Source organism: uncultured Maribacter sp. (genome assembly GCF_963974015.1).
Lineage (GTDB): Bacteria > Bacteroidota > Bacteroidia > Flavobacteriales > Flavobacteriaceae > Maribacter.
On record NZ_CAXBBZ010000018.1, the window covers coordinates 1 to 56,535 of the forward strand.

The 56,535-nt window shown below is 35.6% G+C and carries 48 protein-coding genes, 1 other RNA gene and 1 pseudogene; 18 read left to right on the plus strand and 32 right to left on the minus strand.

The genetic code is table 11. The annotated features are described in order from the left end of the window. Positions 1-349 (plus strand): annotated as a pseudogene (locus AACZ41_RS15885) (acetyl-CoA C-acetyltransferase); the annotation flags it as partial. A 23-nt stretch (positions 350-372) separates the two neighbouring features. Then, positions 373-1,125 (plus strand): NlpC/P60 family protein, encoded by a 753-nt coding sequence (locus AACZ41_RS15890; RefSeq protein WP_339629590.1) that lies wholly within the window; start codon positions 373-375, stop codon positions 1,123-1,125. A gap of 47 nt (positions 1,126-1,172) precedes the next feature. Here AACZ41_RS15890 and AACZ41_RS15895 read toward each other — a convergent pair whose 3' ends face one another. Beyond that, positions 1,173-2,435 (minus strand): tetratricopeptide repeat protein, encoded by a 1,263-nt coding sequence (locus tag AACZ41_RS15895; protein WP_339629591.1) that lies wholly within the window; start codon positions 2,433-2,435, stop codon positions 1,173-1,175. 40 nt (positions 2,436-2,475) lie between these two features. Then, positions 2,476-5,010: a DNA gyrase subunit A gene (gene gyrA, locus AACZ41_RS15900; protein WP_339629592.1), complete on the minus strand. Its 2,535-nt coding sequence runs from the start codon at positions 5,008-5,010 to the stop codon at positions 2,476-2,478. 258 nt (positions 5,011-5,268) lie between these two features. On the opposite strand from gyrA, the gene AACZ41_RS15905 reads away from it, so the two are divergent. After that, entirely contained in the window at positions 5,269-7,821 is a 2,553-nt protein-coding gene (locus tag AACZ41_RS15905) for an ATP-dependent Clp protease ATP-binding subunit (protein ID WP_339629593.1), read from the plus strand. A 209-nt stretch (positions 7,822-8,030) separates the two neighbouring features. After that, positions 8,031-8,432, plus strand: coding sequence for an STAS/SEC14 domain-containing protein (locus AACZ41_RS15910; RefSeq protein WP_339629594.1), 402 nt, complete (start codon positions 8,031-8,033; stop codon positions 8,430-8,432). A gap of 34 nt (positions 8,433-8,466) precedes the next feature. On the opposite strand, the gene AACZ41_RS15915 is transcribed toward AACZ41_RS15910, so the two are convergent. Continuing rightward, entirely contained in the window at positions 8,467-10,011 is a 1,545-nt protein-coding gene (locus AACZ41_RS15915; RefSeq protein WP_339629595.1) for an NAD(P)H-hydrate dehydratase, read from the minus strand. Positions 10,012-10,278: 267 nt separating this feature from the next. On the opposite strand from AACZ41_RS15915, the gene thrA reads away from it, so the two are divergent. From thrA to AACZ41_RS15955, 8 genes are all read left to right on the plus strand, one after another. Further along, entirely contained in the window at positions 10,279-12,720 is a 2,442-nt protein-coding gene (thrA, locus tag AACZ41_RS15920) for a bifunctional aspartate kinase/homoserine dehydrogenase I (protein ID WP_339629596.1), read from the plus strand. A gap of 21 nt (positions 12,721-12,741) precedes the next feature. Further along, positions 12,742-13,668: a homoserine kinase gene (locus tag AACZ41_RS15925; protein ID WP_339629597.1), complete on the plus strand. Its 927-nt coding sequence runs from the start codon at positions 12,742-12,744 to the stop codon at positions 13,666-13,668. 41 nt (positions 13,669-13,709) lie between these two features. Beyond that, entirely contained in the window at positions 13,710-15,005 is a 1,296-nt protein-coding gene (thrC, locus tag AACZ41_RS15930; RefSeq protein ID WP_339629598.1) for a threonine synthase, read from the plus strand. A gap of 99 nt (positions 15,006-15,104) precedes the next feature. Continuing rightward, complete coding sequence (gene gcvT / locus AACZ41_RS15935) at positions 15,105-16,190, plus strand: glycine cleavage system aminomethyltransferase GcvT (RefSeq protein WP_339629599.1); 1,086 nt, start codon at positions 15,105-15,107, stop codon at positions 16,188-16,190. After that, the gene (locus AACZ41_RS15940; protein ID WP_339629600.1) at positions 16,190-17,104 is read left to right on the plus strand and encodes a glutaminase; all 915 of its coding nucleotides are present in this window, start codon (positions 16,190-16,192) and stop codon (positions 17,102-17,104) included. Before gcvT ends, AACZ41_RS15940 begins: the two co-directional genes overlap by 1 nt. Positions 17,105-17,106: 2 nt before the next feature. Continuing rightward, complete coding sequence (locus AACZ41_RS15945) at positions 17,107-17,928, plus strand: sugar nucleotide-binding protein (protein WP_339629601.1); 822 nt, start codon at positions 17,107-17,109, stop codon at positions 17,926-17,928. 8 nt (positions 17,929-17,936) lie between these two features. Then, positions 17,937-18,233 (plus strand): 4a-hydroxytetrahydrobiopterin dehydratase, encoded by a 297-nt coding sequence (locus AACZ41_RS15950; protein WP_091618513.1) that lies wholly within the window; start codon positions 17,937-17,939, stop codon positions 18,231-18,233. 101 nt (positions 18,234-18,334) lie between these two features. After that, entirely contained in the window at positions 18,335-19,045 is a 711-nt protein-coding gene (locus tag AACZ41_RS15955; protein ID WP_339629602.1) for a YebC/PmpR family DNA-binding transcriptional regulator, read from the plus strand. A 334-nt stretch (positions 19,046-19,379) separates the two neighbouring features. On the opposite strand, the gene AACZ41_RS15960 is transcribed toward AACZ41_RS15955, so the two are convergent. The 10 genes from AACZ41_RS15960 to AACZ41_RS16005 form a co-directional block, all read right to left on the minus strand. Next, complete coding sequence (locus AACZ41_RS15960) at positions 19,380-24,599, minus strand: HYR domain-containing protein (RefSeq protein ID WP_339629603.1); 5,220 nt, start codon at positions 24,597-24,599, stop codon at positions 19,380-19,382. A gap of 34 nt (positions 24,600-24,633) precedes the next feature. Continuing rightward, on the minus strand, positions 24,634-25,152 hold the full coding sequence (locus AACZ41_RS15965; RefSeq protein WP_339629604.1) for a tail fiber protein: 519 nt from the start codon (positions 25,150-25,152) through the stop codon (positions 24,634-24,636). Positions 25,153-25,178: 26 nt separating this feature from the next. Then, positions 25,179-25,706: a tail fiber protein gene (locus AACZ41_RS15970; protein WP_339629605.1), complete on the minus strand. Its 528-nt coding sequence runs from the start codon at positions 25,704-25,706 to the stop codon at positions 25,179-25,181. Positions 25,707-25,717: 11 nt separating this feature from the next. After that, entirely contained in the window at positions 25,718-26,278 is a 561-nt protein-coding gene (locus AACZ41_RS15975) for a hypothetical protein (RefSeq protein ID WP_339629606.1), read from the minus strand. 663 nt (positions 26,279-26,941) lie between these two features. Continuing rightward, positions 26,942-27,472 (minus strand): 1-acyl-sn-glycerol-3-phosphate acyltransferase, encoded by a 531-nt coding sequence (locus AACZ41_RS15980; protein ID WP_339629607.1) that lies wholly within the window; start codon positions 27,470-27,472, stop codon positions 26,942-26,944. Positions 27,473-27,542: 70 nt separating this feature from the next. Beyond that, the gene (locus tag AACZ41_RS15985; protein WP_339629608.1) at positions 27,543-28,670 is read right to left on the minus strand and encodes an iron-containing alcohol dehydrogenase family protein; all 1,128 of its coding nucleotides are present in this window, start codon (positions 28,668-28,670) and stop codon (positions 27,543-27,545) included. Positions 28,671-28,675: 5 nt separating this feature from the next. Then, entirely contained in the window at positions 28,676-29,374 is a 699-nt protein-coding gene (locus AACZ41_RS15990; protein ID WP_339629609.1) for an HAD family hydrolase, read from the minus strand. Continuing rightward, entirely contained in the window at positions 29,365-30,078 is a 714-nt protein-coding gene (kdsB, locus tag AACZ41_RS15995; RefSeq protein ID WP_339629635.1) for a 3-deoxy-manno-octulosonate cytidylyltransferase, read from the minus strand. Before kdsB ends, AACZ41_RS15990 begins: the two co-directional genes overlap by 10 nt. A gap of 26 nt (positions 30,079-30,104) precedes the next feature. Further along, positions 30,105-30,674, minus strand: a complete 570-nt coding sequence (locus AACZ41_RS16000) for a DUF4126 domain-containing protein (protein WP_339629610.1) — start codon at positions 30,672-30,674, stop codon at positions 30,105-30,107. A 61-nt stretch (positions 30,675-30,735) separates the two neighbouring features. Further along, entirely contained in the window at positions 30,736-32,169 is a 1,434-nt protein-coding gene (locus tag AACZ41_RS16005; protein ID WP_339629611.1) for an ATP-binding domain-containing protein, read from the minus strand. 101 nt (positions 32,170-32,270) lie between these two features. Between AACZ41_RS16005 and AACZ41_RS16010 the strand changes: the two genes are divergently transcribed. Genes AACZ41_RS16010 through AACZ41_RS16020 form a run of 3 tightly spaced genes read left to right on the plus strand, consistent with a single transcriptional unit; the run spans position 32,271 to position 34,271 of the window. After that, positions 32,271-32,921 (plus strand): hypothetical protein, encoded by a 651-nt coding sequence (locus tag AACZ41_RS16010; RefSeq protein ID WP_339629612.1) that lies wholly within the window; start codon positions 32,271-32,273, stop codon positions 32,919-32,921. Next, positions 32,899-33,735: a DUF3822 family protein gene (locus AACZ41_RS16015; protein WP_339629613.1), complete on the plus strand. Its 837-nt coding sequence runs from the start codon at positions 32,899-32,901 to the stop codon at positions 33,733-33,735. The genes AACZ41_RS16010 and AACZ41_RS16015 overlap by 23 nt, the downstream gene beginning before the upstream one ends. After that, positions 33,735-34,271, plus strand: coding sequence for an RsmD family RNA methyltransferase (locus AACZ41_RS16020; protein WP_339629614.1), 537 nt, complete (start codon positions 33,735-33,737; stop codon positions 34,269-34,271). Before AACZ41_RS16015 ends, AACZ41_RS16020 begins: the two co-directional genes overlap by 1 nt. 16 nt (positions 34,272-34,287) lie before the next feature. Here AACZ41_RS16020 and rnpB read toward each other — a convergent pair. Continuing rightward, positions 34,288-34,607: RNase P RNA component class A (gene rnpB, locus AACZ41_RS16025), an RNA gene on the minus strand. 109 nt (positions 34,608-34,716) lie between these two features. Between rnpB and AACZ41_RS16030 the strand changes: the two genes are divergently transcribed. Continuing rightward, positions 34,717-36,531, plus strand: a complete 1,815-nt coding sequence (locus tag AACZ41_RS16030) for a DNA polymerase III subunit gamma/tau (RefSeq protein ID WP_339629615.1) — start codon at positions 34,717-34,719, stop codon at positions 36,529-36,531. Here the strand turns inward: AACZ41_RS16030 and AACZ41_RS16035 are convergent. The 7 genes from AACZ41_RS16035 to AACZ41_RS16065 are packed head-to-tail and all read right to left on the minus strand — an operon-like array spanning position 36,526 to position 43,283. After that, positions 36,526-36,873 (minus strand): transmembrane 220 family protein, encoded by a 348-nt coding sequence (locus tag AACZ41_RS16035; protein WP_339629616.1) that lies wholly within the window; start codon positions 36,871-36,873, stop codon positions 36,526-36,528. The genes AACZ41_RS16030 and AACZ41_RS16035 overlap by 6 nt on opposite strands. A 6-nt stretch (positions 36,874-36,879) precedes the next feature. Next, entirely contained in the window at positions 36,880-38,253 is a 1,374-nt protein-coding gene (locus AACZ41_RS16040; RefSeq protein WP_339629617.1) for a nucleotide pyrophosphatase/phosphodiesterase family protein, read from the minus strand. A 1-nt stretch (position 38,254) separates the two neighbouring features. Beyond that, positions 38,255-39,448, minus strand: coding sequence for a metabolite traffic protein EboE (gene eboE, locus AACZ41_RS16045; protein WP_339629618.1), 1,194 nt, complete (start codon positions 39,446-39,448; stop codon positions 38,255-38,257). A 5-nt stretch (positions 39,449-39,453) separates the two neighbouring features. Continuing rightward, on the minus strand, positions 39,454-40,614 hold the full coding sequence (locus AACZ41_RS16050; protein WP_339629619.1) for a 3-dehydroquinate synthase: 1,161 nt from the start codon (positions 40,612-40,614) through the stop codon (positions 39,454-39,456). 6 nt (positions 40,615-40,620) lie between these two features. Continuing rightward, entirely contained in the window at positions 40,621-41,520 is a 900-nt protein-coding gene (gene eboC / locus AACZ41_RS16055) for a UbiA-like protein EboC (RefSeq protein ID WP_339629620.1), read from the minus strand. 1 nt (position 41,521) lies between these two features. Beyond that, positions 41,522-42,430: a TatD family hydrolase gene (locus AACZ41_RS16060; protein ID WP_339629621.1), complete on the minus strand. Its 909-nt coding sequence runs from the start codon at positions 42,428-42,430 to the stop codon at positions 41,522-41,524. A 4-nt stretch (positions 42,431-42,434) separates the two neighbouring features. After that, complete coding sequence (locus tag AACZ41_RS16065) at positions 42,435-43,283, minus strand: EboA domain-containing protein (RefSeq protein ID WP_339629622.1); 849 nt, start codon at positions 43,281-43,283, stop codon at positions 42,435-42,437. 122 nt (positions 43,284-43,405) lie between these two features. Here AACZ41_RS16065 and AACZ41_RS16070 point away from each other — a divergent pair, with 122 nt between their 5' ends. Beyond that, complete coding sequence (locus AACZ41_RS16070) at positions 43,406-43,987, plus strand: tRNA-(ms[2]io[6]A)-hydroxylase (RefSeq protein WP_339629623.1); 582 nt, start codon at positions 43,406-43,408, stop codon at positions 43,985-43,987. An 8-nt stretch (positions 43,988-43,995) separates the two neighbouring features. Here the strand turns inward: AACZ41_RS16070 and ppk1 are convergent, their stop codons facing one another. The 8 genes from ppk1 to rpsA all read right to left on the minus strand — a co-directional run bounded on the left by ppk1 (position 43,996) and on the right by rpsA (position 52,038). Next, a complete protein-coding gene (ppk1, locus tag AACZ41_RS16075) occupies positions 43,996-46,065 on the minus strand; it encodes a polyphosphate kinase 1 (RefSeq protein WP_339629624.1) in 2,070 nt (689 codons plus the stop codon). Then, positions 46,059-46,550: a histidine phosphatase family protein gene (locus tag AACZ41_RS16080; protein WP_339629625.1), complete on the minus strand. Its 492-nt coding sequence runs from the start codon at positions 46,548-46,550 to the stop codon at positions 46,059-46,061. The genes ppk1 and AACZ41_RS16080 overlap by 7 nt, the downstream gene beginning before the upstream one ends. Positions 46,551-46,565: 15 nt before the next feature. Further along, positions 46,566-47,213, minus strand: a complete 648-nt coding sequence (gene pdxH / locus AACZ41_RS16085; protein ID WP_339629636.1) for a pyridoxamine 5'-phosphate oxidase — start codon at positions 47,211-47,213, stop codon at positions 46,566-46,568. Between the two features lie 79 nt (positions 47,214-47,292). Further along, positions 47,293-48,198: a ribonuclease Z gene (locus tag AACZ41_RS16090; protein WP_339629626.1), complete on the minus strand. Its 906-nt coding sequence runs from the start codon at positions 48,196-48,198 to the stop codon at positions 47,293-47,295. 43 nt (positions 48,199-48,241) lie between these two features. Then, on the minus strand, positions 48,242-48,574 hold the full coding sequence (locus AACZ41_RS16095) for a ribonuclease Z (RefSeq protein WP_339629627.1): 333 nt from the start codon (positions 48,572-48,574) through the stop codon (positions 48,242-48,244). A gap of 1 nt (position 48,575) precedes the next feature. Next, positions 48,576-49,502, minus strand: a complete 927-nt coding sequence (locus tag AACZ41_RS16100) for an aspartate carbamoyltransferase catalytic subunit (protein WP_339629628.1) — start codon at positions 49,500-49,502, stop codon at positions 48,576-48,578. Between the two features lie 4 nt (positions 49,503-49,506). Next, positions 49,507-50,046 carry a bifunctional pyr operon transcriptional regulator/uracil phosphoribosyltransferase PyrR gene (gene pyrR, locus AACZ41_RS16105; protein ID WP_339629629.1) on the minus strand — a complete coding sequence of 180 codons (540 nt, stop codon included), beginning with the start codon at positions 50,044-50,046 and terminating at the stop codon, positions 49,507-49,509. A gap of 147 nt (positions 50,047-50,193) precedes the next feature. After that, positions 50,194-52,038, minus strand: coding sequence for a 30S ribosomal protein S1 (gene rpsA / locus AACZ41_RS16110; RefSeq protein WP_339629630.1), 1,845 nt, complete (start codon positions 52,036-52,038; stop codon positions 50,194-50,196). Positions 52,039-52,297: 259 nt separating this feature from the next. Between rpsA and AACZ41_RS16115 the strand changes: the two genes are divergently transcribed. Beyond that, the gene (locus AACZ41_RS16115) at positions 52,298-52,678 is read left to right on the plus strand and encodes a LysM peptidoglycan-binding domain-containing protein (protein WP_339629631.1); all 381 of its coding nucleotides are present in this window, start codon (positions 52,298-52,300) and stop codon (positions 52,676-52,678) included. Between the two features lie 52 nt (positions 52,679-52,730). Here AACZ41_RS16115 and cmk read toward each other — a convergent pair whose 3' ends face one another. From cmk to AACZ41_RS16130, 3 genes are all read right to left on the minus strand, one after another. Further along, the gene (gene cmk, locus AACZ41_RS16120) at positions 52,731-53,420 is read right to left on the minus strand and encodes a (d)CMP kinase (protein WP_339629632.1); all 690 of its coding nucleotides are present in this window, start codon (positions 53,418-53,420) and stop codon (positions 52,731-52,733) included. Positions 53,421-53,448: 28 nt separating this feature from the next. Next, a complete protein-coding gene (lon, locus tag AACZ41_RS16125) occupies positions 53,449-55,899 on the minus strand; it encodes an endopeptidase La (RefSeq protein ID WP_339629633.1) in 2,451 nt (816 codons plus the stop codon). Between the two features lie 205 nt (positions 55,900-56,104). Beyond that, positions 56,105-56,535: T9SS type A sorting domain-containing protein (locus tag AACZ41_RS16130; RefSeq protein ID WP_339629634.1), on the minus strand; the 431-nt coding region annotated here is incomplete at its 5' end.

Below are 56,535 nucleotides of genomic sequence, written 5' to 3' on the forward strand. Positions count from 1 at the left end.
TTATGCAGATGCAGCTCATGAACCAGAATGGTTTACAACTGCCCCTGCCAAAGCACTACCAAAAGCTTTAGCTAAATCTAATATATCAATTGAAGAAATTGAATTCTTTGAATTTAATGAAGCATTTTCTGTTGTTGGTCTAGCTAACATGAAATTATTAGGACTAAATGATAACAATGTTAATGTTAATGGCGGTGCGGTTTCTTTAGGTCACCCTTTAGGATGTTCAGGTGCTCGAATTCTTATTACATTAATTAATGTGTTGGAACAAAATAATGCCAAACTGGGTGCTGCTGCAATTTGCAATGGTGGCGGAGGTGCTTCAGCAATAATTATTGAAAGGATCTAGATCTAAGAGCATAAAAAAGTTGCATGCAATACGGTATTTGTCACTTAAGCATTATCCCAGTAAGAAGTACTCCCGATGAAGTTTCGGAAATGTTTACCCAACTTTTGTTTGGTGAGCACTACAAAGTATTAGAAAGTAGAAAGAACTGGTCTAAAATAAAAACTATTTACGATAAGTGCGAAGGCTGGATAATGAATAACCAGCTGACCTTTATATCTGAGGATGAGTTCAATACCATTCAAGCAGTTGAGGAATATCATTATGTAGCTGAATTAATATCATTTGTTGAAGATTCCAATAACATACTAACACCCATATTAATTGGATCAAGTATTCCCGATACCCCTTCATTATCCATTAATTTTGGTGGAGCAGTTCTTTGTTCCGTACAGCCTAAGGAGAAAATGATTAAAACGGCATTACTTTATTTAAATTCTCCAGAATTAAAAGGAGGGAAATCACCTTTTGGTATCGACAGTGCCGGTTTTGTCCAAATGGTCTACAAAATTAACGGATATCACCTTTTGCGAACTGCAGAAAGTCAATCTACGGAGGGCACTGCACTAAGTTTTGTTGAAGAAAGCGAGGCTGGTGATTTAGCCTTTTTTGATAATGCCAACGGCTCTATTGATCACGTAGGTATAATTATGGACAACAACTATGTTATTCACGTGAATGGAAAAGTTAGGATTGATCGTTTAGACCATACAGGTATTTTCAATAATGACCTCAGAACCTACACGCATCAACTCAGGGTCATTAAAAAAATAGTATAAAAAAGGCCCTAATAAAAGGGCCTTTTAAATTATGGATTAGAAAAAAATTATTCTCCTAACAACTTTTTCAATCTCATGAAGTTTTCATTATCTCCCATTGCTCCATAAATATTCTTTAGCTGGGTCATAATATTCTCATTACCCGGACTTGCTTTTAAAGCTTCTTCCAAAACATCTGCACCTTGCCTGAACAAACTATCCTTTTTCTCTTTAAGTACGTCATACTTTGCGATATCAGCTCTTGAATTACCTAAAGAATTCATTTCATCAATCAATGCGTTACCTTCATTAACATAAGTTGTAGAAAGATTCAAGTAAGCATTAGTGTACTTTGGATCAAGCTCAATAGCTTTTTTGTATGAAACTCTAGCGTCCTCATAATTATCTTGCTCCATGCTTATTACACCTACATTGTAGTGAAGATCTGGGTTATCAGGAGCCAATGCGATAGCTTCAGCCATTAATTCCTTAAACTTATCCTTATTTCCTTGATTGAAATATAAGTTAGCTTCGTTAAGAATAAGATTTACATCTTCTGGATCATTCTTCCTTGCCGCTTGGTATGCTTCCAAAGCTTTCTCGTCCTGACCTAATTGAGTATAGATCAATGCAGTATTTTTTACAATCTCTGCTTTTTTAGATGGAGTTTTCTCATCTATAGGATCTGTATAACCTCCAGATTTAACCATAAGATCACGTTGAAGCTTATCCATCTCCTCTACTTCACCTGAAGCTGCATTGGTAGCCTTATACACAACTCCTCCACCATCATACCCTATTTCTTGTAATTTATTATAGTAATCTAAAGCCATTTCATAATGGCCGCCATTTACAGCACTACCAGCTGCATAATACAAATAAGAAGTGTCTTTGGGACTAAGCGTATAACTCATATAAAGTTTTTCCGCAGCTTCTTTAAACTTTTTATTTCCATTATCACTAACTGCAGAATTTACAAGATCGGCTGTTAAAGCTGCCATATATTGATTGGTTTCACCAGTATATTTTTGCTTACCTGATTTTTCTTCAATCTCAATAACTTTCTTAAAGGATGTTGCAGATTTCTCGAAAGCATCATTATTTCCTTTTTTAGCCAAATCACTGTAAATCTTACCTTTTGTAAAATAATACTGCGCTTGTATTTTTTCATCTGCGGATGCAATAGTACCAGAAGCCGCTTCGATAGCTGTTTGGGCTGCTGCTGCATCCCCTTCCTTCAATGCTTTTTCAGCATCTTTTATTTCATTCTTTTGTGCAAAACCGACCATTGTAAATGTCAATGCCGCGACAAGTAAAAACCTATTTTTCATTTTTAATATAATTAATTATTAGTGTTTAAAATTTAGATGATTATTCTTCTGAATCATCTGGCTCATCAGTATCAATCTCCGTGCCATTTTCAGTATCTACATCAATATCAAGTATTTCCGATTCTTCCAAGTCATCTTCATCTTTCATAACCTTAGCAACAGCGGCAATGGAATCATTACCTTTAATGTTAATTAATCTAACACCTTGAGTTGCTCTACCCATTACACGTAAATCTTCTACGCTCATACGTATTGCAATTCCAGATTTATTGATAATCATCAGATCATCTGAATCGGTAACGTTTTTAATAGCTACAAGTCCGCCAGTTTTATCCGTTACACTGATAGTCTTGACACCTTTACCTCCTCTATTGGTAACTCTATAATCTTCTATGCTTGAACGTTTACCATAACCTTTTTCAGATACTACCAAAATTTCATCCTCAAAATTATGAACAGAAACCATACCAATAACCTCATCCTCTTCATTAGCTAAGGTTATACCTCGAACCCCAGATGCATTACGACCCATTGGTCTAGTTTTACTTTCTTCAAAGCGTATTGCCTTACCAGATTTAAGACCTAAGAATATCTGACTTGTTCCTGTTGTCAATTTGGCTTCTAATAACTCATCACCATCACGAATGGTAATGGCATTGATCCCATTTTGACGCGGTCTAGAATATTGCTCCAAAGATGTCTTTTTAACAACACCTTTTTTGGTCGCCATAATCACATAGTGACCATTTACATATTCTTCATCCTTTAAATCTTGTGTACAAATAAATGCTTTTACGCAATCGTCTTGCTCAATATTAATCAGATTCTGGATAGCTCTACCCTTTGATGTTCTACTTCCTTCTGGAATTTCAAAAACTCGCATCCAGAAACATTTTCCTTTTTGAGTAAAGAATAACATGTACTGATGGTTGGTCCCTACGAATAGATGCTCTAAAAAATCTTCATTTCTTGTTGATGAAGCTTTTTGACCTACTCCGCCCCTATTCTGAGTTTTGTATTCCGTCAACGGTGTTCTTTTGATATAACCTGCGTGAGAAATAGTTATAACTACTTGCTCATCAGGTATCATATCCTCCATACTAAGGTCTCCCCCTGCAAAATTAATTACAGACCTTCTCTCATCGCCATACTTATCCTTTATCTCTTGCAACTCATCTTTAATGATTTGCATTCTACGTTCCTTTTTATCAAGAATATCCTTCAAATCTGTAATTAGAAGCATTATCTCATCATATTCAGTTCTAAGCTTATCTTGCTCTAGACCGGTAAGCTGACGTAATCGCATCTCTACAATCGCCTTCGCCTGAATCTCGCTTAGCTTAAAGCGCTCAATCAAGTTTGCTCGAGCTTCATCGGCATTGCCTGAAGCTCTGATAATTGCTATAACCTCATCAATATTATCTGAAGCGATAATCAAACCTTCTAAAATATGAGCGCGATCCTCTGCTTTTTTCAATTCAAACTGTGTTCGTCTAACCACCACCTCATGGCGATGCTCTACGAAATAATGAATCATTTCCTTTACGTTCAACAATCGTGGCCTACCATTAACAAGGGCTATATTATTAACGCTAAAGGATGTTTGTAATGCTGTATATTTATACAACATGTTTAATACAATATTAGGTATTGCATCTCTTTTTAAGATGTACACGATTCGCATACCATTACGGTCAGACTCGTCCCTAATATTTGAAATACCTTCAATTTTCTTATCATTTACAAGATCGGCCGTTTTCTTAATCATGTCCGCCTTGTTCACTTGGTAAGGAATTTCATGAACAATGATACATTCTCTACCTTGAACCTCTTCAAAAGTTGCCTTGGCACGCATCATTACACGACCTCTACCTGTATGAAAAGCTTCCTTTACGCCATCATACCCGTAAATAATACCACCTGTTGGAAAATCAGGAGCTTTTATATGAGTTATCAACTCATCAATTTCAATGTCATTATTATCGATATACGCAACCGTGCCGTCAATTACTTCTGCAAGATTATGCGGAGGCATATTGGTAGCCATACCTACCGCTATACCAGATGCGCCATTAACCAAAAGGCTAGGCACCCTAGTAGGAAGTACGGTAGGTTCTTTCAACGAATCATCAAAATTCAATTGATAATCCACTGTCTCCTTTTCTATATCTATAAGCATATCATCTGCTATCTTACGCATACGGGCTTCCGTATAACGCATCGCTGCAGGACTATCACCATCTATAGACCCAAAGTTACCTTGACCGTCTACAAGCATATAACGAAGGCTCCATTCTTGAGCCATACGAACCATTGCATCATATACTGAGGTATCACCGTGTGGGTGATACTTACCAAGTACCTCCCCGACAATACGGGCAGATTTTTTATGTGAGCTATTACTTCTAACCCCTAATTCATGCATTCCAAACAAAACCCTTCTGTGCACTGGTTTCAAACCATCCCTGACATCTGGCAGAGCTCGTGACACAATGACCGACATCGAATAATCGATGTAAGCAGATTTCATTTCATCTTCAATATTAATTGGTATCAATTTTTCACCGTCAGCCATTTAAAATCTTCTGTTTTTTAATTAGTAAAAAAGCATGCCAATATACTTAAATCCTAGGCGTTTCAAGAATAAGTGGATTTAATAATATGAAATTTTATTAACAGTTGCTTTTAAGATGTTAATTTTAAAGATATGCGCTCATTTTTAGGTATTGAGACACACATTTTTCAGGTTTTACAATAACTTTAACGATTATAGGTACGGTATTTGCCATTGATTGGATGAGATTTAGTAATTTTATAGTAGATAATATAGTATATGGATGATAATTTTTCCCCAAGAGTAAAGGATGTAATTGCTTATAGCAAGGAGGAAGCATTGCGACTTGGTCACGATTTTATCGGTACCGAGCACTTAATGTTAGGGCTCCTTAGAGATGGAAACGGGAAGGCTATTAGCATTTTAGATGCTTTAGAAGTTGATTTGGAGCACTTACGAAGAAAGGTTGAAATTCTTAGCCCTTCGAATCCAAACGCTAACGGTGTTCAAAAGGACAAAAAGAACTTACATTTAACAAGACAAGCCGAACGTGCGTTAAAAACAACTTTTTTAGAAGCCAAACTTTTTCAGAGCTCTTCGATAAATACAGCTCACCTTTTACTTTGTATTTTAAGAAACGAAAACGACCCTACTACAAAACTTTTACATAAGTTAAAAGTTGATTATGATAGCGTTAAGGAACAGTTCAAATTTATGATAACAAGTGACGACGATATGGTAGATGGCCCAACGGCCGAATCTTTTCCAAGTGATTCTGATGAAACATCCGAAGGTAAAGAAAGTACCTTTGGCGCTACCTCAGGCCAAAAAGGAACCAAGAAATCTAAAACTCCCGTACTGGATAATTTCGGAAGAGATCTTACCCAAATGGCAGAAGAAAATAAATTAGATCCTGTTGTTGGTCGCGAGAAAGAAATTGAGCGAGTTTCTCAGATTCTTAGTCGTAGAAAAAAGAACAACCCGTTATTGATAGGTGAACCCGGAGTTGGTAAAAGTGCTATTGCTGAAGGGCTTGCACTACGAATAATCAATAAAAAAGTTTCAAGAATTCTTTATAACAAAAGAGTTGTTACTCTTGATTTAGCGTCTTTAGTTGCAGGCACTAAGTATCGTGGTCAGTTTGAAGAACGCATGAAAGCTGTTATGAATGAACTTGAAAAAAATGACGATGTTATATTGTTCATTGATGAAATTCATACCATAGTCGGTGCAGGTGGTGCGACAGGAAGTTTAGATGCTTCGAACATGTTCAAACCCGCATTGGCAAGAGGTGAAATTCAATGTATCGGTGCAACTACCTTAGACGAGTATAGACAATATATAGAAAAAGATGGTGCATTAGAAAGACGTTTTCAAAAAGTAATCGTTGAACCCACTACAGTTGATGAAACAATTGAGATATTACATAATATTAAAGGTAAATATGAAGACCATCATAATGTAACTTATACCGATGAAGCAATCGAAGCATGTGTCAAGTTGACCAATAGATACATGACAGATCGCTTTTTACCCGACAAGGCTATAGATGCCCTTGATGAGGCAGGTTCACGTGTACACATTGTAAATATGGACGTTCCAAAACAAATTCTTGAATTGGAAAAGAAATTGGAAGATGTACGTGAGCTAAAAAATAGTGTAGTCAAAAAACAAAAGTATGAAGAGGCTGCAAAATTACGCGACGATGAAAAAAGCCTAGAAAAAGAGCTTGCCATCGCTCAAGAACGTTGGGAAAATGACAGTAAACTGAATAAAGAAACAGTAAGTGAAGATAACGTCGCTGATGTTGTTTCAATGATGAGCGGCATACCTGTTAACAGGATTGCTCAAACAGAGAGTAACAAATTAGCTGGTTTACCAGACCTTATTAAGGCTAACGTAATAGGTCAAGACGAAGCTGTTGCAAAAGTGTCTAAAGCTATACAACGTAATAGAGCTGGACTTAAAGATCCAAATAAGCCTATCGGTTCATTTATATTTTTAGGACAAACAGGAGTTGGTAAAACTCAGTTAGCCAAAGTATTGGCCAAAGAACTTTTTGATTCAGAAGATGCACTTATACGTATCGATATGAGTGAGTACATGGAGAAATTTGCCATATCAAGATTGGTTGGGGCACCTCCAGGATACGTAGGTTACGAAGAAGGTGGTCAATTGACTGAAAAAGTAAGAAGAAAGCCATATTCAGTAATCTTATTAGATGAAGTCGAAAAAGCGCATCCAGATGTGTTCAATATGCTTTTACAAGTATTGGACGATGGTTATTTAACAGATAGTCTTGGTCGTAAAATCGATTTTAGAAATACTATTATCATAATGACATCAAATATTGGTGCTAGACAATTGAAAGACTTTGGTCAAGGTGTTGGTTTTGGTACAGCGGCTAAAAAATCTCAAGAAGATTCACACCAAAAAGGAGTTATTGAAAATGCACTTAAAAAAGCATTCGCTCCAGAATTTTTGAATAGAATTGACGATGTAATTGTTTTTAATGCTTTAGAGAGAGAACATATTCACCAAATTATTGATATTGAACTTGCTAAACTGTTTAAAAGAATTAAAGATATAGGCTATCATTTAAATCTTTCAGACAGCGCAAAAGATTATATCGCGGAGAAAGGTTTCGATAAGCAATATGGTGCTAGGCCTCTTAAAAGGGCTATTCAAAAGTATATCGAAGATGCTTTAGCAGAAGAAATTGTGAATTCTAAACTTAAGGAAGGAGATACTATATTTATCGATCTTGATAAAAAGAGAGAAGAATTGACTATTAAAATTGAAAAAGCTGAAGAAGAAACACCTAAAACGTAGTTACATTCAAACTATAATTTATATTAAAAAGGAGTCCTAAGTCGGGCTCCTTTTTTCGTACAATGACTTTTTAATTGTAAGAAATCAAATACAGGGAACACCAGCCATACGCAGTACGAACGATATTTACGCGTTTAAACTAATAATTTATCCGAAAATTAAAGTTCAATTTACTTTCGCTTCAGACACACTATATTAATACGAACAGAATGAAAATTGGATCCTCTAAAAAGAAGAAGGTAATCGTACGGGAGTACGAGTTAGAAGTAGGAAAAATTCAAGTATTTGAAAATTACATGGTATCCATTTTTGATGAAGGAGCTACCCTAACCCTTGAAAGGGCATATCAGATAATTGGAATATCGGAAATTCATTTTAGGGATAAGAATTTCGGATTCATAAGTCTTCGTAAAAATTCATTCGCAATTGACCCAACCATCTATAATTATCTGAAACAACTAGACAACCTTAAAGCATTTGCTATTGTTTCGGTCAAAGAAATAGACATGCATAACTTTAAGATTGAAAAAATGTTTTACAAAAAGCCAATGAAGTTTTTTATAGAATATGACAATGCTCTCAAGTGGGTGAAAAGGAGAGTTAATTCTTAATATTTTTTACGATTTTAAATAGAATTGAAATATATTATTGTTCTTTCGATTCTTCCGCTACAGGGTGTTCAGGTATTTTAAATAAATTAAGATAAGCACTTCCTATACTTTCTATAAGGCTAGACGCCACTAAAGATTGGTAGCCAGTACTTTCTACAGCTATATCGCCAGCTTTACCATGTAGGTAAACTCCAAATATAGCAGCATTCAATGCCGAGTATCCTTGAGCTCGCAATCCGGTTATTATTCCAGTCAACACATCTCCACTGCCAGCGGTTGCCATACCTGGATTGCCTGTGGTATTTACGTAGCCTTTATCATTCTGCACAACTATAGTATGTGCTCCTTTTATTACTACGATACACTTAAACTTCTTGGTAAATTTCTTTACCTTATCCAACTTTTCAAAATCATCTTTCCAAGTTCCTATCAATCTTTCCAACTCTTTGGGGTGAGGAGTTAAAATGGTATTTTCAGGAATATTCTTTAACAATGATTTGTTTTTCGAAAGAATATTTAGAGCATCGGCATCAAGTACCAATGGCTTTTTATTCCTATTTAAAAATTCAGTAAAACCAGTAACAGTTTTATCACTCGTACCCATCCCAACTCCTATTCCTACCACGGTAGGCTCCAGATCAAATTCTATGTTCTCAAGCATATCTACATTAATATCTGTCAATACCATGACTTCTGGCAAAGAAGTCTGCAGAATAGAATACCCTATTTTTGGCACATAGGCTGTCACCAAACCGCTACCTGCATGTAGTGCTGCATTCGCTGCCAAACAAACAGCACCTATTTTACCATAACTACCTCCAATTATTAGCGCGTGCCCATATGTACCTTTGTGAGCATACTTTTCACGGGGTTTATAAACACTCAATGCTTCATTATTCCCGGTTAACTCATAGTCAGTTTCAGTAGCCATTAAGTATTCAGCATCCAGACCAATATCCAATACCTCCCATTGTTCTATAAACGGCCCAGTTTGAGGTAAAAAGAAAACCAATTTAGGTGCTTGAAAACTTAGCACAAAATTGGATTTTATAATAGCTTCCAAATTTTCTGGACCTTGGTCGGTAAACAAACCTGACGGAATATCAATAGATAAAATAAAAGCCTCAGATTTATTTAAATGTTGAATAATTTCAGCAACCCAATCATCTGGCGTTCTATTCAATCCTATTCCAAAAATACCATCAACTATAATGTCATCCTTTCCTATTTTAGGAAGCTCATCATCAGAACTCATGAAACTTGGCCAACATTTTCTTGTTTTTAATCTTTCTAGATTAATTAAAAAATCTTTAGAACGTTTTTCGCTATAATTAATAACATAAACTGATATATTATAACCATGATCTAATAGATGGCGAGCTAGTGCTATTCCATCACCCCCATTGTTTCCTATACCACAGAATAAATGAATTTTTACCGGTGCACCTTGCATACGAAAATGAATCCAATTAAATAACTGTAATGCAGCGCGTTCCATTAATTCATCACTAGTTATTTCTTCTTTTTTAATAGAAATCTGATCTGCTTTATAAATCTGTTTTGCACTATATAATTTCATTCTTAATTTATTTTACTGCTAAAAATTAACGATTCCGCAAAAAATTGTGGAATCATTTGATAGGGATATCAAATGTACTACTTTTGGTTCTCAACCATTAGTATTATGGACTGCGATAAGACAGGCATAAATTTCGATATCACATCACTTACCAAATTTAATGGTACTACACTCACATGGTTCACCCCTTGGGGGTCATAACGATATTTCTCCGTTTCTGTGTTTAATTACACCATTTCTTAAATTAAAAGTCAATATTACAATAACATGAAAGTTCTAAAATTTGGTGGTTCATCTGTAGCCAAACCTGAAAATATAGTTAAGATTAAAAATATTATTTCTTCCTATCAAGACCAAATAGTATTGGTGGTCTCTGCTCTTGGTGGAGTAACCGATTTATTGTTGAAGGCTGGCACAATGGCTTCTTCACAAGATCAATCTTATAAAAATGTACTTACATCTATCGAGGAAAGACATCTTGCAACAATTAAAGAATTACTACCTGTTACAGCGCAAAGCAAGGTGCTTAGCAAAGTAAAAAGTGAGTTCAATGTTTTAGAAACATTATTAGAAGGCGCTTATTTCATTGGTGAAATAACCCCTAAACTTTCCGATAAAATTGTAAGTTATGGAGAATTACTTTCATCTTATATTATCAGTGAATACCTAATTACTGAAAATTTAGATGCTGAATTTAAAGATAGTAGAGACCTTATTATCACGCACAAATTAAACGGTAAGAATATGGTGAATTTCACCAAAACCAATGCCAATTGTGCCAGCTATTTTAATTCAACGCATAAGAAAATTATTGTTTGCCCTGGTTTTATAGCTACATCAGAAGAAGGTGTTTCTACTACTTTAGGTAGAGGAGGTTCAGATTATACTGCAGCGATTTACGCCGCTGCCATCGATGCTGAAATTTTAGAAATTTGGACAGATGTGAGCGGCATGTATACTGCCAATCCGAAAATGGTAAAACAAGCCAAAGCAATACCTCATATATCATATGAGGAAGCTATGGAATTGTCTCATTTTGGAGCAAAAGTGCTTTACCCTCCCACCATTCAACCAGTATTATCAAAAGGAATTTCGATAATAATAAAAAATACATTTAGTCCTGATGAAGCAGGAACATTAATCACTAAATCTAAAAACGAAAAAGGTAAAACCGTAAGAGGTATAAGTCATATAGGAAATATTGCCTTGTTGTCACTAGAAGGCCCTGGTATGGTAGGCATACCTGGTATATCAAAACGTTTTTTCGAAGTGTTATCGCAAGCAGATATTAGTGTCGTACTTATTACTCAAGCTTCTTCCGAACATTCTATTTGCGTAGGTATTTCTGCAGATGATGTAGAAAAAGCGGTAAGTATTGTCAACGAAGCTTTTGAGTATGAAATTGAAAGGGGGCGTATAAAACAAGTCATTCCTGAAAAGGATTTAGCTATTGTAGCACTAGTTGGTGATAATATGAAAAGTCATCAAGGACTAAGTGGTAAAATGTTCAGTACCCTAGGAAAAAACAATGTGAACATTCGAGTAATTGCACAGGGAGCTTCAGAAAGAAATATTTCTTGTATCATCGACGAGAAAGATGTTAAAAAAGCCTTGAATGCATTGCATGAAGAATTCTTCGAAGAAAATATAAAGCAACTAAACCTATTTGTAATGGGTGTTGGTAATGTTGGCGCAAAATTCTTGGAACAAATAAAGGAGCAACGTAAATTCTTAAAAGAGAATTTAAAATTAAACATTAGAGTTATTGGCATGTCGAATTCTCGTACAATGGTTTTTGATGAGAAAGGAATAGATCTAAATGATTGGCAATCGAAATTAGCCCAAGGAGAGAAAGCAGATAAAGCTAAATTTTTAGAATTGGTCAACACTTTAAATTTTAGAAATAGCATTTTTGTAGATAATACTGCCAGTGAAGAAGTTTCTAATACATATAGTGAGTATTTAGGCAATAGCATATCAGTCGTTACATGTAACAAGATTGCTTGCTCCTCGGCATATGAAAATTATTCAAATCTAAAATCATTGGCAAGAACCTATAATGCGCCATTTTTATTTGAAACTAATGTGGGAGCTGGCTTGCCTATTATCGATACTTTAAAACATTTAATAGCATCTGGTGATAAGGTTCTAAAGATTCAGGCGGTACTATCCGGTAGCTTGAATTTTGTTTTTAATAATTTTAATGAGAACACCACCTTTCATGATGTTGTAAAACAGGCCCAAGAAGAAGGCTATACCGAACCAGACCCTAAAATAGATTTAAGTGGTGTTGATGTAATGCGGAAAATATTGATTTTAGCAAGGGAAAGCGGTGATCAATTGGAAATAAGCGACATCAAAAATAATCCATTTCTACCTGAAGAGAGTTTAACTACTAACAATAATGAAGATTTTTTCACCTCTTTGATAAAAAATGAATCCCATTTTCAATCTTTATTTTCAAGTGCTAAAAAGGCAAATAGCAAATTAAAATATGTAGCTCAGTTCGATGAAGGCCAGGCAAGCGTAGGTTTACAAGAAATACCAAAAGGGCATGACTTTTACAACCTTGAAGGCAGTGATAACATAGTGCTTTTTTATACTAAACGGTACCCACAACAACCTTTAATCATCAAAGGTGCTGGTGCAGGATCTGCTGTCACAGCTTCCGGGATATTCGCAGATATTATTAGAATAGGTAACTTTTAAGATAAAAAAACACTTTACAAAATGAACCAAAACGAAATAAAGGTTTTTTGCCCTGCAACGGTAGCGAATATTTCATGTGGCTTCGATGTTCTTGGTGTTGCCTTAGATTTGGTCGGTGATGAAATGGTTGTTAGAAAAGTTCCGCAAAAAGGAATTAAAATCACCAAAATTACAGGACAAGATTTACCTAAAGAAACATTGAACAATGTAGCAGGTGTTGCTGGTAATGCTTTTCTATTGGCTGCTGATTACGATGGCGGGTTTGAAATTGAAATCAATAAAAAAATAAAGCCTGGCAGCGGAATTGGCAGCAGTGCAGCTAGTTCTACTGGTGCAGTTTGGGCCATGAATCATCTTCTAGGTAATCCATTCACAAAAACCGAATTAGTGAAATTTGCTATGGAAGGCGAACGGTTGGCAAGTGGTGTTGCCCATGCTGATAATGTAGCTCCTGCCCTATTTGGTGGCTTCACTCTTGTACGTAGTTATAATCCATTGGATATTGTAACCATACCGGCTCCATTTGAATTGTATGTTACAATTATACATCCGCAGATCGAAATAAAAACTTCCGATTCTCGAAAAATATTAAAAACGACCATTTCAATGGAAACAGGAATAAAACAATGGGGAAATGTTGGCGGACTTGTAGCTGGTTTGTTCAAGGATGATTACGAATTGATCGGCCGTTCATTAGAAGACCATATCGTAGAACCAATTCGCTCTATTTTGATACCCGGTTTTGATGAAGTTAAAAAAGTATCCTTAGAAGCAGGTGCTTTAGGGTCAGGTATTTCAGGGTCAGGACCATCAATTTTTGCTTTTAGCAAAGGAGAAGAAACTGCTTTAAAGGTTGGGGAAATGATAAAATCGGTCTACGAAAAAATTGGCATTGCTTATGAAATACATGTTTCCAAAGTTAATATGGAAGGAGTAAAACTTTTATAATTTTAGAAATATCACATTAACAACTGATAAATACATTCGACTTGAAATTCTATAGTTTAAATAATAAAGCACCCGAAGTTTCTTTTGATAAAGCGGTAATTAACGGAATTGCGCCTGACAAAGGATTGTACTTTCCACAAGAAATTAAACCGTTACCTAGTTCTTTTTTTGAGGAAATTGAAAAGAAATCCAACGAGGAAATCGCCTTTACGGCAATTCGACAATTCGTAGAAGGAACTTTACCCGATAATGTCTTAAAAGATATTTTGAAAGAGGTGTTGGATTTTGATTTTCCGGTTGTGACGATAACACCTAACATTGGTACATTAGAACTTTTTCATGGTCCTACAATGGCTTTTAAAGATGTTGGCGCCCGCTTTATGGCACAATGTTTAGGTTATTTTTCGAGGTCCAATAAACAAGAAGTAACCGTATTGGTTGCTACTTCTGGCGATACCGGTGGTGCCGTTGCCAATGGCTTTCTTGGTGTTGAGGGCGTTAAGGTCGTGATTCTTTATCCGAGTGGTAAAGTTAGCGATATACAAGAACGCCAATTAACAACACTAGGTCAAAATATAACGGCCTTAGAGGTTGACGGTACCTTTGATGATTGTCAAGCCATGGTTAAAAATGCCTTCTTGGATAAGGATTTGTTGACACACATGAAATTAACATCGGCCAACTCAATTAATGTTGCACGATGGTTACCTCAGCTTTTTTACTTCCTTTTCGCCTATAAACAAGTAAAAACTAAAGGAAAAGAAATTATTTTTTCTGTGCCTTCTGGTAATTTCGGAAATATCTGTGCGGGTTTGGTTGCGCAACGTTTAGGTATGCCGGTGAACCACTTTATTGCGGCTACAAATGTAAATGACACGGTACCTCAGTTCATGTCAACAAAAGAGTATACCCCAAAACCATCCACAGCGACCATATCAAATGCAATGGATGTTGGTGACCCAAGTAACTTCATTCGTATTCGACATTTGTTTCAAGATGATTTCGAAGCTTTGAAAAAAAACCTTTCCTCCTACTCTTTCAATGATGAACGAACAAAGGAAGCTTTAAAAGAAATTTATAATATCAATGGATATATCGCTGACCCACATGGTGCTGTAGGTTACCTTGGACTAAAAAAATATCAAGAACTTCATCCAAATATATATGGTATATTCTTAGAAACGGCTCACCCCGTAAAATTCTTGGATATCGTGGAAGAAACATTGTCCGAAAAATTAGAAATTCCTTCACAAATACAAAAGGTGATGGGCAAAACCAAAGTATCATCTAAGATTTCTACCTACGAGAATCTCAAAGAATTTCTTATGACTTCTTGATTAGCGGATATAGTTTACAATATTTTCCTAAATAGCTGTTCTATCAGAATTGCTTCTATTTATTTTCGATAAATTTGTATCGCCGATAAATAAAAGAAGATGAAAAATACTGCGCTTACCAAAACACATGAATCGCTTGGTGCCAAAATGGTTCCATTTGCCGGATATAATATGCCAGTTTCGTACGAAGGAGTGAATGCTGAACATGAAACGGTACGCAAAGGTGTTGGCGTATTTGATGTATCTCACATGGGAGAATTTTTAATTTCTGGTCCAAATGCTTTAGGCTTGATACAAAAAGTAACTTCTAACGATGCATCTAAATTGACCATTGGAAGGGCACAGTATAGTTGTTTACCAAATGAGACCGGTGGTATAGTTGATGATTTAATTGTTTATCGCATCAAAGAAGAGCAATATCTATTGGTTGTAAACGCCTCTAATATTGATAAAGATTGGGCTCACATATCAAGCTATAATAATGAGTTTAAAGCGGATATGAAAAATATATCCGAAGGCTATTCCCTATTAGCTATTCAAGGCCCTAAAGCGGTTGAAGCTATGCAGCAGTTGACCTCCATAGATTTATCAGCTATAAAATTTTATCATTTCGAAGTAGCGGATTTTGCCAGTATTGAACATGTTATTATTTCTGCAACAGGATATACGGGTTCTGGCGGATTTGAAATTTATTGCAAGAATGAAGATGTAAAACAAATTTGGGATAAAGTATTTGAAGCTGGAGCAGATTTTGGAATAAAACCAATCGGATTGGCAGCAAGGGATACTTTACGACTAGAAATGGGATATTGCCTTTATGGGAATGATATAGATGATACGACTTCACCTTTTGAAGCAGGATTAGGGTGGATAACAAAATTCACCAAAGATTTCGTCAATTCTGAAGCGCTTGAAAAGGAAAAAAAACATGGCCCAGAACGTAAATTGGTAGCCTTTGAGTTAGATGAACGTGGAATTCCTAGACATGGTTATGATATAGTTGATGGATACGGTAAAACCATAGGCATTGTCACTTCGGGTACTATGTCACCATCAATGGGAACCGGTATTGGTCTGGGCTACGTACCTCCAATTTTTTCTGAAATCGGAAGTAAAATTCAAATTCAAATTCGCAAGAATGCAATACCGGCTACTGTAGTTAAATTACCATTTTATAAAAATTAATGAAAGATTTTCAACGTGTTCTTGATACCATCAATGAAACAGCCCATAACGCTGTAGAAAGAGGTACCATGGCTAACTATATTCCAGAATTAGCGAAAATAGATATGCAAAAGTTCGGTATCCATTTAATAGATATTGGACAACATCACTTTTCTGCAGGCAAAAGTGCTGAACGTTTTTCAATTCAGAGTATTTCAAAAGTTTTGACACTTTCAATGGCAATTGGGCTAATTGGGGAAAATATATGGGAGCGAATAGATGTAGAACCATCAGGTGACCCATTTAATCATTTATCATTATTAGAGCTAGAGAACGGTATTCCGCGAAATCCATTAATTAATCCGGGAGCTATTGTTGTAGCTGATATATTAGTTTCACAATTGGTACACCCGAAGGAAGAATTTTTAGCTTTTGTTAGAAATATTGCAAATGATGATTCTATCGATTACGATAAAGACGTGGCCCGATCTGAAAGACGAACAGGCTTTCGAAATTACGCCGCAGCCAATCTTTTAAAATCATATGGTAATTTAAAAAATGATGTAGATATAGTTTTGGATTTTTATTTTCACCAATGCTCATTATCTATGAGCTGTGAACAATTGGCAAACACTTTTTTTATGTTTATAAATCGGGGTAATTGTAGAAGAGGCAATACCTTTCTTACTATGGGCCAAGTAAAACGTATCAATGCATTAATGCTTACTTGTGGTTTTTACGACGAGTCTGGTGAATTTGCTTTCGAAGTAGGCTTACCTGGAAAAAGTGGAGTTGGTGGTGGTATTGTTGCATTGTTGCCTAATAAATTTTGTGTTGCCACATGGTCACCAGGTCTTAATAAAAAAGGTAATTCAAAATTGGGAATGCTTGCCTTAGAAAGATTGACAACAGAAACTGAACTTTCTATTTTTTGAATTTGGATAATAATAAAATATTGATCCTTGGTGGTAGCGGCTTCATTGGCAATGCTATCTATAAAGAGCTTTGTAATTATTTTGATACCTATGGCACCTATTGTCACGCTGCAAATTCATTCTCTTCTAATAAACAATTTGTGCATTACAATTTAGAAGAAGATGATATCGTTGAGGTTTTAGAATCAGTGAAACCACAAGTGATAATTTCCGCTTTAAGAGGTAATTTTGCCGCTCTTATAATAGCTCACGAGCATATTTTGGAATATGTTATAAAACAAGATTGCAAAATCTATTTTATTTCATCGGCGAATGTTTTCGATGCCTATAGTAAATATCCATCTTATGAGATGGATAAAACGTTATCAGAAAGTATATATGGCAGACTGAAAATTAGAATTGAAAATATGCTTTTGAGATTACCAAAAGAGAAAATGGCTATCTTAAGAATTCCTATGGTATTTGGAAATAGTTCTCCAAGAGTACGGGATATGAAAAAAGCTATTATCGAAAATGAACCTGTTGAAGTATTTCCAAATTTAATTTTAAACGTAACAAATGATGATAAGATAACGCAGCAAATTCATTATCTTATAAATAGAAATAAAACAGGTATTTATCATTTGGGCAGTAATGACCTCACCCATCATGAAGATTTCATAAAGGAAGTTTTAGAACGGGTAGGTAATTTCAATCCGATATTAAAAAGGGTATATACTACCAATGAAGATCGATATTTGGCAGTACTGCCAAAAACCAATAAATTACCGAAAAATTTACAATATACATATCAGGATATTATTGATCATCATGTCCTTAATTAGCAACAATTATGAAAGAAATAGAAAAATTTACTGATCAACAAATAGCAGATTATCTTGGTCAATTAGACGGATGGGAATATGTGGATGGAGCTATAGAAACCACTTTCGAGTTTAAAGATTTTAAAGAAGCTTTTTCTGTTATGACACGAATCGCTTTTGAATGCGAAGCTCAAAACCACCACCCTGATTGGAGCAATGTATATAAAACTTTAAATATTCGTTTAAGCACCCATGATGCAAATGGGGTTACCGAGAAAGATTTTGTACTTGCACGAATAATTGAAGATATAGTAGAAAGCGAATAATAACAACCAAGTCAAATCATAAGATACTTGTGTTCAGTGAAGTAATTTAAATGATTACTGAACATCTCTTGTTTTTGTACATTTGTTTAAAATAATTTACCATGGGAAGAGCTTTTGAATTTAGGAAAGCACGTAAAATGAAAAGATGGTCAGCAATGTCCAAAGCCTTTACACGGATAGGCAAAGATATTGTAATGGCCGTAAAGGAAGGCGGACCAGATCCAGATTCCAATTCACGCCTTAGAGCGGTCATACAGAATGCCAAGTCGGTCAACATGCCTAAAGATAATGTTGAAAGAGCAATCAAAAGAGCTAGCGATAAAAGCCTAGGAGATTATAAAGAAGTACTTTTTGAAGGGTATGCACCACACGGTATTGCCGTTCTAGTTGAAACCGCAACCGACAATAATACAAGAACAGTAGCCAATGTTAGAAGTTATTTTAATAAATGTAATGGCAACTTAGGCACATCGGGTTCTGTAGAATTCATGTTCGACCATACCTGTAATTTTAGAATCCCTGCAGAAGGTTTAGATTCTGAAGAATTAGAATTAGAACTGATTGATTTTGGTGCAGAAGAGGTTTTTGTAGATGATGATGGTATTTTAATTTACGGACCATTTGAAAGTTTCGGAGCGATACAGAAAGAATTAGAAAACCGTGAGATAGAAATTCTTTCTTCTGGTTTTGAACGAATTCCACAAGTCACAAAAGCATTATCTGAAGAAGAAGCTGCCGATGTAGAAAAACTTCTTGAAAAGTTGGAAGAAGATGACGATGTGCAGAACGTTTACCATTCTATGGAAGAATAATTATTCATATTTTATTCAATAAAAAAAGGAGACCAATTGGTCTCCTTTTTTATGGTGGGCCATATAAAATTAAAGTATTAATCTGCTTTTCGCGCAACAGTCCCTTCATTCTCGATTTTTCCAAGCTGTAATTGATATAAATCAAGCATTATCATATAAAATTCTTTTATCGCTTTTCTAACTAGATGTAAATCAAAAATTTACCCAATTAAAAAAGCCACTCAAATGAGTGGCTTTTTCTATGCAATCAATGCACGTTTTAGGTTATACAATTCTCATTATTTTAAATATGGTTTCATTGAATTTCAAATTATCGGAACCATATTTGCTTCAATTATTTCCTCAGGATTTTTAAGGTTTCCGTTCCATATACAGAAGTCATTCGGATAAAGTACAAACCTCTAGGTATTTCTCCCGTATTCAAATTAATTTCATTATCCCCTTTCTTTAACGTATATGATCCAAAATCCTGAAGTTTTTGTCCAATACCATTATACAATGATAGTGTGCCATTCATATTTAATGGAGACTCTATTTTAAGATTTATATAATCCTTAAATGGTACAGGATAAGCCGTCAGCTCTAGTTTGACCGATGCCGTTTTACTAGGTACTGTCACATTCGGACAAACATCGGCATGGAGCACTACATAGAAGTTGCCCGGATTACCAACATTTACACTTTCGAACGTAAAGGTATTAAAGTCCCCTTCGACCGTATCGCTATAAGGGTACTGACCTGGAGCAGTGGTGAACCTACCATTATTATCTGTTGGTAAAATTTCAGTGCCAACATATAATTGGGCAACCGTCATTTTATACCCACTTAAGGTAGAAACGGTTACTTCTACGGTACCATCGGTATAAATGACCTCCACATTTCCTACTAGGGCACCATTAGAAATAGTACACTGACCTGCGGCCGCATATAAATCCATGTTGTAAGTTCCATTGGTAGAAGGGAATACATTTGTCCATCCCCATCGGTTACCACTTACATTGGGTATATCCAAGAAACATGTTCTAACGCTTTCATCCGTAGATCTAGCAAATGCCGTTTCACATTTGTCAATGGTTCCCGTGCCACAGTCATTATTGTTTTCAATAATGTCCCAGGTACACGTCAGTTCGTTCCAGACAGCTGTTTCTTGACATTGAGTCATTGGTATCTCCGGTTGTAAGCCCTCAATATCCCATTCGCAGGTAGCTTCGTTCCATGTTGCGGTTTCGTAGCATTTTGTCATGGGCTCCAAGGGCTTCTCACCGGTGATCTCCCAGTCGCAGATCTGATCGCTCCAGACCGCAGTTTGGTAACATAGCGTCATTGGCATCTCCGATTGTACGCCCTCAATATCCCATTCGCAGGTCGCTTCGTTCCATACCGCGGCTTCGTAGCATTCGGTCATAGGCTCCAAGGGCTTCTCACCGGTGATCTCCCAGTCGCAGATCTGATCGCTCCAGACCGCAGTTTGGTAACATAGCGTCATTGGCATCTCCGGTTGTCCATCCAAAATATCCCAAGTACAAGTAGTACCGTTCCATTCTGCTGTTTGATAACATTCCGTCATAGGCTCCAAGGGCTTCTCCCCGTTGATCTCCCAGTCGCAGATCTGATCGCTCCAGACCGCAGTTTGGTAGCATAACGTCATTGGCATCTCCGGTCGTTGACCATCTATAATGTCCCATGTGCACGTAGTACCGTTCCATTCTGCTGTTTGGTAACATTCCGTTACAGGCTGCATGGGGTGCACTCCGGAAATAATCCAACTACAGGTTTCTTGGTCCCAAACTGCAGTCTGGTAGCATTCTGTCATTGGTTCTTCATCTTTTACACAGATATCGTCATCACATGCATCTGGAATTCCATCATTGTCCATGTCCACATGATCATCGCCTTTATCACAGATATCAAAACAATCCGCTATGCCATCGCCATCTTGGTCAAAGCCTTCATCAACTTTACCATCGCCATCATTATCGACTCCATCACACACTTCTTCATTTGGTTGCGATATGGTTACACTACATTGAGAAGTAGCACCGGTGGCATCAATAATCGTTACATAATGTTTACCTGCCGACAATTGGTTATTCACTTCATTTGTTGAACCATCATCCCATTTAAAAGTGTAGGGCCTATATCCTCCGTTTCCTCTTGCACGTGCAGCTCCATCATTAGAACCATAATCACTTACATTACTTATCAAATTTGTCCAACAGTATAGTTCTTTTGCTATATTTATTTGGCAACTGGTTTCACATCCTTGAGAATCGGTAACAGTTACCGTATGAACACCATACGTTAATTTGATTGCTGTTTGAGTAGTCTCACCATTATCCCATAAATAAGTATATTGACCTGAACCACCTTTTGGATAGACAGTGGCAACTCCATCTTCGGTTACATGGTTGGTGGCTAGCTTATCTTGTTCTATAGTACTTATAAAATCACTACACTTTTCTTTGCTTGGCTCGAATATTGTAACGCTACATTGCGATGTGGCTCCGGAAGCATCCGTAATAGTCACATAATGGGTTCCCGCTGTCAGTGAATTATTTACTTCATCTGTTGAACCATCGTCCCATTTAAAAGTATAAGGCCTGTATCCCCCATTTCCTTTTACACTTGCAGCCCCGTCATTTCCACCGGCGACACTAACATTATTGATTAAATTGGTCCAACAATACAGTTCCTTGGCTATATCTATCTGACACTTGGTCTCACAGCCATTGGAGTCCGTCACCGTTACACTGTGAATACCATAAGTTAATGTAGTCGCCGTTTGTGTGGTCTCCCCGTTGTCCCACAGATAGGTATATTGGATAGTACCGCCAGTTGGGTGTACCGTTGCCACACCGTCCTCTGTTAAGTGGTTGGTTGCAAGTTCGTTCTGCTCTATGCTGCAAGTCATTTGTTGGTTACTTAATACAGTAAAAGCCTCTGAAGTAGTTTCACAGCTAAATTCGTTGGTGACGGTAACAGTATAAATACCACTCAGAGCTGTAATGGTCTGGGTAGTTTGCCCACCCGGTGACCACAGATAACTGGCAAAGCCTGCCCCGGCATCCAACACTACACCGTTACCATCGTGGCAATAGCTATCTTTTCCGGTAATCTCGACTATTGGTTTTGCGTTCACCGTTAAGGTGGCCGCTTCACTGGTTGCTGTACAATCATCTCTATTATCGTTTGGAGTATTGTTATCTGAAGTAACAATGACACGGTATTGGTTACCGTCCCCTCCTATTTCCATATATGCGAAGTTCAATTGTGAATTGGCGCTCGGTGCTCCCAAGTCCTCAAAACCGGTGCCGGTATCCACTTGCCATTGATAGGATAGGGTACCTGTGCCCGTGGCCCCTACGTCAAAACTTAAAGGGTCGCCAGCGCAAATTATCACACTATCCGGTTGGTTGCCAATAGAAACCGAGCAAGGTTCTACGTATGTGTTTATAAATTTTATTGAAACATTGTCTCCGGAAGCTACGTTAACCTGTATTTCATTGTTCGTTTTTAGACTTATTGTAGACGTACCTTTCTCAGAATTAAATTGAATATCGCTTATGGAATATTTATCAGGTAAATTTTCTTCCCTAACTTGTATCAAGAAAGCGCCACTAAAAGAAAATGACCCTCCTTCTTGTTCAGGAGAATTAATACCAGATTCACTTAAGTAAAAATTACCAAGCTCATTAGATATCGAGGTATTGTAAAAGAAATAAAACTGGTCATCAGGATTTGAACCTATACCTATTACATCTTTTGTAACTATTACTCTTGATAATGGATCAACCTTAATGGTTTGTTCACAAGAAGAAGACATTAAATTTTCATCCGTGGCCGTCCAAGTTCTGGTTATTGTACCATCAGCGGACACACTATCGGAAAAACCAATGATGACATTGCCAGCTCCACCAGTTGCTGTAGCAGCGCCTGTATCAGCTGGTGCTGTTGATTCTCCCTCTTTAATGGTAATGTCATCTGGGCAGGTAATCACAGGAGGTGTAGGACAATTAAATTGACTTTTATCAACTACAACATATGTTTCGCAGTAGTCGCTATTTCCATTCACATCTTCTGCCCATATTCTGATTATAGTAGTTTCATTATCATCACAGTTTAAGGACAGACTAGATAATCTAACATCAGTATTTGAATTATCAGTTGCACGAGAAATCGTGTAGGTTATATCTCCACAAGGATCGGTAATAGGTGAAGCAATAAAATCTGTTGCAGCAATTGTTTGAAGACCGGTCGTGGCATCCAAAGTTACTGTTAGACCATTGATACAAATTGGTGCGGGTGCCTTTTCATCGTTTACCGTTACCATAAATTTACATTCAACTTTGTTACCTGCGGCGTCCGTTGCCGTATAAACAACCTCTGTGATACCAAAAGGAAACAGGTCGCCCGGCTTATAATTGGATGTCAAAGTCAACCCAGGAAGATTATCTGTTGCCGTTGGTGGCACCCAATCTGGAATACCTCCACATTCAGCACTCAAAAAGGAATCAAATTCAAAAGATTCAGGGCAAGCAGATATAACCGGTGGGGTATTGTCTATTGGGTTAACAACAACCTCAAAAGAGCAGCTGAATGATCCACTGGTCATGGTAACCGTTGTGGTACCCACCCCTAGGGCAGTACCTGGAGCAGGAGATTGTTCTAGTTCAGCTAGGATTGCCAGAGCAGCCAAGCCACCCGAACCACCGAAGCCGCCGCCGCCGTCAACCCCTGTACCGCCAGCTGCAAAGTTGATCGTTACCAAAGAGGTATAATCGGGTAATATGGCCGTACCGCTTCCATCAGCTGAAAGATTTTGGTCCTCGGGACAGTTAAGACCATTAATAGTACTTGAATTTACTGTTGGAGTTCCAAAACTAACATCTACCGTACCCGGATACACATTGTCATTATTGCTTACCCAATTGGACAGGTTATGCACAATGGCCCTAATTTCTTCTGGTGTTCCAGCCAACGGACAAGTAGCGGTTGCACAGCTAAATTGAAAATTGTCTTGCTCCACACCTCCTGGACCCGAAAGCCGAATGGCGGTATCACCGTTTGTTAAGGCATCTGGCAGTGCCGAAGTGGTATTGCCGGTTGCGGCGCCATCCCAATTGGCATCGTCCGTTGTACCCGTTACCACATTGAAATGCAGCCCTGCAATAAATGTGGGGCTGGCTATACTACCTTGAATGGCAAATAATTGATCCCCCAAGACTGTAAAGGCTGCTGCTGTTGGAGATAAATTACTAAAATCCAAAACAACTACTTCCCCTACACTTAAAGCAGTACTAGCGGTCCAAGTGAAATCACCGTCACCAACTGCTTCAAAAAAACCAGTACCATCATTCCAACCTCTATCCGTAAAAGTAATGGTCGTATTGGCTTCTATATCTTTTAATAAAACAAAGGCAAAATTATCATCCGGATCTGAAACGCCATCAGTGTTCACCCCAATAAAGGCAATATCTCCTGCCGTTAAAGAGGTTTGTGCGAATGCTAGGGACGTTGAAATCAACAAAACCCATAAAAGAGTAATTTTTTTCATATAGTTTGTTTTTGTTTATGGGGGAGTTATTTTTTTAGTTTCTAGAAGGATAAATGCCCTGTAATGCGATAATAAAATTCACACATTGATACGGTTGCATATTATTTATAGGTTGGCTGCTACCCGTGTTGGTTGTTGTAAAAGGTGCCATGTTGATACCGGCATCTGGTGCCGAACCAAAACCATTAAAACCAGCTCCGGCGATCACATGACCGTTAGGAGTTTCGGTATTTGCCTCTTCCTTTGCCGGTAAACTTGCCGTATGGTTATGAGAAGGAATTTGGTTGACATTTAACGTATTTTGTTCCGTTCCACTTTTCTGACCCAAAGGCCTTGGTGTAAGGCCTGGACCATTCCCTGAATGCATCGGCACCCTGCCACGTAAATCAGGTAGACCAAAGGTAGTTCTGCCATCACCGCCATAGATGGTGCCTATAATTGAGAATAGCGCATCATTCTGTGAAATGGACAAAAGTTGTCCATCACATAAAGCCCAACCCCTGGGTGCAAAATTTCCGCCGAACATAATGATCTGCCCTATAAATGGTTCCATAGTTTTAAAGTTGTTGGTTTTTACTGTTAACTCCTAGAAGGAAAAATTCCTTGAAGCGCAATAATAAAATTGACACATTGATACGGCTGCATATTATTTAAAGATTGGTTGCCACCCGTGTTGCCCGTTGTAAAAGGTGCCATGTTGATACCGTTATCTGGTGCCGTACCAAAACCATCAAAACCAGCGCCTGCAATTACATGACCGTTAGGAGTTTCGGTATTTGCCTCTTCCTTTGCCGGTAAACTTGCCGTATGATTGTGAGAAGGCAGTTGGTTCACATTTAACGTATTCGTTTCCGCTCCAGATTTTTGACCTAAAGGTCTTGGAGTTAAACCAGGTCCCGCAGATCCATTACCAGAATGTACGGGCACCCTACCGCGTAAATCAGGTAGACCAAAGGTAGTTCTGCCATCGCCGCCATATGTTGTACCTAGAATCGAGAATAGCGCTGTGTTCTGTGAAATGGCCAAAAGTTGTCCATTACAAAAAGCCCAACCCCTGGGTGCAAAATTACCTCCGAACATTATTATCTGTGCTATAAATGGTTCCATAGTTTTTTAGTTTATTGGTTGATTGAAATATTAAAATCGATTGTCGATTTGTTTAAAAATGTACTGAATTTAGGAAAACGAAGATTTTCAGCCAATTGCTGATTTTGCTCCCAATGTTTGTCTGTAATATGTGCACCAAAATCGTTGAAAATCAATTCTGTAAAAACAATATTTTTATTTTTAGAAACCTTAAAATAAATACGGTGTTGTTTTCCTAGTTCACGGTTTGGCCAGTCAGTAATAAACTGATAAGAGCCGTCATCATCGGTAAACATTTTACCACGATGTTTATAAACCTGTTTTTCTGGAGATAAATGCCATACCTCTATCAAGGCATTTGTAATAGTAGTTTTTCCTGTGGCATCATATATTTTACCAGATACCGATACTTCTTTACCTAAAAAGGAAGTTCGTAAATCTGTTTTAACATCTGTATAAGGGGTATAACCTTTAAAAGGTGCGCTATTAGAACCTAATTCTTTTGCAATTGCTCCTGTTGGAACACAAATTAGACCTGTTGCCACCAACAAAGACCTACCAAGAAAAAGACGTCTTGGGTAATTTTTTTCCATTCTAGTTATTTTAGGTTAATAGATAACTAGACCAATTTCAAGTAAGCAGTGGGTTTGAATAAAACTAATAGCTATACAACGAGTCCATCGAATTATAAAAAAGGGAGAAGACCAGTTGAATATAGTTTAATTCAATTCTTTGAAAATATGGATTATTTTTTAACGCATAAATCTTGAACGGTGGTTTTTTCGATATACTGTTCGGTTAATAGGACAAACAACCTTATTCTTGGACAATAAAATATTCAAGGCAACCGATAAACAATTCTTACATCTTAAGGAAGCGCTATATTTCACATTTAATACTAGCCTACCGCGTATATTATTTTTTCAAAAAATCTAGAAGAAGAAGATGATGATGATGATTTGAGAATTGTTTAATTCTATTGAAGAATAGCTAAAAATGTAATTTTTTAAAAAAAATCAGCTTCCCAAAAGCGAACCTTCGTCTAATAACTATTAACCTAAAAACCTGTTTTTTAATATTTTACTTTAAGATGTAATACGTTCAACAAGTAAACCAATCGAAGGTCATTTAGCTACTTATGATAAGAAGTTCAATAGGTTTTATTTTTAATGTTACAAAAATGACTATTTGTCGATTTTTAAACTAATAAAGTATTAGAAGGGTATAAAATTTTGATTGAAGTAAACTAGTAAACTCTATTTATGTTTACCCTCTACCCCTTCAAAGAAAGCATGGTATTTTTCAAAATCTGCTTCTTGATTTTCTGTTGGGTAAACTGGTTCAGAAATCTTTACTTCTTTTTTTCCATAATCGAACGCAACCAATACAATGGGCACATTTGCAGTTTTAGCTATAAAATAGAAACCTGTTTTCCATTTCTCTACTTTCTTCCTAGTTCCTTCGGGAGATAATGATAACCTGAACTTTTTTCTTTCGTTAAATATCTGTGCTGTTGCCTTTACCGTGTCATTGGTTTTTGATCGATCTATGGGTGCACCACCTGTCCACCTAAAGAACCAGCCAAAGGGTGAATCAAATAGGCTTTTCTTACCGATATAATTAACTTCTTCATTCCATACTTCTCGTACTAACAAGCCTAAAAGAAAATCCCACCAACTCGTATGTGGCACTACTATAGCCACGAATTTATTCAAATGTGAAGGAAATTCTCCTTTAAGTTTCCATCCTAGGATTTTGAAATAAATAAATTTTGCTATTTTTCGCATATTGTAATTGCACCTATTTACTATTAGATTATCTCAACAGAAATATTTAAAAGACTAAGACTATACGTGATTATATCTTTTGATAAATAGCTTTTAGTTTTTCGACCGTTATTAAAGACTTCCAGTTTTCTCCTAATGCATTTTCCCATAATGGCTCCATACCCATAGCCACAGAAATCATTGTTTCCATTTCAGAATCAGATAAATTAGAACAAATGTTTGTTGGCAATACAATTTGATGTTTGGTAAGCATTTTATTAAATAGTGCAACACCCTGCGGATAAAACTCTTCGAGATATTGAAAAACAAGACAATTACCTATACCGTGCTTAATTCCTAAAACGTATCCTAAGCCATAACTCATTGCATGGGCTACGCCTACTTGAGAATAAGCTATACTCATACCGCCATGCCAAGATGCCATCATTAGCTTTTCCCTACTTTCAGACTCTGAGATATCCTCAAGAAATACTTCTTTACAGAGCTCTAAAGATTTCTCACCATAACTTTTGCTAAAGGCATTTAAAAATGTTCCATTAAGAGATTCAATGCAATGAATAAAACAATCCATCCCTGTATAAAACCACTGTTCTTTTGGTACTCCTAATGTTAGTTCTGGATCCAAAACAACCTGGTCAAATGTGGTGAAATCTGAATTTATTCCTAACTTTTTTTCTGGGCCCAAAAGTACGGTTGTTCTTGAAACTTCAGCACCCGTGCCACTAATTGTAGGTATACCGACATGGTAAATTGATTGCTTATGAACCAAGTCCCAACCTTGATATTCTGAAGCACTTCCCTTATTGGTTAACATTATAGCAACCGCTTTGGCCAAGTCTAATAAAGTACCGCCCCCTATACCAATAATACCTGAAGGTAATTCGGCAAACTTCTCTCTGATTATGCTGACCAAAGCATCTACCTGATTTGTTTTTGGCTCTTCCTCCGCTGAAATTAAAATGATTTGATCAGAGAATATAGTTGGAATTCGATTAATTAGCTCACTACCTTCAAAAACATCATCAACCAAATATATCATTGGAGCTTCTGAATGCTTCCGTTTGGGCATTAAGATATCGCCGAGGGTATTGAAACTACCTTTACCATAGACTACTCTAGGTACCATCGGAAAATTTCGATATTCCTGTGAAGCTTTAGTTGGTATATTCTTCAATGCCTTTTCTTTTTTTACTTCCATTAGTATTAAACATATTCCAGAATATCGGTCAAGGTAGAAATTGTCATGTAACCGTTATTCTCAATTGGTTCTTTAACTTCTTCATGTTCCCAAGTAGTATGAAAAGGTACATGTATGGCACGTGCTCCTATTTCTACCAAAGGCAATACATCAGATTTTAAAGAATTACCAATCATTAAAAACTCACTTGGCGATATTTGCAAATGCTCAAGCAAATCGCTATAATTTTTCTCCTTCTTATCACTCAACACTTCAACATGATGAAAATACTCAGAAAGTCCGGATCTCTCTAATTTACGTTCCTGATCTAATAGGTCTCCTTTGGTTAAAACTATTAGTCGGTACTTATCTTTCAAACTCTTCAAAACCTCTTCAACGCCATTCAATAATTCTACAGGCTGTGAAATCATCTCCTTTCCTAAATCTAACAAAGCGCCTATTGTTTTAGAAGAAACATCATTATTCGATAGATCTAACGCACATTCTATCATAGATAACATAAAACCCTTTATTCCATAGCCGTACAAGTCAAGATTTTTTATCTCTGTCCTAAATAGCTCTTGGTCAATTTTATTCTTGGTCTCATATTTTTCCAATAAATCTGCAAACTTATTTTCGGTGTCCCTAAAATAAGTCTCATTAACCCATAACGTATCATCGGCATCGAAACCAATAACATTTATTCCATCAAAATTTATTTCCATGCGGCCTGTGCTTTCTTTAAATCTTCTGGTGTATCTATTTCAATTCCTTGAACATGGGTTTCTACCATTTTAATCTTCTTTCCATATTCTAAATAGCGTATGGCCTCAATTTTTTCGGTTGCTTCTAATTGTAGCATTGGTAATCGTTGAAAATCCATCAAAGCACTTTTTCTAAATGCATATATTCCTTTATGCTTAAAATAAGTTGTATTTGCGTCTTTGGCCCTAGGATAAGGTATTGGTGACCTCGAAAAATATAACGCAAAATTTCTATTATCAACGATTACTTTTACCGTATTTGGATTATTAATCTCTTCTTCATCGGTAATCTTAACCATTAAAGAGGCTAAATCGATTTCTTTATGAATATCACTTTCAAATACATTTAATACACCTTCTAAACTTTCGCGATCTGTAAAAGGCTCATCTCCCTGTACATTAACAATAATATCAACATCCATTTGCATTACCGCCTCTGCAATACGATCACTACCGCAATCATGTTCTGTTTTACTCATTATAGCCAAACCACCTTCTTTAACTATAGTATCATATATGATTTCACTATCGGTTACTACATAAACCTCATCGAACAATTTGGTGTGTATTGCAGCTTGATAGGTTCGTAAAATGACCGGTTTACCGGCCAAATCTTGCATTAATTTTGCAGGAAATCTGGATGCCGCATAACGGGCAGGAATCATTGCTATTATTTTCAACTAAATCTATTTTATGTTTTTGTTCTTGGACGTATGCTTCTATAAATCCTAAAAATTATTACCAAGATAATGATGACCAGTATCGCGGCTAATATCGGGGCAAAAATAGATGCTGCCGTTACTACCATCGCTGTACCTGTTTCGATAGATGCATAGACGGGATTTGCCAAACCACCGGTTGTTGCGGTTGATGCCAATCTACCGGTTGCGCCTGCCCCTTTTATTGCGGTTGCCGTACCACCACCAGCAATTATTGCTAAAGACCATGTTATTACGGGATCTAAATCGGCAACAGTTGATACCATTACAGCAGTACCTGCTATAGCCGCTAAGGGTACAGCAATACTGTCTAATAAATTATCGAACCAAGGAATAAAATAAGCGAATATTTCTAATAAAGTGGCTACACCTAAAGTTAGAACTGCCACCAAACTTCCTATCCACTGCCAGTTTTCGTTTAAGTCCCAAACTCCAAAATAGGATGCTAAGCTCAATGCAAATAAGGGTAAAAAAACCCTAAATCCTACTGAAGCGGCTAATCCTATTCCTAAAAATATACTTAAAATTGTTTCGGTTGTCATGCTATAATCTAATATAGATTCGATAATTTCCTATATCCATAATCACTAAAATAATCTTTTATTAATCAACAAAAAAATCGTCTTTAAAGCCGATAAGATACAATTTGTTTTTTGCTCTGGTCACCGCTGTATATAACCATCGCAAATATTCTTTATCAATACCATTTGGCAGGTAGGGCTGTTCAACAAAAACCGTATTCCATTGACCACCTTGCGATTTATGACAGGTTATAGCATATGAAAATTTAACTTGGAGTCCGTTAAAATATTTATTGTTCTTTACACCTAAGAATTTTTTATACTTAGAACTCTCATGAGCAAAGTCTTTCATAACCTCCTGGTAAAGCCTATTACCATCTTCATAAGATAATGAAGGTGACTCTGCCGCAATAGTATCTAATAATAATACAGTTTCGAAAGGAGCCATATTTGGATAATCTACCATTTTAACTTTTACCTCTGCGAATTTAAAAGTGTAGATTTCCTTAATATCAAAAATCTCTAAAACTTCAATAATATCCCCATTGGCAATAAAGCCAGCTTCAGAGCTTGGTTTTAGCCAATAATAATTATTCTTGACAACCATCATGAAATCGCCAACAGCTATATCATTTTCTAAGAATAATATTCTTTCCCGTATGTTCTGATTATATAGATTCGCTCTTTTATTAGACCTTACTATAAAAGCTGTTTCTTCTTTACCGTTCTCTGAATAAGAACTATCGATGGCTTCCTGTATCTCATTTCCATCAATTAATCTAACTATATCCGTAAATGGGCTTACATCAAACTTAAAGTCATCGAAGAAATCACCTTGCAATTGTTCTCTTAACAAAGTTGCATTGGCTAAAATTCCTGAACCGCCAGCTTGTCTTACTACCTCGTTTAATTCTAATTGAATTACTTCTTTATTGTAATTCAATGAAAGCTTATCAGCATCTAATGCCGGGCTCAACACTAAATGTACCGGAGGTAATTGCGCCGTATCGCCAATCAATAACAACTTACATTTATGGCCAGAATAAACGAACATCATTAGATCATCTAATAACGAACCATTTTCAAACAGTTTAGAATCGGCTGCTGTATCTGGTATCATTGATGCTTCATCTACAATAAACAAGGTATCCCTATGTTTGTTCGGCGCTAATACGAATTGCACTCCGCCCCCACTTTGTTTTTTTGGAAAATATATTTTTCGGTGGATGGTAAATGCTTGGGTATTTGAGTAATTAGACATTACTTTAGCTGCTCTACCAGTAGGAGCCATTAGCACAGCTTTCTTCTGAACTTTCCAAAGACTGTTCACCAAAGTACCTATTAAAGTAGTCTTTCCTGTACCGGCATAACCTTTTAACAAAAAAACTTCATCTTTTATTGAAGACAATGTAAACTCTGCTAATTTTTGCAAAGCGACTGATTGTGTGGCAGTTGGCGTATGTGGAAATTTAGTTTCCAGTAAACTATAAAATGATGCGGGAGTTGTTGATTTCATGAGCCCTCAAAGATAAAGATGATTTTTAGGCCAAAAACTTTTACGATTAAAAAAAAATTGTAGATTTGTGAAGACCACTAAATTAAAATAACACATACAAAATGAAGACCATTATACAAATTGTACTTTGGGTTGGGTGTATCGCTTTAGGATACCTAATTTATAATTCCATCACTGGACCAATTAAGTTTAAAGAAGTTAAACAAGAGCGTTATGCTCAAGTAGTAGCTAAATTAAAAGACATTCGAAATTCTCAGGATGCCTACAAAACTGTAAATGGCAAATACGCAAATGACTTTAATAGTCTTATTCGTTTTATCGATACCGGTAAATATGTAATTACCCAACAAAGAGATTCTTCTTTCATGGAATTCGATAAAGCATATGGCATCGATTTATTAAAAGAAGTAAAAATCATTGACACATTAGGATTCGTTTCTGTAAAAGATTCTCTTTTCAAAAAAGATTCTAGATATAAAACCCTAATGGATGTCCCTACTGCACCAAACGGTGAAAAATTCGAAATGAAAGCTGCTTTTGTTGAAAAAAGTGGTTATAGAGCCCCAGTATTTGAAGCTAAGGTTGATAAAAATGTAATACTTTATGATCAGCCAAAAGATTTATTGGCACGTGAAAATGCAGCTTTAAGTGTAGAAGAAGTTAACGGACCGTCAATTAGAGTTGGTTCTTTAGACGAAGTAAGTACCAGTGGTAACTGGCCTCCTATTTATGACAAGAAAAACGATCAATAGCGGTTTAGATATAGCGGATAAAACTTTTAAGAAATTGTCCATTCAGGTTAGCTTGAATGGACTTTCTTTTTGTGTAGCAGATACTGTTTTACAAAAATTACTCTTTTCCGATAATGTCGATTTTATAGAAGAAAAAAATCCCATGGTGGTTTTAGATGAATTGAAAAAACTTTTTCAAGAACATCAGCTTAACACAATACAATTTGATGAAGTAGTTGTTGTTCATCGAAATACCCTATTTGGTCTAGTGCCAAAATCATTATTCAACGCAGATCATCTTTTAGAATATCTTAAATTAAATGCGAAGGTTTTAGCTTCAGATGTACTTTCTTACGATATAGTTGAAAACCATGAATTGGTTAATGTGTATGTACCATACATGAACATCAATAATTATATCTATGAGCTTTTTGGAGAGTTTACCTATATGCATAACGGCACAGTTATTTTGCAGTCATTAATGAATAACCAGAATCAAAATAATGAAACTATATGTTATGTTCATATAAATAAGAACCAGTTAGATATTACTGTTCTTGACCAGCGTAAATTATTACTTTACAATAGCTTTCTCTACGATACAAAAGAAGACTTTGCTTATTATCTACTATTTGTTCTAGAACAGCTTGAATTAGACCCAAAAACTGCAGTAGTAAAGCTTTTTGGATCGATTGAAGAAGATGACCCAATATTTCAGTTATGTTTTTCCTATATTCAGAATATTAGCATATTCACCCCGTCCTCACCTCAATTAATAAAATTAAGTGGACCTGAATCGAAATTTATAGATTTCACCTTAATCAATACCATATAATGCGAATCATTTCAGGAAAACATAAAGGACGTAATTTACAGGCTCCAAAGAAATTACCCGTTAGGCCCACAAAAGACATGGCCAAAGAAAGCTTATTTAACATACTGAATAACAGTTATTATTTTCCAGATTTAAAGGTGTTGGACCTCTTTTCAGGTACAGGTAACATCAGTTATGAATTCGCATCTAGAGGTGTAAATGATGTTCTTGCTATTGATGCTCACTCAGGTTGTATAGAGTTTATCGATAAAACTGTGTCGCTTTTAGATATGAACATTCGTACTTTAAAGAGCGATGTTTTTACTTTTTTAGAACGCAATAAAGAACAATTCGATATCATTTTTGCTGATCCTTTCTATGATATGGAACTTTCCGATTTTGAGAAACTACCGCAATTAGTTTTTGAAAATAAACTCTTATCAGAAGACGGAGTCTTAATAATTGAGCATTCTAACCGTACTAGTTTGGCCGACTTACCTCATTACAAAAATTCTCGAAAATACGGTGGTAGTGTATTTAGCTTTTTTGAAAAATAATTTCAAATCAAAATTATAAAAAAGCAGGCCATAAGCCGGATTCTGTATACTGAAAATTCAGAATTCCTTATCATTTATCTAGGCCAGGGGTTACCCCAAGGCTCTAACCGCCTACCCTTCGGCTTGAGCGTGCAGCCCTTAAACACCGATTTACATGACGTTTCACCGTATAGAGTTTACCTGATTTCACTACAGCCGAACTGTACTTGCTTTCTGTTGCACTTGTCCTCACTTTTCAGCGGACGGGCGTTACCCGCTATACTGCACTATGGTGTCCGGACTTTCCTCGTATTCTCCCGAAGCTTCGGGAGAATCCGCGATAAGGTGGCCTGCTTTGCGCAAATGTACTGTAATTGTTGATAACTAAAGATGATCTCCATTCTTATTTCACTTTAGAATTCACCGCTATATTTATATTTGTAAAAGCTTAAAATGTAGTAGTATTTTGGAACCATTTATCGTATCGGCACGTAAGTATAGACCACAGACCTTTAAGGATGTTGTTGGGCAACAAGCTATTACCAATACGCTACAAAATGCAATTGACCAAAATCATTTGGCACAAGCACTACTTTTCTGCGGCCCAAGAGGTGTTGGTAAAACTACTTGTGCCCGTATTTTGGCAAAACAGATAAATTCTGATGGTACGGAACGTGAAGATGAAGATTTTGCGTTCAATATTTTTGAATTGGATGCCGCATCAAATAACTCTGTTGACGACATTCGAAATCTTATAGATCAAGTACGTATACCACCACAAGTAGGTAAATACAAAGTTTATATAATAGATGAGGTACATATGCTATCTCAATCTGCTTTTAACGCTTTTCTTAAAACATTAGAAGAACCACCTAAACATGCTATTTTTATTCTTGCTACAACAGAAAAGCACAAGATAATACCAACCATACTTTCTAGATGTCAAATATTTGATTTCAAGAGAATTACAGTTAAAGATGCGGCTGAATACCTAAAGTATATAGCAGAAAATCAAGGTATTAACGCTGAAGAAGATGCTTTACACATTATAGCCCAAAAGGCCGATGGAGCAATGCGAGATGCTTTATCTATTTTCGATAGAGTAGTTAGTTTTTCTGGTGCTGAACTTACACGAAAAGCAGTTACCGAAAATCTTAATGTTTTAGATTATGACACCTATTTTGAAGCTACAGATTTAATATTGGAACATAACATTCCAAATTTGCTTTTGCTTTTCAATAAGACTTTATCGCTGGGGTTTGACGGACACCATTTCATATCTGGACTTGCCTCGCATTTTAGGGATTTAATGGTATGCCAACATCCAGACACTATAATTTTGCTAGAAGTAGGTGAAGCGGCTCAACAATTATATAGAGACCAAAGTAAAAGAACATCTCCTTCCTTTTTACTTCAAGGTCTGGAAATTGCAAATGAATGTGATTTAAAATACAAAACAAGTAAAAATCAACGCTTGTTAGTTGAACTAACTCTTATGAAACTTGCCTCTATCGATTTTGATGGAGAAAAAAAAAATCCTGAATCAGTAGCTCTTCAAAATAAAACCATAGATTTTATTGCCCCCGCTGCTTTTTACAAGCAGTTACCGAAACCTTCACAAAAAGAACCAGCAGCCGAAACTGCTATTCAGAGCCCTGTACCTATTGAGAAAAAGAGTTCAGAAATTTCTAAACCTACCTCAACTCCAGTCATTGAACCTTCCATAAATAAGACTAAGACTGAAGAAATTCCACTGGTTGTAGAAAAAGAAAACACTAAAGAACCTGCACAGAATAAAATAAAAATAAATTTACCCCATAAACGTGTTTCAGGACTATCCATTTCAAGTCTTAATGCGAAAAAACAGCATGAGCTAAACAAAATCGAAGTTGTTATTGACGAAAACAACTTACCAAAAGACCCTTTCACCCAAGAAGAATTACGTAAATATTGGGCTGAATTTGTTGAAAGCATAGACCAAAAAGGACAAAAAATACTAGCTTCAAACTTAAATACCGACATTCCTAAGTTAAAAGAAGATTTTAAGATTCATATTGAGCTTCCTAACGGTACTATGAAAAAGGAAATTGAGCGTGAACAGTTTGAGCTTATGGAGCATTTACGAGCCAAACTGAACAATCATTTTATTCAATTAGACATAAGCGTCAATGAAGCAACTGCCAAAAAATTTGCTTTTACCCCCGAAGAAAAATATGAAAAACTTAGGGAGAAAAATCCAGTAATCGATTTATTAAGAACCGAATTCGATTTAGATTTATAACTTTCTTTTTATACGAAAACCAAATACGAGCATCACTATTGAAATAATCAATAGACCGAATGCTTCCCTGCCCAATTCGACTGTTTCTATATCCCCATCATTCAAATCAAATCCTTGAAAGTCTGAAGGGTATAGATATAAAAACCCAATAAAAGCAACTACTCCTAGCGCTAAAGGAAGTATATAGCCTATTTTGTTCAATGCAAACAAGAAAGAAACAGTAGCGGCAATTCCGTAGATAATAATCCAATATAAAGAATCTGGATCATTGTATTGCAAAGCCGCACTCACTATAAAAAGAATGGCAAATAAGTACCCCAGTATTTTAAATAATAGATTCATCAGAATTTAGTTTAACAGGTGATCTTCAATAAGATCACGTACCTGAATAGCAGTAATCGTGTTCTCAATTCTGTCGTCCGTATAGTTACTAATAAAAATAGGATAATCCTCCTTATCCTCTGTCAAACGACCGTGAGAACCTTTTATTAAAGTTGCATCAATTGGGATAATATTCATCACCGTTCTAAAGCCCAGTTTCTTCTTCAATAGCTTACCGACTACTTTAGCCATTATCAATTTATCTTTTGGATCGGTCAACATTTCAACTGGGTCATATCCTGGTTTCTTATGAATATCGACCATTCTTGCGTAGTCTGGTGCTTTTGCATCATCTAGCCAAAAGTAATACGTGAACCAAGAATCTTTATCAGCCACAACTACAATATCACCACATCTCTCATGGTTAATATGATACTTTTTCAAGTCTTCACCAAAAAGTACTTTTTCTACACCATCAATCGATTCGAGCAACCTTACTAGTTTTTCAATATTACTGGATTCTTTGCAATATATATGAGCGATTTGATGGTCTGCTACTGCAAAAGCATAACTTTCACCAGCATCTAAAAGTTCTAGACCACGTTCTTCCCGTATAGCGATATACCCTTCTTTTCGTAATATTCTATTCAAATGAATAGGCCTATTTACATTTGTAATTCCGTATTCAGAAAGCAGTATTACTCTAGCATCTAATGCTTCATAATGGTTCACCAAATCTTTTACAACTTCATCTATCTCTAACAGATCTTTAGAAATAATAGTAAAGTCAAGACCATATCGTTGCAGATTATAATCTAAATGCGGTAAGTATATTAATGTAAGATCCGGATTGTGTTTCTTGTCAGTCAAAAGTGCTGCATCAGCAATCCATTTTGAAGAATTTATAGTTGTTTTCGGGCCCCAAAATTCGAACAACGGAAAAGTTCCTAAAGCATCTTGCATTTCATCTCGCAACTTAGCCGGATATGAATAGACATCAGGAATCTTTCTTCCATCGGCTAAATAGTTCGGTCTTGGGGTAATACTGTAATCAACATTAGAATACATATTGTACCACCAAAAATGATTCGCACATGTAAAATTCGGATGTTTCTCTTTCAAATCATCCCAAAGTTTAGGCCCTTGCACCAATTTGTTAGATTGCCTCCAAAATTTAACTTCGCATTCATCTTGAAAATACCAACCATTACCCACAATACCATGTTCTGAAGGCCATTTACCAGTTACATAAGTAGACTGAACAGCACATGTAACCGCAGGTAAAATAGGTTCTATATATGACGTTTTGCCTTTCTCTAAAAACGATTTTATAAACGGAGTATGCTCTCCTATTAAACGCTTGGTCAACCCTACTACATTAATAACAACTGTCTTTTTCATATTACAAGCGTGATTTTAACCATTTAATTTCGCGGATAATAGATATTGACAAGTCTTGTTTTAAATCTGCCGGAAGCACATCCCATGTATATGTTTCAATCTCTAAATGTTCAGATACAGAATTTGATTTTAAATATTCAATTGTTTTTAAAATATGGTCTTGGGTGGAAAATAAAGCTCCATACTTTTCCAAAAAAATGGGAACATGATAATGAGCACGAAGTTCATGATGAGCTCCCTTTCGCTCTAAAACCATAGGAAGGTCGCTAAACGTTTTAACTACTCCGTCAATCTTTTCAGTAACCTGATGCAGATATGTTGGTTCATTAAATTGAGATAGCTCGTCCCATATTAGTTCATCATTTGTACCATTGAATACAATCTTTAATGCTGCACTAACTTGAATTTTTCCTACTCGAATATTTTGTTCTTTAAACTTTGCAAACGTGTCTACAGGTTCTTCGAAGGCCAGTGAAAAATGGCAAATATCATAACATACGGTTATGTATTTTTTGATAAGCGCTTCAGCTTCTAAAGCACCCAAGCCTAACTTAATCTCAAAAAATTTAATCCCTAATGGCACTAAATATTTTGAATAAAAATGTAAAACCTCATCACTATTCTCTAAAAGTCCATCTGGTTCCGGTTCAATATCCAAATGCATATATTTTCCGGTAGTATTTTCTAATTCAAATAAATGTTCAGCAACTTGGAGCATATGCTTTGCACCTACTTCAAATGCTTTTTTAACTTCCTCTTCTGTTTTATACCAATATTTATATGTTATCGGAGATGTAGAAATACCGCCATTTAATCCTTTTGGCAACAATTCTGAAAGTTGCCGAAATAAACGTTTAGTATATATAAGCCTTTCATTCGTAGTCCAATCTGGAGCATGCACCATATCTTTAACTCGTTCATCATGAAAATTCCCATATGGAAATCCGTTCATGGTGAATACGTATAGACTATTTTCTGTCAACCATTTTTTGAAATCGGACATATTTGTTCCAACCTCAAGTTCTTCACTAGCTTTATTCGATAAACGAAGTCCTAAACCAAAAGGTTGATCACTAGAAACCTCTTTCTTGATTCCTGGAACGTGCTTCTGAATACTTTCGAACGTACTTTTCCAATCTTGACCTGGGTGAATATTGGTGCAATATGTTAAGTGTAACCTCTCTTTTAATTGCATCTACTTTAGTTTAATGCGAATTGATGATTCAATTTACCAATAGCCTCAGTCATAAGCTTCATATCAATTGTATGTACGTCATGCTTGACTCCTAGTCCAGAAATAAGGGTAATTGTCAGTTGACCTCCCAAATGCTCTCTAAACTCCTCTATTCCATTCATCAAAGTCTCAATTTCACTACTAGTATTTACAGGAAGCGAAAGATCAAAACCGATTTCAACCATTACATTTAATATATGTTGCAAATCGCTTTCAGTAATCAAACCAATTAATTGAGCATAGGTTACATCAAGAGCGATACCTTTCGCTACCGCTTCACCATGTCTTAATTCATAATTAGTCATGAACTCCATTTTATGGGCTGCCCAATGTCCAAAATCTAAAGGTCTAGAAGAGCCTGACTCGAAAGGGTCGCCACCTTGAGCAATATGATGCATATGCATTTCGGCACACTTATAAATCACATATTGCATTGGCTCCATTTCCCTATTCTTCAAGGCACTGGCATGATTAGCTATGTATTGAAAAAAATCTTCATCCTTTATCAAGGCTACTTTAATCGCTTCTGAAATACCAGAGATCCAATCGCGTTGTTCTAAAGTTTCTAAGAAATTACTATCATTAATTATAGCATATGGAGGAGCAAAAGTTCCTAAAAAGTTCTTTTTCTTAAACGCATTCACACTATTCTTGACCCCAACCGCTGAGTCATTTTGTGATAAAACCGTAGTTGGAATTCGTATTAACTTAACACCTCTATGTGCAATAGCAGCAGCATAACCAACCATATCTATTACTGCACCACCACCTATAACAACAACAAAAGAATGTCTACAAATTTTATTCTCATTTATGCCTTTCAAAACCGATTCAATAGCCGAATCACTATTTTTAACTTGCTCACCGCCCTGAAGTACTATTGTATCCGTGTACTTTAAGTTATCCTTATTGCTGTTACAATATGACTCTATTTGATGAATTAATTTCGGATGATGATTTTTTACACCGTCATCTAAAACGAACAAGAGTTTAACCGGTTCAAATTCTTTATAGTCGGAAATTAATTTCGAGAATAGCGGATTATCTAAAGTAAAAAGTCCTGAAGTGAAATACAATTGATAATCATATTGAACTTTAAATGATTGTTTTATAGGTTGAAATTGCATATAAATTTAGGTTACGGCAAATAATTTAGACAACAGCATAGATAATGGCAATAACAAAAGTACTGCCAATGCTAAGTACCAACTAGAAAAGCCGGCCACCCAACAGGCGTTCATAACAACAAGTGATAATACGCCAGAAATAACTGCTTTTTTTATATTCTTTGGAGAATTTTCCCTGTACGCTTTAAATAAAGGTGAAAAAATCAAAAAACTGAACAACAGTAAAAATGGTATTAACATTAAAACTTTATCTGTCTGTTGTAATACAATAAACGTTATTGTTGCTATAACTATTGTATACAATATTCCAGCCCAAACAATATGTTTCTTATTGTTACCATGTACTTCTCCCCTGCTAATTAATGTGATGGCAAAAATATAGATTACAGGCACAAGCGCTATATACCAATTAGAAATTTCTGAGACAATCGACATCCCTAAAAGAAGATTCAAACCCCTGCAGATACCCATATTCAACGGGCCTGAAAATCCGAATTGTTTTAAATAAGCGTCATAAATCAAAATCGCTATTGTTAGTACAATGGAAATTATACCTGCTAACATATTGCAATTAAATGCCAAGCCAATTCCTAGCACCATCAGAATGATTCCAAAATATACCGCTTCATGTTTAGGAACCAAACCACTTGGTATAGGTCTTTCAGGACGTTCAATAGCATCCAACTCGGCATCAAACACATCATTAAAAACAACTCCGCCAGCATATAAGGATATTGATGAAAAAACCAATAATATTACGCTAATTGAATTTCCCTTTAAAAAACTAAGTACCTCAATATTCTCAAGAAAAAGAGTAATTGCAACGCCAGCTAAAATATCTGCAGCAGCAGTTGGCAAATTTGCAGGTCTTGCCAAACGAGCAAAACCCATTAACTTTTCTTTCATCTTAAGTAATTTTATCCTCGTCGATTCGTGGAATCTGCCCTCTTAAAACACTATTATCATTATATAGCTGAGATTGATTAATACTATCTGGCTGTAACCAATGGGATTCTTTCATCTTACCATTCTTACTAAATGCATCTAAAGCGTTCTGGTAGCAAGTCTTTCTAACATCTTCCATAGAAATACCTCTTTTCAACATTAAAGAAGCTGTTTTAGGAACTGCCAGTGGATCACTTACACCCCAGTCTGCTGAACTATCAACTATGATATTTGAGCTACCAAATTTTCTCACAACTTCTACCATTCGTTCGTTACCCATTTTTGTTTTAGGGTAAATGGTAAATGCCGCAATGAAACCACGATCAAGAACATCCTTAACGGTTTCTTCATTGTTATGATCAATAATTACATTAGCTGGATCTAAACCATGTTCTAAACAAACCTCCATACTTTTAATCGTACCTGCTCTCTTATCTCGGTGCGGTGTGTGAACTTGTACGGTCATATCCAACTCTTTAGCCATTTCTAATTGTATTCTAAAGAACTTGTCTTCAGCTGGCGTTTGATCGTCATATCCTATCTCCCCGATGGCAACAACATTCTCTTTATGAACATACAAAGGCAATAATTCGATTACTTGTTCCGCAAGTGCTTCATTATTTGCCTCTTTTGAATTAAGACCGATTGTACAATAATGTTTAATGCCGAATTGGCTAGCTCTAAATGGCTCCCAACCAACAAGGCTACTGTAATAATCTTGAAAAGACCCCACTTGGGTTCTAGGTTGGCCTAACCAAAAAGAAGGCTCTATAATAGCCACTACACCTGCCGCAGCCATTGCTTCATAATCATCTGTTGTTCGTGACGACATGTGTACATGTGGGTCGATAATCATCATTTTTTCATCCATACTATTATTGTTTAAGCGTATTCCAATTTATTTGCCCATCAGCAATCTTATGTCGTAATTCCGGGAAGTTATTCAAAAGGGTATTTGCTTTTTCATTACCTGAGTGATAACAGCACAATGCACCTGCTTTATTTTCAATTGAATCTTCACTATTCAGTAGCCTAATCATATCCTTCAAAAGTTCTTCGTTAAGAAACTTTGATACGGGCCTCCAAAAAACAGGATCTATTTTTCTTGATGCCGCCCATCGTTCATGGGCATAATCTGAAATAATTCTTGTTAAGTCTGCATTGGCTCGTTCATCTACAGATTCTATTAACGAAAGATCACGTTCCATAAATGCCGCCTTTAAATACATTTGATTCCATTGTTGATCATTAAAGTATCTTGCTGGATAAGGATTATTTAACGATATGGCATCAAAAATAATTGCAATATTAGTACGTAGGGCTTCAACAGCAGTTTGCTTATATGCTTCAGGGTTAGGTAATAAAACTAAATATTTCAAAAAAGTTTCTAGCTCACCTGTATCGGCCACTTGAATAATATTGGCAACTTTAGGTGTATAGAATTCTTCATCTTGTCCAAGAATTTCGGACAAAAGATAAATTCTTGCTATTTGAAGCAAATTTGACCTATGCGCCTTGAAATAGATGGAACAATCATCAACTACATTTTCAAACGAAATAGGCTTCAAAGAATCAAATTTCATATTTAAGAGACTGTAGGTCATAAACAAATCTTTAGAAGATTTGTTTTCTGCCATCTTACTGATTTTATCCTTTAACCAAGCCAAACTTTCTGGTGCTCCATATTTGATTAAAATATTTTGAATTTGTTCTTGATTGTGCATTTTATTATCTAAGATTGACTTTACCTCAAAAATAATTATTATTAATTAGTTAGTTGTCAAAGCTGGTTGATAATAATTGGTGAAGTCTATAAAATCTTTCTAATTTTGAATAAAAGATTATTATGCTAGGCTTAAAACTTCCTACTGACCCAAGATGGGTAAATATTGTTGAAAAGAATATTGATGAAATATTAACTGATCATGCGTATTGCGAGCAAAAAGCTGCAAGTACTGCTATATCATTAATTGTATCTTTTCCAGAATATACCGAATTAATAGAAGAAATGGTCGCTTTGTCTAGGGAAGAAATGGGCCACTTTAAAATGGTGCATGACCTTATTATAAAAAGGGGCAATACCTTAGGTAGAGATAGGAAAGATGAATATGTAGTTGAACTATTGAAGTTCTTCCCAAAAGGAGGTAGCCGAACCACTCAACTTGTTCATAGATTATTATATGCCGCACTTATAGAAGCTCGAAGCTGTGAGCGTTTTAGGCTTTTATCTGAAGAATTGGAAGATAAAAAATTAGCCGACTTCTATCATAAATTAATGATCAGTGAAGCCGGCCATTATACTATGTTTTTAAAATTCGCCCGTAAATATGGAGAACTAGAAGAAGTCAACGAAAAATGGAATAACCTGTTGGAATATGAAGCTAAAATCATGAAAGACCTTAGTAAAAAAGAGTCCATTCACGGGTAATGTCTAAGTTATTTTTTCTTTACATCTTTTGCATAATATTCATAAGTAGCAAATTGTGACCTTATTTTAGGCACCGTAGTTTTTCTGTAGGCATTATCTTGTTTTTCATTAAAAATACGAGCCTTCATATTATCTTTCCAGCATATTTCGAAAGTATCCATTAATTCATTTTTAATATCCTCATCATAGATAGGACATCCTACTTCGACCCTATAATCTAAATTCCGAGTCATCCAATCTGCAGAGGATATATATATTTTAGGATTACCCCCATTAGCGAACGCAAATAACCTAGTATGCTCCAAGAATTTGTCTACAATGCTTATAGCTTCAATGTTTTCGCTCATACCCTTAATGCCTGGCACTAAGCAACATATACCTCTTATGATCAACTGGATCCTCACCCCTGCCCTGCTCGCTTCATACAGTTTATCAACCATCTTATAAGACGTAAAACTGTTCATCTTTATTTTAATATAAGCTTCTTTACCTAAAATGGCATTTGCTATCTCTACATCTATCAATTTCATAAATGCATTTTTTGTATAATGCGGTGAAACGATAAGATGTTTGTATTTATTTATTTTATAAGTAGTTTCAAAAAAGTCGAACACCTTGTTCAACTCCTTTAAAATTGGATCATATGCTGTAAATAAGGTATAGTCCGTATAAATTCTTGCTGTAGATTCATTGAAGTTGCCTGTGCTTATGAACCCGTAGCGCTTTATTTCATGACCTTCTTCTCTTTCGATCAAACAAATTTTACTGTGTACCTTAAGACCAGGTACACCAAAAATTAACTTAACACCTTCTGCTTGAAGTTGCTCTGCATATTCAATATTCGCCTGTTCATCAAAACGAGCTTGAAGCTCTATCTGTACGGTAACTTGTTTACCATTTTTAACCGCATTAATCAGTGATGCTGCCACTTGAGAATTACTCGCTAGTCTATATACCGTAATTTTGATGGTACGAACCTTAGGATCAAGTGCCGCTTCTCTTAAAAACTTTAATATATAGGTGAAGGTATGATAAGGGGTATATTGCAAATAATCTTTTTTTGCAATACTTTCTAATATACTACCTTCTACACTAAGACCTTTTACTGGTAAGGGGATTATTTTTTCGTACAATAAATCTTTTCTACCAAGACTAGGAAAGCCCATGTAATCTCTACGATTATGATACCTACCGCCAGGTATAACACTATCGGTATCTTCAATGTTCATTTTTTCCTTAAGAAAAGCCAAGGTATCTCTACCTATACTTTTATCATATACAAAACGAACTGGATCACCCATTTTTCTATGTTCTACACTCGAAGATATCTTCTCGATAAAACTCTTACTTAAATCATTGTCCATGTCAAGCTCTGCATCTCTTGTAATCTTGATCATGTGAGCCGATATCGATTCGTACTCGAACATGGTAAAAATGTTGTCTAAACAATATCTAATCAAATCATCTAGAATGATAATAAAGCTTTTATCACCTTCATCTGGTAGCACTACAAAACGGTCAATACCTTTAGGTATCTCAATTAATGCATATCGTTTTTCCTTTTTGCTATGGTCACTTTTAATCACCATTTTAACTGCTAAGTAGGCTGCGGTATCTTTTAATGTAGGAAAACGTGTAAGCTCATTTAGAATGATTGTCATTAACTGCGGACTTACCTCTTTTAAGAAATAATCTTTCGCAAATTCTTTCTGACTTTCGTTTAATTCAGTCTCCTTTAAAATAAAAATGTTCTTGCCTTCCAGTTCATGCTCTATTTTCTTAAGAATAGCTAAACTCTTTGTTTGTTGCTCAATTACAATTTTCGTGATTTCATCTAGTAAATCTTTAGCCTTTTCTCCACCTAATACACTCTTTCCATTTCTCCCGGCTTCAACAATACGTTTTACAGTGGCATATCTAACTTTAAAGAATTCATCTAAATTATTTGAAAAAATTCCTAAAAACCGAAGTCTTTCAATTAACGGCACGTTTTTATCAGCACTTTCTTGCAATACACGTTCGTTGAACCAAAGCCAACTAATTTCTCTATTTACGTACTGGTTATTATTTTTTACCATGCTTTTAATTCCTTTGGAAAAATGGTTAATATTGTTGAGCCCTGTGTAATACTGGACCATGAATTTTCTTTAAACTGTAATTGTACGAACCCACTAGTAGGTACATTGTCAATATGCTTGTTTCCTAATGCGTTCGCGATATATGTGAATGCATGATTATGCCCAAAAATGAGAGCATTATCTAAAGAATCATCTAAGCTCTTTATAAAATCGACAACCTTATCGCCTGAAAAATCATATAAATTCGAAACCACAGAAAAGTGTTTCAATGGATATTTTAATGTCCTTAAAAAAATCATACTCGTATGAAATGCCCTATTTGCAGGACTTGAAAACACATAATCTATTTTCAAATTTTTACCAGCAAATTCGGTAGCCACTAATTGGGCATCAGTAATGCCTCTTTGCAACAAAGCTCTATCTTGATCACTAACATTTAGTTCCCAAGAGGATTTACCATGGCGCATTAAAAATAAATTCTTCATCTAGACTCTATAAAATTAAGGTGCCAATCGCTCCATTTTCCAATCAAAATCATCTGTTAACGTATACCGTATTCTATCATGCAACCTATTAGGTCTTCCTTGCCAAAACTCTATAGACACTGGTCTAACAAGGTAACCACCCCAATGATTTGGTCGTTCTATCTCCTTACCTCTATATTCCTTCTCTAGCTGAGCTAGTTTAGACTCTAATACTGTTCTACTCTCAATTACAGAACTTTGATCAGACACCAAGGCTCCTAATTTGCTACCGTCTGGGCGTGATTCAAAATAGCCATCAGAAAGGTTTTTGGCTAATTTCTCTGCTGTACCTTTAATAATAATCTGTCGCTCCAAATTCGACCAAAAAAAGGAAATACATAGTTTAGGATTTTCTGCAATTGCCAAACCCTTCTCACTATTATAATTTGTATAAAAAATAAAACCTTCGTGAGTATATTTTTTAAGAAGTACCACTCTACTTTTCGGAAAACCATCTAGACCCACTGTGGAAACGGTCATAGCGTTAGGCTCATCAACACTATCTGACTTTTCAACTTCATAAAACCAAGTTTGAAAGAGCTGTAAAGGATTGTCAGAAATACTATCTTCCATCAAAGCGCTTTTCTCGTACGATTTTCTATAATTACTTAAATCTTTCTGCATCATTTTCAGGTTAAAAACAAGATAAACAAAGTTCTAAAAAGAAAGGAAAATATATGCCATTAAATCAGATTAAAACGCACTAAAAATCAAATGTACGACCATCGTCAGCAAGCAAAACGTTAGAAAAAACGGTGGTGGCTTCTTCCTTAAAAAGCTCTATAGATTTATAGCGAGTAGAATAATGCCCTAACACTAAGGTTTTTACATTTGCAGCTTTAGCTATTTTAGCCGCTTGCAATGCGGTAGAATGTTTAGTTTTGGTCGCTAATTTTGAATCTGATTCTAAAAAGGTCGATTCGTGGTACAAAATATCCACTCCGTCTACCTGTGCCGATAAACTTTTATCATAGACAGTATCACTGCAAAATGCGTATGATTTTGGTTTAGGTGGGTCAAAGGTCAATTCTTTGTTCGATACCGTTTCACCATTATCTAAAGTAATATCCTTTCCATTTTTAATATTCTGAAAATACGCTTTGTCAATTCCATAGTATTGAACTGCATCAATATTTAGTTTTCTTTTACCCTCTTTCTCCTTAAACAAAAAACCATTGGTATAAATTCGATGATCTAAAGGAATAGTAGTTACAGAAATTTTTTTGTCATCAAAAACTAGTTCTGGTTCTTTACTTGTTAGTTCATGAAATAATAATGGATAATTGGTCCAAGAATCACCTAATTTCAATAGAAGGGTTATCGCTTCTTTAATACCTTTTGGCCCGTAAACATGTAATTCTTTTTCCCGCCCTAGCAAGCGCATGGTTGATATTAACCCTGGGAGTCCGAAAAAATGATCTCCGTGAAGATGGGAAATAAAAATATGATTTATTCTTGAAAATTTAACTTTTCGCCTTCGCAACTCTACTTGAGTACCTTCACCACAATCGATAAGAACAATATGATTATTAATCTCTAATACTTGGGCCGTAGGGTTGGTTAAAGTTCTTGGAGTTGCCGCGTAACAGCCTAGTATGGTAAGGCGCATAAATTAGTATAATAAATTCTATTTATTAATAAAACTAGTTGATTTATAATCCTAAATCACGTTCTATTTCTTCCATTTCAACAATATCTCTTGCTTCTTGTAATGAAGGAACTATACTAATTTCATCTGGAACATCGTCATATGAAACTTTGTCTGAAACTATAACAAAAGATTTCCCGTTTTTTTTATGCCTTTTAGCTAATTCTAAGAACGAAATAACATTATAAGGAGACAGTTTTGAAAAGGCTAACAAATCTAAGACCAAATTATCATTCTTCAATTTAGCATACTCGATTTCCAAATTTTCTAAAAACAGCTCAATAGAAATTTTCTCTTGAGAGATTACAATCAACGATTCTTCTGTATTAAAAATCATATCACTTAATTTTAGATGCCAATAAATAAATAACCGCCATACGTATGGCTACGCCGTTTTCAACTTGATTCAAAATTATGGATTGTTTTGAATCTGCAACATCACTAGTAATTTCAACACCCCTATTAATTGGGCCTGGGTGCATAATTACAATTTTTTTATCTAGACTATCCAACAATTTTTTGTTTACGCCAAACTGCTGTGTATACTCTCGTGTTGTTGGAAAATAGCTGATATCGAGCCTCTCATTTTGTATACGCAACATATTAGCTACGTCGCACCACTCTAAGGCTTTTCTTAAGTTTGTTTCAACACCTACACCTAAAGAATCTATATACTTAGGCAATAGGGTTTTAGGACCACACACTTTAACATTTGCTCCTTGTAATTTCAAGGCAAAAATATTTGAAAGTGCAACTCTAGAATGAAGAATATCACCAACAATAACTACATTTTTACCAGCAACATCTCCTAACTTTTCTCGAATTGAATATGAATCCAATAAGGCTTGAGTTGGATGCTCATGTGCGCCATCACCAGCATTTACTATTGAAGCTTTTACATGTTTTGATAGAAATATTCCGGCTCCTGGATTGGGATGCCGCATTACTACCATATCTACTTTCATAGATAGAATATTGTTCACGGTATCAATTAGTGTTTCTCCTTTTGTTACCGAAGATTGACTTGCAGAAAAATTAAGAACATCTGCTGACAATCTCTTTTCAGCTAGTTCAAAAGACAACTTTGTTCTAGTACTATTTTCAAAAAATATGTTAGCTATAGTAATATCGCGAAGTGATGGAACCTTTTTAATCGACCGATTAATAACTTCTTTAAAATGATCGGCTGTCTCAAAAATAAGTTGAATATCGGTTTCCTTTAGATATTTGATTCCCAGTAAGTGTTTGACACTCAGTTCGCTCATTTTCTTATCTATTTACTAAATATATGATATCCTCTCCATCATTTTCTTCCCACATCACCTTAACTTTTTCGTCATTAATAGCATCTACCTGGCGACCTCTATAGTTAGGCTGTATAGGTAAATGTCTACTAAACCTTCGGTCAATTAAGCATAATAACTCAACATCTTTAGGCCTACCAAATGACTGCAGAGCAGTTAAGGCTGCATTAATACTTCTGCCGGTATAAAGCACATCGTCAATTAATACAACATTTTTATCCTCAACCAAAAAATCAATATTGGTTTTTGTCGCTTCTAATGTTTTATCTCCCCTTCTAAAATCATCTCGATAAAAGGTAATATCTAAAAAACCTAGTTCGATTTGCTTTACCTTATATTCTTCCTTTAAAATCTTAGTTAATCGCTGAGCTAAAAATTTACCTCTAGGTTGAATTCCTATAAGCACTGTGTTTTCAAAACTTAAATGGTTCTCAAGAAGCTGACATGCCAGTCGGTGAAGTATAATGTTTATTTCTTTGGAAGATAGTAGGACTTTTTGACTCATAATTGGCCGACAATGCTTTTACTTCACAAAAATAGGTAATTCCACTTTAAAAAATCGAATATTTGAGTCCCGTTACAAAACAAAAAAAAGCCCGAGTAAACCCGGACTTTTTGACTTCCTAATTATTTAGGAGATATTTATAGAAAATTACTTCTTCTTTTTAGAATCAGCTGCTTCCATTTTATCCTTCAACGCTTGTAAAGCATCGTTAGCATCACCTAAAGTAGGCTTAGCTTCTTCTGCGCTAGCCGCTTGTCTTTTCACAGCTGCTTTTACATTACGTTGCTCTTCTTCACGGAAAATAGCAGTATGACTAGCTACCACGCGTTTGAAGTCTTTATTGAATTCAATAATCTTGAATTCAGCTTCATCGCCCTTACCTAGTTTTTTACCATCTTCTTTTTCTAAGTGACGTTGTGGTATAAATGCAGTAATATCCTCGTTAAATTCAATTGTTGCACCCTTATCAACTACATCAGATATTGTTGCTTTATGAACAGTACCTAACGCAAACTCAGTTTCGTATTTATCCCAAGGGTTTTCAGTAGTTTGCTTATGACCTAAGCTCAACTTACGACCATCAACATCTAATTCTAATACTTCAACTTCTAAAGTATCACCTACATTAGTGAATTCTGATGGATGTTTGATTTTCTTAGTCCAAGAAAGATCAGAGATATAAATTAAACCATCGATACCTTCTTCTAGTTCAACAAAAACACCAAAGTTCGTAAAGTTTCTAACAATACCTTTGTGCTTAGAACCTACAGGATATTTAGTTGTAATATCAGTCCAAGGATCTGGAGTCAATTGCTTGATACCAAGAGACATTTTACGATCTTCACGATCCAATGTCAATACAATAGCTTCAACCTCATCACCTACTTTTACGAAATCCTGAGCGGAACGTAAATGTGTAGACCATGACATTTCAGAAACGTGAATAAGGCCTTCAACACCTTCAACAACTTCGATAAACGCACCATAATCAGCTATAACGACTACTTTACCTTTAACTTTGTCTCCAATTTTAATCTCATCACTTAAAGCTTCCCAAGGATGCTTCTCTAATTGCTTAAGACCTAATTGAATTCTAGATTTGTTTTCATCAAAATCAAGAATTACAACATTTAATTTTTGATCTAATTCAACAACCTCGTTCGGGTGATTAATTCTACTCCAAGAAAGGTCAGTAATATGCACTAAACCATCAACACCACCAAGATCAATAAAGACACCGTAAGAAGTAATGTTTTTAACAACACCTTCTAATACTTGTCCTTTTTCAAGTTGGCTAATGATTTCTTTTTTCTGCTCTTCAATATCCGCTTCAATAAGGGCTTTATGAGAAACAACAACGTTTTTAAATTCGTGGTTGATTTTCACAACTTTGAATTCCATTGTTTTGTTTACATACTGATCGTAATCACGAATTGGCTTCACATCGATTTGAGAACCTGGCAAGAATGCCTCAATTCCAAAAACATCAACGATCATACCACCTTTAGTTCTGCATTTAACAAAACCACTAACTATTTCTTCTTTGTCATGAGCCGCGTTAACACGATCCCAAGCCATGATAGTTCTTGCTTTTCTGTGCGATAAAACTAATTGACCACTTTTATCCTCGCGGATATCAATCAAGACCTCTACCTTGTCACCAACTTTTAAACCCGGGTTGTAACGAAATTCGTTTAACGAAATTACACCTTCAGATTTTGCGTTGATATCAATGATAGCTTCTCTATCTGTAATATAAACTACCTTTCCCTCAACTACTTCTGCATCTGCAGTGTCAACGAAATTTTCAGCCACTAATTTTTCAAATTCTTTCAATTTTGAATCATCAACACGCTCAATTCCTTGTTCGTATTTTTCCCAATTGAAATTCTCTAAAAATTCTTGTGGATCTAGCTGTGGAGTCTCTACAGCAGCTTGTTGTGTTACTTCAGTAGTTTCAGCTACCTCTGCGTTTGTTTTTTCTTCAGCCATTTGCTGATTATTAATTTGTATTTCATAACCTTATCAAGACTTAGGCAACGACTATGAAAGTAGTTATAATAATTTTTTTTGTTCCTTTTTCTCTTGACTTCCTTGCAAAAAAGGTGTGCAAAAATAATCATTTTATTTAAAATAGACAAGACAACTTGTTACGTTTCATTCATTTAGCGATTATGGCAATAATCTAAGGAAAAACAAGTTAAATATTATTATCTTAGAAGCATTAAATTAACCATTAAAAAGTAGAATTATGAGTGTTAAAGCGAAGTATCAAGGTGTTTTAGATCTTGGTGAGCAACTAGGTATAAAGGACGGTAACGTAACCGTTGAAGGTGATATCCTAAAAATAAAAGGACAAGCAAAAACTCCTTATGAAAAAGACCTAATATGGGATAAAATCAAGCAATTGGGTGGAGAAAGTCCTTCTGATATAAAAGCTAATATTACAGTTGAAGACGATTCAGTGTATCACAGACATGTTGTTAAAGGTGGGGAGTCTTTGAGTAAAATAGCAAAACACTATTATGGTGATGCAATGAAATATAAAGCTATTTTTGAGGCCAATACTAATATTTTAAAAAATCCGGATGTTATTCATCCTGATCAAGTATTGGTAATACCGAACAAATAGAAACTATATAGTAGTAAAAAGGGGTTAGCAATGCTAACCCCTTTTTTTATACTTACTTATTTATTATTCGAAGCGCATGCTCATATATTCTTTGAAACTGATCTTCTAAACCTAAATCGCTATTATCGAACTCAATAGCATCTTCTGCCTTTTTTAAAGGTGAAATTACTCGATTACTATCAATATAATCTCGGTTTTGAACATTCTCTAAAATGTCATCATATTTCACATTTTCTCCCCTATCCAACAATTCTTTATAACGCCTAACCGCTCTTTTCTCTGGTGAAGCAGTCATAAAAATTTTAAGTTCGGCATCAGGAAATACAACGGTACCAATATCCCTTCCATCCATTACTATACCCTTATCAGCTCCCATAATCTGTTGCATGGCCACCAACTTTTTTCGAACTAATTCTAGCTCTGCCACTTGACTTACATTCTTTGAAACAGGCATCGTTCGAATTTCCTTTTCAACGTTTTCTCCATTCAAATACATTTCGGCATATCCTAAATTGGTATTAAAAACAAATTTCAAATCAATATTACCCAAAGACTCAATTAAAGGTTTCTTATCAATTTTACCGTTTTCTATACAACCTGCTCTCATCGCATATAAGGTTACCGCACGGTACATAGCACCGGTGTCTACATATATGTAATGTAACTTTTTCGCCAACTGCTTAGCCAAAGTACTCTTACCTGTAGAAGAATATCCATCAATAGCTATGGTGATTTTTTTCATTATTCCAAAAATATAAATAAAAGGATGACTAAAGCTCTTTTGCGTTTTTTACTTTTTCGTCTGTAATAGCAATATCAATAACTTCAGACATTTCTTTTACATAATGAAATGTCAATCCTTTTAAATAGGATTCCTTAATTTCTTTAATATCTCGTTCATTATCAGCACAAAGAATTATTTCTTTTATACGTGCTCTCTTGGCCGCTAGAATTTTTTCTTTAATACCCCCAACTGGCAATACTTTTCCACGCAAAGTTATTTCACCGGTCATAGCCAAACTCTTCTTGATTCGCTTCTGAGTGAACAATGATACTAATGAAGTTAGCATCGTAATTCCTGCACTTGGGCCATCTTTAGGCGTTGCACCTTCAGGAACATGAATATGTACATTGTACTTTTCAAAGATTTCTGGATCAATACCAAACCGCTCTGCATTTGATTTAATATACTCCATTGCAATAGTTGCAGATTCCTTCATCACCTTCCCTAGATTACCGGTAATAGTCATAGCCCCTTTACCTTTCGAAAGAATAGATTCTATAAATAGAATATCACCGCCAACACTCGTCCATGCTAAACCAGTAACAACACCTGCAACCTCATTATTCTCATATTTATCACGCTCCATTTTAGGAGCACCTAATACTTTTACAATATCTTCATTACTCACCTTAATATCGTATTCCTCCTCTGTTGCAATTGACTTTGCCGCATAACGCACCATTTTCGCAATTTGCTTCTCTAAAGAACGCACTCCAGATTCACGAGTATATCCCTCAACTATTTTCTCTAACTGGGGTTTCCCAATTTTCAAGTGACTTGTATTCAATCCATGTTCAGTCAATTGTTTTGGCAACAAATGCTTTTTAGCTATCTCAACTTTCTCTTCTATGGTATATCCACTAACATGAATAATTTCCATTCGATCCCTAAGTGCGGGTTGAATATCACCCAAGTTATTGGCAGTAGCAACAAACATCACCTTTGATAGGTCATATCCCATTTCCAAAAAATTATCATGAAAATCACTATTCTGTTCTGGATCCAAGACCTCTAACATTGCAGATGATGGATCTCCCTGATTACTGTTCGATAATTTATCTATTTCATCTAAAATAAAAACAGGATTGGAAGTACCCGCTTTCTTAAGACTTTGAATAATTCTTCCAGGCATGGCACCAATATATGTCTTACGATGCCCTCTAATTTCAGCTTCATCACGGAGACCTCCTAATGACATTCTTACATACTCCCTTCCTAATGCCTCTGCTATCGATTTACCTAAAGATGTTTTACCAACACCCGGTGGGCCATAAAGACATAAAATCGGTGACTTCATATCATTTCGTAATTTCAAAACTGCCAAATATTCAATAATACGGCGTTTTACATCTTCCAGCCCATAATGGTCACGGTCCAAAATACGTTGTGCTCGCTTTAGATCAAATTTATCTTTGGAGTATTCATTCCAGGGCAAATCCAAAATTAAATCCAAATAGTTGCGCTGTATGGAATACTCGGCCACTTGCGGATTCATTCGCTGCATTTTTGAAAGTTCCTTCAAGAAATGCTCTTTCACCTTTTTACTCCATTTTTTCTTTTGAGACCTGATCTTCATCTCCTCCAATTCTTCATCATAAGAAACGCCACCCAATTCTTCTTGAATGGTTTTCATCTGCTGATGCAAAAAGTACTCACGTTGTTGCTGATCTAAATCACTTCTAACTTTGGACTGTATATCATTTTTAAGCTCCAATTTCTGCATCTCAATATTCATATATTTCAATGTAGCCAAAGCTCTTTCCTGTAAGCTTCCTATTTCCAATAATTCTTGTTTAGCCTTTACATCTAAATTAAGATTAGATGATACAAAATTTATAAGGAAAGAATCACTCTGAATGTTCTTTATAGCAAATGAAGCCTCACTAGGTATATTCGGATTATCCCTAATAATTTTAAGAGCCAAATCCTTAATTGATTCAATAATGGCCAAAAACTCCTTATCATTTTTCTCAGGTCTAATTTCTTTTGTTTCTCTTACTGTAGCAGTTATATAAGGTTTCTTAGTCAAAACTTCAGCAATTTCGAATCGCTTTTTACCTTGAATTATTACCGTGGTATTACCATCTGGCATTTGAAGAACACGTAATATTCTTGCAACCGTACCCAAGGTATTTATATCTTGGACATCAGGATTTTCTGTTTCTTCATCCTTCTGTGATACGACGCCAATGACCTTAGAACCATTATTAGCATCTTTAATTAATCTGATACTCTTATCTCTACCAGCGGTTATGGGTATTACTACTCCTGGAAACAACACCGTATTACGTAAAGGTAAAATAGGCAATGTTTCTGGTAATGTCTCACCATTCATCTGCTCTTCATCTTCAGGGGTCAATAATGGTATTAACTCAGAATCCTGATCGATCCCCTGTAAGGACATATTGTCAAAATTTGAAAATTTAGAATCTTTCATACTTATATATCGGTCATTCTGTCATTAAACCAACAGAATTTTATTTTTTAAAATTATACTTAAAAGCTGTTAAGGCAATGCTAACACAGCTAATAAAGCTATTAAAGCTTCCTTTGAAATATTAGTATTTCAATTCTTGTGCCATAACCAAAAAAGTCCTTTTCATAATTGAAAAGGACTTCGCTACCTAAAAGGTAAAAACTTATTATTTTCGAAGAATAAGTTTTTTACTAATTATTTCATTTTCGCAGTTGATTCTTAAAAGGTACACACCCTCAGCAAATTCTGAAATGTTAATTGATTCTTCAAGTCTATGATTTTTCATGAAAAATTCATTAAATACTTCTTGACCATTAATTTTATTAATGGTAACGAATACTTTTCTACCCATATAATGTGAGAGATTCATGGCTATATTTCCTTTTGTAGGATTGGGAAATATTTTGAAATCATTATTCACTTCCAAACCACCGACATTTTCATTTGATACCAAAATATTTCTATTTATGTTGTTCAAACCGATTAATGCCGTATTTTCTTTAGCACTATTCTTATTAAAAAAAGTATTTTCGATTCCATTAACATTAAGTCTCAACGTCTTCGAACAGACATCAGTGCCACTGGTCATTATACTTA

Bases quoted from the DNA above. Each gene is read 5' to 3' on its own strand.
- AACZ41_RS15950 (WP_091618513.1), top strand. From the start codon at position 17,937: ATGAAAGAAATAGAAAAATTTACTGATCAACAAATAGCAGATTATCTT.
- AACZ41_RS15985 (WP_339629608.1), bottom strand. From the start codon at position 28,670: ATGGAAGTAAAAAAAGAAAAGGCATTGAAGAATATACCAACTAAAGCT.
- AACZ41_RS16010 (WP_339629612.1), top strand. From the start codon at position 32,271: ATGAAGACCATTATACAAATTGTACTTTGGGTTGGGTGTATCGCTTTA.
- AACZ41_RS15960 (WP_339629603.1), bottom strand. From the start codon at position 24,599: ATGAAAAAAATTACTCTTTTATGGGTTTTGTTGATTTCAACGTCCCTA.
- AACZ41_RS15955 (WP_339629602.1), top strand. From the start codon at position 18,335: ATGGGAAGAGCTTTTGAATTTAGGAAAGCACGTAAAATGAAAAGATGG.
- AACZ41_RS15940 (WP_339629600.1), top strand. From the start codon at position 16,190: ATGAAAGATTTTCAACGTGTTCTTGATACCATCAATGAAACAGCCCAT.
- AACZ41_RS16000 (WP_339629610.1), bottom strand. From the start codon at position 30,674: ATGACAACCGAAACAATTTTAAGTATATTTTTAGGAATAGGATTAGCC.
- AACZ41_RS16040 (WP_339629617.1), bottom strand. From the start codon at position 38,253: ATGAAAAAGACAGTTGTTATTAATGTAGTAGGGTTGACCAAGCGTTTA.
- AACZ41_RS15895 (WP_339629591.1), bottom strand. From the start codon at position 2,435: ATGAAAAATAGGTTTTTACTTGTCGCGGCATTGACATTTACAATGGTC.
- thrA (WP_339629596.1), top strand. From the start codon at position 10,279: ATGAAAGTTCTAAAATTTGGTGGTTCATCTGTAGCCAAACCTGAAAAT.
- ppk1 (WP_339629624.1), bottom strand. From the start codon at position 46,065: ATGGTAAAAAATAATAACCAGTACGTAAATAGAGAAATTAGTTGGCTT.
- AACZ41_RS15905 (WP_339629593.1), top strand. From the start codon at position 5,269: ATGGATGATAATTTTTCCCCAAGAGTAAAGGATGTAATTGCTTATAGC.
- AACZ41_RS16095 (WP_339629627.1), bottom strand. From the start codon at position 48,574: ATGATTTTTAATACAGAAGAATCGTTGATTGTAATCTCTCAAGAGAAA.
- AACZ41_RS16065 (WP_339629622.1), bottom strand. From the start codon at position 43,283: ATGCACAATCAAGAACAAATTCAAAATATTTTAATCAAATATGGAGCA.
- AACZ41_RS16035 (WP_339629616.1), bottom strand. From the start codon at position 36,873: ATGAATCTATTATTTAAAATACTGGGGTACTTATTTGCCATTCTTTTT.
- AACZ41_RS15975 (WP_339629606.1), bottom strand. From the start codon at position 26,278: ATGGAAAAAAATTACCCAAGACGTCTTTTTCTTGGTAGGTCTTTGTTG.
- AACZ41_RS16100 (WP_339629628.1), bottom strand. From the start codon at position 49,502: ATGAGCGAACTGAGTGTCAAACACTTACTGGGAATCAAATATCTAAAG.
- gcvT (WP_339629599.1), top strand. From the start codon at position 15,105: ATGAAAAATACTGCGCTTACCAAAACACATGAATCGCTTGGTGCCAAA.
- AACZ41_RS16005 (WP_339629611.1), bottom strand. From the start codon at position 32,169: ATGAAATCAACAACTCCCGCATCATTTTATAGTTTACTGGAAACTAAA.
- AACZ41_RS16015 (WP_339629613.1), top strand. From the start codon at position 32,899: ATGACAAGAAAAACGATCAATAGCGGTTTAGATATAGCGGATAAAACT.
- pdxH (WP_339629636.1), bottom strand. From the start codon at position 47,213: ATGCAGAAAGATTTAAGTAATTATAGAAAATCGTACGAGAAAAGCGCT.
- AACZ41_RS15980 (WP_339629607.1), bottom strand. From the start codon at position 27,472: ATGCGAAAAATAGCAAAATTTATTTATTTCAAAATCCTAGGATGGAAA.
- AACZ41_RS16070 (WP_339629623.1), top strand. From the start codon at position 43,406: ATGCTAGGCTTAAAACTTCCTACTGACCCAAGATGGGTAAATATTGTT.
- eboE (WP_339629618.1), bottom strand. From the start codon at position 39,448: ATGCAATTAAAAGAGAGGTTACACTTAACATATTGCACCAATATTCAC.
- AACZ41_RS15925 (WP_339629597.1), top strand. From the start codon at position 12,742: ATGAACCAAAACGAAATAAAGGTTTTTTGCCCTGCAACGGTAGCGAAT.
- AACZ41_RS15965 (WP_339629604.1), bottom strand. From the start codon at position 25,152: ATGGAACCATTTATAGGGCAGATCATTATGTTCGGCGGAAATTTTGCA.
- AACZ41_RS16050 (WP_339629619.1), bottom strand. From the start codon at position 40,614: ATGCAATTTCAACCTATAAAACAATCATTTAAAGTTCAATATGATTAT.
- AACZ41_RS16020 (WP_339629614.1), top strand. From the start codon at position 33,735: ATGCGAATCATTTCAGGAAAACATAAAGGACGTAATTTACAGGCTCCA.
- AACZ41_RS16115 (WP_339629631.1), top strand. From the start codon at position 52,298: ATGAGTGTTAAAGCGAAGTATCAAGGTGTTTTAGATCTTGGTGAGCAA.
- cmk (WP_339629632.1), bottom strand. From the start codon at position 53,420: ATGAAAAAAATCACCATAGCTATTGATGGATATTCTTCTACAGGTAAG.
- AACZ41_RS15910 (WP_339629594.1), top strand. From the start codon at position 8,031: ATGAAAATTGGATCCTCTAAAAAGAAGAAGGTAATCGTACGGGAGTAC.
- eboC (WP_339629620.1), bottom strand. From the start codon at position 41,520: ATGAAAGAAAAGTTAATGGGTTTTGCTCGTTTGGCAAGACCTGCAAAT.
- AACZ41_RS15990 (WP_339629609.1), bottom strand. From the start codon at position 29,374: ATGGAAATAAATTTTGATGGAATAAATGTTATTGGTTTCGATGCCGAT.
- rpsA (WP_339629630.1), bottom strand. From the start codon at position 52,038: ATGGCTGAAGAAAAAACAAACGCAGAGGTAGCTGAAACTACTGAAGTA.
- lon (WP_339629633.1), bottom strand. From the start codon at position 55,899: ATGAAAGATTCTAAATTTTCAAATTTTGACAATATGTCCTTACAGGGG.
- AACZ41_RS16060 (WP_339629621.1), bottom strand. From the start codon at position 42,430: ATGGATGAAAAAATGATGATTATCGACCCACATGTACACATGTCGTCA.
- AACZ41_RS15890 (WP_339629590.1), top strand. From the start codon at position 373: ATGCAATACGGTATTTGTCACTTAAGCATTATCCCAGTAAGAAGTACT.
- AACZ41_RS16080 (WP_339629625.1), bottom strand. From the start codon at position 46,550: ATGAAGAATTTATTTTTAATGCGCCATGGTAAATCCTCTTGGGAACTA.
- kdsB (WP_339629635.1), bottom strand. From the start codon at position 30,078: ATGATTCCTGCCCGTTATGCGGCATCCAGATTTCCTGCAAAATTAATG.
- gyrA (WP_339629592.1), bottom strand. From the start codon at position 5,010: ATGGCTGACGGTGAAAAATTGATACCAATTAATATTGAAGATGAAATG.
- AACZ41_RS15915 (WP_339629595.1), bottom strand. From the start codon at position 10,011: ATGAAATTATATAGTGCAAAACAGATTTATAAAGCAGATCAGATTTCT.
- pyrR (WP_339629629.1), bottom strand. From the start codon at position 50,046: ATGAGTCAAAAAGTCCTACTATCTTCCAAAGAAATAAACATTATACTT.
- AACZ41_RS16090 (WP_339629626.1), bottom strand. From the start codon at position 48,198: ATGCGCCTTACCATACTAGGCTGTTACGCGGCAACTCCAAGAACTTTA.
- AACZ41_RS15970 (WP_339629605.1), bottom strand. From the start codon at position 25,706: ATGGAACCATTTATAGCACAGATAATAATGTTCGGAGGTAATTTTGCA.